This window comes from Paenibacillus bovis, from assembly GCF_001421015.2.
GTDB classification, from domain to species: domain Bacteria; phylum Bacillota; class Bacilli; order Paenibacillales; family Paenibacillaceae; genus Saccharibacillus; species Saccharibacillus bovis.
This window is the reverse complement of sequence record NZ_CP013023.1, coordinates 3,145,319-3,202,989: the sequence shown is the minus strand read 5'-3', so window position 1 is coordinate 3,202,989 and position 57,671 is coordinate 3,145,319. Positions and strand designations below refer to the sequence as shown.

Genomic DNA, 57,671 nt, shown 5'->3' with positions numbered 1-57,671 from the left:
TATACCCAGCCGTGCTCGGTTTTGAGACCGACACGAAAATGCGGAGCTTTCTCCGAAATCGAACCGGTCGTATAGCGGATCAGCGCATTGCTGATAAAAGTTGCGGCAGGATGCTTGGTGCTGTCCAGATGGGAAGCATAAGCGCCTGTTGTCATTTCCAAATGAATGTACAAATCCTGATCCTGTAGATCATGGATTCGCTGCTGGATAATAGCTGGATCAATAAGCTGCATGGCCATTGTACGATTCCTCCATCTTCTTACTCTGTTCGGTGAATCTATCGTAACAGACCTTTCCCTGAAAAGGAATGCCTGCTGCCTCGTATACAGCAGCACAGCAGACGTTCCACTGTCAGCGATAACGAATGTCATGTCGATCACCAAGTACTTATTATAGTATACTATATTATTTTTAGTATGTATAAGATTCTTGTATGTTCTGTTTTGATTTTCTTCTATCTGCTTTTATTCAGGCTGCGGAATTACCAGCCAGAATCAGGCTGTTTCTCCATGGATAGCAGACCTTATGGCCAGGAATACCCGTTCATCAGCTGATCACTCGTTCACCATGCTGTGATGCCAAAAAGCCTGAAAATCTGCATAAACCGCAGACTCTCAGGCTGGTATTCAGTACATTATTGAATTGATTTAACGGTACAATCCCTGTTTCTTCATCTCCTCGGTGAGCAGACGAGCGAGTTCAAGTGCTCCTGCATGATTGGGATGCAGTGTATCGCCATCCATATACAGTGCAAGTGTAGCTGCCGGTCCAATAGATGTAAAATAAGCCGAACTGATCACATTCAGGTCAATCAAACGTACGCCTTCCTCGGCAGCAAGAGCGATCGTCGCCTGACGGTACCAGCGGTTCTCTGCATTATGGACACCTGCACTGTTAAAATCGGTAGCACGGCCCTGTGGCGTGGACAAAATAACGGTAGCTCCTTTGGCTTTGACGAGCTGAACCATATTACGCATGATTTCCTTAAACTCTGCTTCGGTCTCGTTATTTTTTGGGTTCGTATCATTGATACCTAGTTGGAGTATAAAATAGTCGCCCGGCTTGATGTATTGAAGAATCGCTTCCAGCTGTCCATCATTGCGGAATCCTCTGGCAATCTGTCCCGCCGAAGCCATATTACGGACATTATAATCCGAAGGTTTGATATACTGCTGCAGCATCTGTCCCCATCCTGCCTGAATACTGGTAGCCAGCGGATAATAATTGGATACCGTCGAATCACCGCCGACATAGATTGTTGGGCGAGTGACTGGATTGGTAGACAGTTGGGAAATTTCCAAGGAGCTGAGGGTAAAAGCACCGCCTACCTTACCTTCGGTAACGAGTAGATTCAGCTGTCCATCCCAGATCGGAATCTCAAATTCATCGGTTACATTGTTACCGGTCATATTAATGACCTGATATACCCCTTCAGCAGCTACGCTGGAGCGACCGGTATTGCCAAGCATCACCTTGACCTTGTACAATCCATTCGGCAGGTCCACATTGAACGTATTACTGCTCTTGATACCAAAAGTAGTGAATTGAACCGCATCACTTCCTACCCCTTTGCCAGCAGCAGATACATTACGCATATTGGCAGGCGTATTGAATCCATGTCCTTTGCTGGCGTTATAACCATCTTCTGCCCGTACGCCTGTGTAACCAGCCTCCACTGCACCTCCACCAAAATCAAATTTGTAACTGGTGACCGCAGCGTTGGCAGCAGGAAGCGATGGCAGCAGGGCTGCGAGCATACAGCCTGTGAGCATCAGTGTACTTACTTTGCGCCAGAGTCTGCCTGATGTGTTTACTGATTTCTTTTCAGGAGGAAATGCGTTTACCGAATTGACGTGCATGGACTGCAGTCCTTGGGAAGATGATTCAGGGGTAGTACATGAGCAGTCAGAGAGACCTGAATGGGTTACTTTTTTCATAATTTCCTCCTTTTTATATGAAGCTAAGTAAGTGTACTTTTATAAAATTCGTTCTCAAATGTAAAACTTCCTCTAATATGTAAGTAAATAGGTTATTAAAATAAAGAAATACATAATATAATATTAGCGATATATACTCTACTCCAGCTATTTTCAGACTATTCAAAGGGTTTGATTATGAAAATATATAAACTTCACTAGAAAACAAGAATGATTTGGCATATATAATGAACAATGATTCTCGATTCTTATATTGATTTCCCTATTAACTCCTCTGGTTGCCTGGGTGTAACCTCATTAATATATAATTTGGAAAAGCAGATAATGGTAGATACCAAAAAGCCCGAGAGCGTCTTTAGGACACTTTCAGGCTTGATGGGACAATATGTTCCGACTGTGTGGTATATGAATAACGATATATAAGAAACCTGAATACTCGCACCATCAGGTTCTTTTTATTTATATGATTATCTTTCCATATTCCATTTATTTGTTTTGTTTTCACGATAGATTTTGTATGTTTTTACAAGCACAATTTTGAGCTATTTTACAATCATTACCGGACAATGAGCATGCTGGGTAACATAGTGGCTTACACTGCCCAGTACCCATTCCGACAAGGTACCAAGTCCCCGATGACCGATAATAATTAGTTGGGTCTGACGGGCTGCTGCATATTTGACGATCTCCTGGCCGGCATGTCCCTGCAGAATCTGGATGCTGGCATTCGACAGCGAAGCGATTTGTGCACTCAGCTGTGCTCTCACTTGCTCTTCTTCTTCTGCAAAATAAGCATCCAGTTCATGGGTTGGAATCATCAGCGGCTGCTCCAGCAGTTCGGATGTGGTCGGATCAACATAGACAATTTCAAGATGAGACTGCTGCACCGCAGCCAAAGCTGCCGCATGTTCCAGTGCACGCTGCGCATGAGCAGAGCCATCATACGCGACAAGAATATTCTGATACATATTTCATTGCTCCTTTGCTGATTAATGACTGGCTGCGGGCTGAGTCAGCGGGCTTGGTGCCGGACGAGTCAGTGCAGTGCGCAGAACAGTAATTCCCCATGTGATCACAGCAATCAGCAGCAGATGGATAACGAATGTCGTCACTGGGGCTCCGCTGTAAATCAGGCGCAGATAACCCTGGATACCATTGGGCGCAGGCAGGAAGCTGCCGATATGACGATAAACCGGTGTCAACATTGCAGATGGAATAATATTGCCTGCAGTCATCAGCTGAAATGGAATCAGTGCGACATTGAACAGCGGCGCTGCATTGCCAAACAGAGCGAATCCCATTTGCGTCACGGTAATACAAGCGATATAGACAAGAATATGGAATCCCCACATCTGCCAGAACGTCGCTGCCGGATCTGCAAATAGCATGGCTACGCCAGTAACAATAAGTGATCCAATAATGGATACGCCGAGCAGCAGCAGCTGTCTTCCCCAGAAAATATCCCATTTGCTATGACTGCGTTTGAGCATCATGGAAGAAAGATTCAGCTGGATATTCATCGTCATCACCCCGATATAGGTAACAAATCCAAGAATCATAGGCAGCATGGAGATAGCAAAGTTACTAATATTATGCGTTTTGACTACTTCGCTTGTAACTACCTGCTGCTCCACCTCTGCAAAAGCCTGCTTGCCTACAGAAGCAGAGATTTGTGCTGCCGAGCTCTCTACAATTGATTTGGCGATATCCGAATTTCCTTGATTAATATAATAAACGAGTTTGGTATTGCCTTTTACAGCAGCTTGTTCCGTGAAATTCTCGGGAATCGAAATGACCATCATCAGTGCGCCGTTGTCCATCTGTTGCTGTGCTTCGGACAGCGATGCGTAAGGTACTGTTGTGTAAGGGGCCTGCTTGCCGATTGCATCTGCTATCCGCTGACCGGCTGCCTGATCTTCGTTGACAATCCCTACCTTCAGCTGATCGATCCGCTCGGTAGCACCATTATATCCGGTCATCCAGATTAGTGTGAATAACAATGGGACAAAGATAGCGAATACGAGTCCAATCTTGGTTTGTACAATTTTCAAAAATTCCTTGCATGTGTTTAACGCGTTCATTCTGTATATCCTCTCTCCTGCTTGTTTTAAATATAAATAAGTGCATAGCCTATAAATGGTTGTGCATGTATTTATCCAAAAAATCACCGGCTCCAATACTCAGCCGGACAGACTTTTGTATATTTTGTTGATGGCTTCGATAAATTGGTCACTGCCTTCATTTGTGAGCAGTTCATTGATCTCGGTCTCGATTCCGCGCATGGTCGGAGTGACCTGCTCCAATACTTCAATACCTTTGGTCGTCAAATGCACATTGACTGCACGACGATCATTGGGATCGACCTGCCGCACAATAAGCTGCTTGTTCTCCAAACGTTCCAGCGTTTTGCCGATGCTGGTCTGATCACGTTCATGCACTTGAGCCAGCTCTTTCTGGGATATCCCACCATGTCTGCTCAGTTGATGCAATATACCAAATTGTTCCGGGGTAATATCATAAGGCTGCAGACGTTGGGCTGCTTTTTTGCGATATAACAGATACGTTCGGGACAATAACAGTCCCAGAGGACTTTGTTCCTGATCAAAAGGCATATTTATCCTCCTAAATAAATACTAGCATAGCCGATAATCGACTATGCTAGTATATTACTTCTGCATTTTTAATGTCAAAGCTTATTTTGAAAAACGTATAAAATAATGTATACGTCTTATTAATCCCTCGGATAATTGACCTGCATAATATCCATAAAAGGAATCTTGTATAAATCTTCTACCTGCTGCACATGCACTTTGCCTGTACGTGAGTCCATATTTACAATCTGACCGCGTACTGTATCTTCCCAACCCCATACGGTTAGAACGATCTCTGACTTTTCACGGTACGCTTCAGTGAGTTGATTACCCATTTCTTCCAGAACAAATTCATCGCGTGTTGGACGCTTGGCCACTTTTGCTTTAGCCAACGAAATACCTCCCTAATCAATATGCTATATCTATTTTAACCTTATCTGTTCGTATACACAATACTTTTAAAGAAAAATAAGAACAAATGTTCCTTTTGTGAATGGATCTACATTATTATTCTTTATTCTATATGTGACGGGCAGCTTCGTTTATACTGCCTTTTACCATAAATACAACAAAAGACCGTCTACTGGACAGACGGTCGGTACGTATATGTGTATTCCATTAAATTACCAGCTTATGGCTGGAATCCGGTAAATTTGGATAAGCAGCGTGTTCCTATACAATATAATGCATAGACGAACAGCCTATTTGAGAACATACGGTTTATTTGATGATCATAACCGGAGCCTGTGCGCGCTGCGTTACATAACGGCTCACACTGCCCAATACCATCTCACTCATGGTACTCAGACCGCGGCTACCCATAACGATTAGATCAGGCTGGGACTGCTGTGCATATTCTACGATTCCTTTGGCTGCACTGCCGTATAGAATCACAGTGCGGGCATCGGGAATTTTGGAGATCATCTCACGCAGATTACGCCGGATCTCGTCTTCTTTGTGGTCAAAATAAATCTCCAGTTCGCTGGAGGTCATAATGAGAGGTTGACGCAGCTCATCTACGGTCGCTGAATCCACGTACAGAATTTCCAGTTCGGCTTGCAGACTCTGAGCAAGCGCAGCTCCACGCTCTAATGCTTTCTGGGAATGCATGGAACCATCATAAGGGACAAGAACATGCGAGATCGCCATGGTGAACTCCTCCTTTGATATGGGCTTCCTTATCCGGCAGTTAGCTATTGAATCAGCAGTATGGAGACCATACCTGATTTAAATATAAACCCATTTTATTCCAAATGCAAGCGTTTTCATTATAGTGGGGAAAAGGTTTTTCTTTTAGAAAAAGACGGAACAGTTAATGACTGTTTTTCAAAAGAAAATCCCCTGCTTGGGAGGCAGGGGATTAGATCCATCATTGCGATGAAAACTTATTTGCTGGTGATTGATTTTGTATGATGGAACCAGGATTACGCTTTACGAATCCAGACGGCCATATCACCCTCGCCGCGATTGCCCCACATAAAGTAAGGGATAGCGGTAAACGATTGACGGGTTTGTTCCGGGGCATGATCCTGATAGAGTGCTTCTCCCCAATTCTGCTCCTGCTCACGAATCGCGCTTCCTTCGATGATCGTACATCCACCCAGCAGCGTTTCGTCAAAGCGGGCCGTCATCGGTTGATCGGTCTCGATCTGCAGAGCAGCGATCAGTTCACCGTTATCGGCCTGTTCCAGGCAGTAGACAAGCGGGCCGCGCTGCAGGGCTACTTTGCCTGCGGTAGCGCGCAGTTTGGGATTGGCATGGATCACTTGTACATCCATTTCCACATTCCACTCGACTACATCATCGTCAGACCATTCACGCTGAATATAGACATAACCATCGCGCAGCAGGGAAGCATACTGCACCGTCTCTCCATTAATCGTCAGGGCTGCTTGCTTGCACCAGCCTGGCAGACGCAGAGCCAGTGTAAAGGACTGCGGCTTTTCGAGGGTAAAGGTAAAGCGAGAAGCACCGTTCCATGGATAGCCAGTCTCCTGCTGAATCCGTACATTGCGGCCGCCGATCGGCAGATCAGCCGATGCACCAACATACAGATGCGTATAGATCGTATCTTCATCGCTGCTGTAAATATACTGACCCAGTGACGTGATCAGGCGAGCCACATTCGGAGGACAGCATGAGCAGCCAAACCATTTCTGGCGTACCGGCTTCACATGGTGTTTGTCCGGGTTATGATGGCAGGCTGCCGGCCAGACTTCCAGCGGATTGACGTAGAAATAATGCTTGCCGTCCTGGGACATACCTCCGGTTACCGTGTTGTACAGCGCCCGCTCCAGTACATCCGCATATTCGCCTCTTGGCTGAATCTGCAGCATCCGGTGGGCAAAAAACACCATACCTACTGCAGCACAAGTCTCCGAATAGACGGTATCATTTGGCAGATCATAATCTATCGTAAAAGCTTCGCCATGATGCGTGGACCCAATACCGCCGGTAACGTACATTTGCTTGTGCACGATATTATTCCACAGCGTTTTGCAGGCTTCATAGAGACTCTCGTCTCCGGTCTGTCCAGCCAGATCGGCCATCGCTGTATACATATAGACTGCACGAACGGCATGACCGACAGCGACTTTCTGTTCACGAACCGGTACATGAGCCTGACTATAGGCCAGATCGATACGGTCTGTTTTACCCACAAAGAAATTGATTCGATCCCGATTTTCCCATTCCTGCTTCAGGAAATTCGGCTGCTGACCACGCTCATCAATAAAGAACTGGCTCAGACGCAGGTACTTCTCTTCTCCGGTTAACCGGTACAGCTTCACCAGTGCCAGCTCAATCTCCTGGTGACCATCATAGCCGCGCAGTTTCCCTTCTTCGGGGCCGAATACCGTATCTATGTAATCAGCCAGGCGGCATACCACATCGAGTAGCTGACGCTTGCCTGTTGCCTGATAATACGCTACTCCGGCTTCGATCATATGACCTGCCGTGTACAGCTCGTGACAATCTGCCAGATTGGTCCAGCGCTTGTCCGGCTCTTTGATAGTGAAATAAGTATTCAGATAACCATCTTCACCCTGTGCTTCCGATACGAGCTGGATAACTTCATCGGTAATGCGTTCCAGCTCGGGATCAGGGTGAGTCATCAGGGAATAGCCGACTGCTTCGATCCATTTGGCGACATCCGTATCCTGGAATACGAATCCATGAAACTCCCCTTCTGAACGCCCGGCAGCAATCTCAAAGTTCTTGATCGCATGGCTGGGTTCAGCATCGGCAATACGATCATGCAGTGCATCATACTGATAAGGAATAACGACTTCACGAACAAGCTTGTTATAGCCTGACCAGAATTCGTCCTGAATATGAACTTCCTTGGGACTAATTGTTTGCAGCAATTCTTTTGATTTCTCCATGTGTAGACTCCTTTATCTATTGGTTAAATAGGTTGGAATTAAGATAAAACAGCTTGCAGCCGAATTTGCTTTTCTGGCCTCTTGACCCGGGTACCCAGCTATCCTGTACGGCTACCGGCTTATCCTTTGATTCCTGTCAGGGCGATGCCTTCGATCAGATAGCGCTGGAAAATCACGAACAGCAGGATTGCAGGCAGAACAATAATCAGGGAAGCTGCCATCAGCACGCCCCACTGGGCGGTGTACATACCCTGAAATTGCTGCAGACCGATAGCCAGTGTAAACTTGCTCTCATCATTCAGATACACGAGCGGACCCATAAAGTCATTCCACGTATTGAGAAAAGTAAACAATCCAATAACGAGTACTGCCGAACGAGACAATGGCAGAATAATTCGAGTAAAAATAGTAAAATGATTGCCTCCATCGACAAATACCGCTTCATCCAGCTCGCGTGGCAGTGTCATATAAAATTGACGCAGCAGAAAAATATTAAATACACCTCCGCCAAAAAAAGCCGGCACAATCAGCGGTGCATACGAATTGATCAGACCAAGCGACTGCCAGCCGATAAATGTAGGAATCAGCGTGACGGCAAACGGCAGCATCATGCTGGTCAGCAGGATAGCAAATACTTTGTCACGGCCAACCCATTTCATCCTGGAAAAGCTGTAGGCAGCAATCGTACTTGATAGCAGTGTACCGATCAGCGTACCTACTACAATAATCAGCGTATTCAAAAAGTAACGTCCAAACGGCAGCTGCTCGAACGGTTCGATAAAGTTGCGCCATACGAAGGGTTCGGGAATCCATTTGGGCGGCATTTCAAAAATCTGTGCCAAATCCATCATCGAGCTTCGTACGAGCCAGTAAAAGGGAAACAAACATAGCAGTGAGCCAATAATCAGCACAGCATATAGCAGTACCCGTTGCCATCGAAATGCGAATGTCGTCATATCAACGTCCCTCCCCTTCGTAATAGACCCATTTCGGGACGTACGGAACAGCAGGAAGGTGAAGATCATAATAACGATAAACAGCACCCAGGCAATCGCACAGGCATACCCCATATTGGAGAACGTAAACGCTTCCCGGAACAGGTAGAAAATATAAAACAAACTACCGTTGTTCGGTCCTCCCTGTGTCATAACATATGGCTGGACAAACACCTGGAACCCGCCGATAAATCCCATAATCGTATTGAAGAAAATCGTCGGTGACGTCAGCGGAATTGTGATATACAGCAGCTTATGCAGGGCATTGCCCCCGTCAATCTCTATCGCTTCATAATAATGATCCGGAATATCCTTGAGTCCAGCGAGGAAAATAACCATCGTACCGCCGACTGTCCATAGGCTCATCAGCACCAGCGTAGGTACGACTGTCGTCTCGCTGTAGATCCACTGACTCTCCGGCAGATGCAGCGCCCGCATAATGACATTCAGTAGCCCCATATCTGGATCGAACAGCCACAGCCAGACCATCGAAGATGCTATCAGCGGTACGATCGTTGGAAGATAAAACGCTGTCCGAAAAAAGGTCAGCCCTTTCACATTTTGATTCAGCAGAAGCGCTAGGAAAAAAGCTACGATGATCTGCAGCGGCACACTCAGGATCACATAATACAATGTGACTCCCAATGATTTGTAGAAAAAGGCATCTGTGCCGTTGAACAGATTGCGATAATTCTCCAGACCGATAAAATTCGGTGTGGAAGCGACCTTATAATCGGTCAGACTCAGCCATAGGCTGGCAATCATCGGACCGAGTACGAAAATAACAAAGCCCAGGATTGCCGGAGCTGCGAACAGCCAGCCCAGCCAGTTTTCCCGCCGCCGTATCGAAGACAGGGAGCTTTTGGATACCGTTTGACGGCGCTCGGCCGTCTCTGTCATGGATTGCATATGTCCCACCTCTGCTTTCACGGAATTTGATAATGAACAGACCTGGAATCACCGAGAGAACATACAGACTTTGTTATTCTTCCGGGTAGGTTCCTTTAAATTCCGCGTTGGCTTTGGCAGAGACTTCGCTGAATGCCTGCTGAACCGTTTTTTTGCCCAGCCATACCTGATCAAGAGCAGGGTTAATGATGGCACTGATTTTCTCCGAATTTTTTAGATAGTATTCGTATGAGTTCACGCCATTATTCAGCGTCTGCTTCATAATTGCATCGGTATAACCTTCGGGATGTCCCGGCTTGACTGTTGCCCACTGCTGAATCAGAGCCGGATCGGTGTACCACTGTTTGGTAACCGGCATCCATAGACCGCTGGCATGCATCTCCAGACCGCTTTTGGCATCAAGCAGGAATTTATAGAACATCCATGCTTCTTTGGGGTGCTTCGTAGTAGCCGAGATTACTTCGGGTTCACCGAACAGCGTCGTTTTGCTTTCTTTGAGTTTGGGCAGTACGCCGACTCCGTAATTCATACCCGACTGTCCAAGATCCAGCTGTACCCATTGTCCATCCAGATCCATGGCTACTTTACGGCTTTGCAGGGCAACAGCCGGTGCAGGGATATTTTTGGACTGGGTTGGTGACGGTGCCACATGGTGGACGGTGATCAGATCGGCCATTTTCTGGACTGCCTCGATCATCTGCGGATCTTCCAGATTCAGCTTGTCCTTTTTCTCGGAAATAACACTTGCACCGTTGGACGGTACCATGAGATGCCACATCCATGTATCAAAGCGTACGCCGTACTGCTTGACATTGGATGGATCAAAAGCCGGGCTGGTCGCATTATTGCCATTGTTATCGATTGTCAGCTTTTTGGCAGTATCCAGGAATTGATCCCATGTCCATGCCTGTTCTGCCTGGGTCGGTGGCAGTGGCAGACCGGCTTCCTTGAACATATCCGCATTGTAATAAAGGCCAAATGCTTCCTCGGTCACTTTGATGCCAGCGACCTTGTCTTTATCCCAGTAGAGAATAGCATTGGGAATCAGCGTGTCAGGCGTCAATTCCTTATCGGTTTTCAAAAATTCGTTCAGATTGTACAATTCCCCTGTTCAGCCCACTGCAATCCCTGAGCTTTGTAGATCGGAAATACATCCGGTGCCTGATTGGCCGCAAACATTGTCGTCAGCTTGGTAACATAATCACCGGGAATATGCATGTAATTCACTTCGATCCACGGATATTTTTCGGTGAATTTGCGGGCAATCTGTTCCTGCACTTTTTTCTCGTTGGGACTGCCCCATGAAGCGTAAGTAAGTGTTACTTTTTGCTTGCCGTCCACAGTCTGTGCCGCACCGCTATTATCAGAACTGCAGCCAGCCAGCAGACCGAGCAGCAGTGCCGAGCACAATGTCCATAACAGTAATTTGACTCTCATGCAAATACCTCCCAGACCGTAAAATTTTCATTTTCCGGTATAATATATCGATGCTGCAGCATTGGATAAACTCATATTAGCAAGCGCTTACATTGGCTACAACTCGATTATTATTGGATTGGGGTATTTTCATTGGAAGAGTGCTGGCGAGGCAGTCGAATCAATACGAGCGTACCGCCGGATTCTTTTCGCTGCATATGAATTCCGGATTCACTCCCATACAGCAGCTTCATTCGGCGATCCACATTGATGATACCGGTGGAGCGAATATCACCGGTATGAATATGCTCCATCAGTGTGTCCGGAATCCCTTTGCCATTGTCCTCTACAGCAAACAGACGCTCTTCTCCCTCCAGCCAGCCGCGGATATAAATACGGCCTCCCGATTCGATCTCGCCAAAACCATGAATAATGGCATTTTCAATAAACGGCTGCAAAAATAGCTTGGGCACTTCTGTATCCAGCAGCTCCTGCTCGATATCCATATCGACTGTAAATTTGCCTTCAAATCGGTTTTGCATAATATACATATACTTGTCCAGCCAGCTCAGATCGGTCTCCAGCTTCCACAGCTCCTGCTTATTACGGGTCGTAATCTGGAGCATCTCTGTCAGACTGATCATCATTCGTGCCAGCTCATGCTGCCCATGCTCTATCGCTATCCAGTACATGGTGCTGAGCGTGTTATACAGAAAATGCGGATTCAACTGAAGATTCAGCGCCATAATCTCTGACTCTCTGGCTCTCAACCGGGAACCATAGTTTTCTTCAATCAACTGCTCAATTCGCCGGTTCATTTCATTAAACATCTCGGTCAGCTGACCGAATTCATCCCTGCTGTCCGACTGGATACGGATATCAAATTGTCCTTTTTCCACCTGCCGAATTCCCTGCTTGATCCGTGTCAGAGGTCGGGTGATATAGCTGGACAGCAGATAGGCGAGCACGACCGATACCATCGCCATAAACAGCAGGAACAGTCCTGTAGTCAGTCGCAGCTTTTGCAGACTGTTCACCGCAGCTGGAATAGGAATCTCGATATACGATATCCAGCCTGTTGTTTTCATTTTCTCATAAAAAACCATAGTGTCCTGCCCATTCGTATGCTGAATCAACATACCCTGCTCCTGCTGGCCTATCGCTGCCGGCAGCTCGGATACCCGGGTCTCGGCAAATTCGCCCTTTTCCAGACGGAGTACAGATACACCGGCTTTGTTGACCATCCCGTAGGCCAGCTGATTATAATCATTATGCTGTACATAGTCATTCAACACGCGGGCCAGCGACTCGGGACGGATATTAATCAGCAGCACAGGCGGTTCTCGATCTTCCTGGAGACGGTGGATATTGCCGTATTCATCTGCCGCTGTCATATTTAGCTGCTTGACTACAGAGATTAGCGATTCATATTCCAGCGGAATCTGGCGCAGCTCTTCCTGCTTATACATACCGGTATAGGAATAGGTGGGAATCCACACTTCAGCGCCCTGTCCCTTTTCTGCCGATTGCGCCAGTATCGATTGGTAAAAGTTCGCCGGCGTTACATACATCAGCGCATTGCTGCCATAACTATATGCGGGGGTCATGACATAGGAGGAATAGACCTCTTCATGATTGCTAAAGTATTTGAATAAAATCGGCGTAATGATCCGGTCTGTCCGTACCAGCGAAGACGCCTTTGCAGGCTCTACTGCATTCACTGCCCGCAGCAGATCATAATCCAGCGGCAGCATGCTCATACTGGATTCTATAGCCGATAAGCGATCATCCAGCAGCTGATTATTGGTGTGCAGTATGTTGCTGGTGCTGTAGCGTATATTATCCATTCGATCCTTGTAGGCGATATGGTTATAAATAAAACCCAGACTTAGAATAATCAGACTGGCCAGCAGCAGATGAGACAGCAGCAGCTTTTTTTTGAAGCTCATATCCTGGAACCAGCGGGCCCGGTTAGTCCACACCTGAACGAGTCACTCCTCCCTCATTTACAGACTCTGCTGCTGTAACCGAACGTCTGAATTGACGTCTGTATTCTTCGGGAGTATACAGAAATGTTTTTTTGAATACTTTGGCAAAATATTTGATATCCCGATATCCAACCCGCTGACCAATCTCGGCTACCCGTTCATTGGTCTCCAGCAGCAGGGTACGGGCATGCTGCATCCGCAGACGCTGAACATAATCGGTAAAGGATGTGCCAAAATGGGACTTGAACAATAGGCTGAAATAGGACGGATTATAATAAAAGCGTCCTGCCACCTCATCCAGACCAAGATCTTCGCTATAATGCTGTTCGAGGTACTCGCGGCATTCCAGCATAGCCTGATCACTTTTGCTTATCCGGGAGGTATCGATCTGCTCGATCCATTCACCCAACAGCGCAAGCAGCCGTTTACGCAAATCCATCATTCGGGCAGACTCCCGAATGACTGTCTCGAGACGCTGCCTGTAGCGATCCCTTACACTCTGCTCCATACCTGGTCCAGGATGCTGGATACAGGGCAGTAAGATTTGCAGTAAATGATATTTGAGAAAGGGCACGGAAGGTCGTTCCGCAGACAGCTGCATTAGCAGATTATCCAGTTCCTGCTGTACCCCTACGGGTTCTTTTTTGAGGATAACGCTTTCAATAAGAGCAGTAGATGTATAGCCAAACGACAGGAGCTGCGCATAGGATCGATCTTGCTCACAGGATGAAGCTATTTGCCAGCTGCTAGTATCCTCATAAAATTGTTTTTCCAGAGCAACTTCTGCTGATCGATAGGCCAAATGTACAGATTCTGTATCATCCGGGGCAATGAGCAGTATACCCTCTCCTGTACGAATATCCATATCATGTTGTACTTGCCAATATTGGAGTGCATCCATAACGCTATTCCGACATTCTTGCCGATGATGATCCTGCCATTCCTGTGGCCATTGTACAATAATAATGAGTGGATCATCGGAATCATCCATACCCGTGTAGTACAGATCTACCTGATCGTTCACAATAGTATGAAGATACTCCCGTAATTGTATTTTCCACAATGTCTCTTCTGATGGTGCAGATTCTATTCGGCACATCAACCAGATACTGATCGGTGCTTCCTGGTGAAAGTAAGACTGGCATTCCTGCTGTTCTTCCTTGTTCAATGAGCCGGTCACCCAGCGGTACAGCAGATGTTCCTGATATACAGGCTCCAGCTTGGCCAACTGACGGGACAGCGACTGCTGCTGTTCCAGCCGAATCTGATGCTGTCTGTATTCCAGCTCTATATTTTCCAGCAAAGGAAGCAGCTGCTCCGAAGTCACCGGCTTGATCATATAATCCATAACGCCAAGCCGGATCGCCTGCTGCACATACTGGAATTCGTCATATACTGTGATAAGTACAATACGCAACTCCGAATGACTGATACGAACCTGCTTAATATACTCCATCCCATTCATCACGGGCATCTGGATATCGGTAAGTACCAGATTAATGGAATAGGCAAGACTGATCTCCAAAGCCTCCTGTCCGTTTATCGCTTCATGCACGATATAATCGGGTCGCAGCTGGCGCACTAGTGCAGCTACTCCGCGTCGCTGGCGAGGTTCATCATCTACTATCAGTATCTGCAGTTGATGCTGGCTCATCTTTGTTCCCTCCTTTCCGAGAGTCCAAAATATAATTCATATTCTTATTAATTAATATCATATATATTAACGATAAACAAGGCAAAATCGCCTCTTCACAGCTTCTGTTAGAAGACGAATCAGGGAAGAGGGATATTGCCTGAAAGTATTACTTTAGGAACTGTACAGGCTTAATCGCTGTACAGCATTCTTTAGCTATTACCTACTTACACCAGTCCTTCGATCTGTCCGTCTGGATGCAGTGTCATCCGTTCGGCTGCCGGCACTCTGGGCAGTCCTGGCATAGTCATTGTATTGCCTGTCTCTACGACGATAAACCCTGCCCCTGCCGATAGCGAGACCCGGCTGATATTCATCATGAATCCTTCCGGAGCTCCCAGCCATTTGGACTGATCGCTGAATGAGTAAGGCGTTTTTGCCATGCAGACCGGCAGATGACCGAATCCATTTGACTGCAGCTCAGTCAGTGTACGCTTCGCTTCCGGGGAATATACAGCACCGCTTCCACCATAGATACCGGTAATGACTTGTTCGATTTTGGCAGTCAGCGGCAGTTCATCTGCATACAACGGCTGATACTGCGTTACTTCCGACTCCAGCAAATGAACAAGTGCTCTGGCGAGCGCTGCACCGCCTGCACTTCCTTCTGCCCATACTTTGGACAGTTCTACCGGTACCCCGAGCCGCTGGCATTCGTCCACAATCGCAGCAATCTCGGCATCTGTATCTCCGGCAAAATGATTGATGGCTACGAGTACAGGAACACCTGATTTCTGTAGATTGTTCAGATGACGGCGCAGATTAACCAGTCCCAGCTGCAGAGACTGTACATCTTCTCGATCCAGTTCCTTCACTGGTATTCCACCGTTATATTTGAGCGATTTGGCGGTAACGACGAGCACAGCCGCGTCCGGCTGAAGCCCGGTCTGACGACATTTAATATTCATAAATTTCTCCGCTCCCAGCTCTGCTCCAAAGCCCGCTTCGGTAACAGCGATATCTCCCAGGCGAAGTGCTGTTCTTGTGCCAATAACACTGCTGCATCCATGCGCAATATTGGCAAATGGGCCTCCATGAATAATGACTGGCGTGCCTTCCAGCGTCTGTACCAGATTGGGCTTGATCGCATCACGCAGCAGTACGGTCATGGCTTCTACCGCATTCAGATCGGCTGCTGTCACAGGCTGACCAGAATAGGTGTACCCGATAATAATGCGGCTCAGTCGTACTTTGAGATCGGCCAGATTTTCACTGAGACACAGGACAGCCATAACTTCCGAGGCGGAGGTAATTACATAGCCGCTCTCCCTGACTTCTCCATTACCGGCACCAATGCCGGTTACAATACTGCGCAGACCACGATCATTCATATCCGCTGCACGTTTCCAGAGAATCTTTTTGGGATGGATATCGAGTGCATTGCCATAATACAGATGATTATCGATCATGGCAGCAAGCAGATTATGCGCCGAGGTGATAGCATGCAGATCTCCGGTAAAATGCAGATTGATCTCGTCGGCAGGTATAATCTGTGCCTGTCCGCTGCCGGTTGCTCCTCCTTTCATGCCAAAGCATGGACCGAGTGAAGGCTCGCGCAATGCTGCGATAGCACGTACTCCAATAGCGTTCAGCGATTGGGAAAGGCCGATTGTCGTCAGTGTCTTGCCTTCTCCGGCAGGCGTTGGGTTCACGGCTGTGACGAGCACAAGCTTGCCGTCCGGCCGGTTTACGTGCTGCCGTATGGTATCAGGGTCCAGCTTGGCTTTGTATTTTCCGTACATGTCTACAGCGGATTCCGGGATTCCGGCTTCCAAGGCAATATTTATAATGGGTTTCATTTCTATGTACCTCCTACTTGGCAATATAGTTATTATCATACCATGTCCGGAACTGTTATTTGCAGCTGCAAGCTTCTCAGCACAAAATGCGATTTTCTGTTAAGATTATGTATACATAAAACCGGAATAATTTACAGGATCATGGATGAAAAAACAGGTTCCTGTTTTGACGGCGGATACATCCAGATTGCAAAATCTGGATAATACCAGGCTCGCGGAATCACCGGATCATTTATTTATTCAGGCGATGACTACCGCTTGTTTGCTGCTTTGGGTTCAAGATTATCGCGATGCCATATTTATTGCCCGTTAGATAGAAACCGGCATAATCTCATATCTACTCCTTGTCGATATAAGAATAGATCGCCTTATAAAAGATTGCATATACAAGATAAGTTGAGCATCATAATTATTAATTTTGATTTGTATTTGAAAACCGCAAAAATCATTTTAAAATACTAATGAAAGTATGATTGAAGGAGTGGAAATACGTGCATAATCATAATCAAGAAATACCTCCGCTCCTTGCCCAGGCTCTGGATGCGACCGAAGATCTCATTTATGTGATGCGTGTGGAACCGGGCCAGTTTGTCTACAGTTTTCTGAATAAAGCCGCCTCCAAATTTAGTGGTGTGACTTCCCAGCAGATTGGTCAAAGCTTTTTTGACGTTTATACACATCAGCCGGAGATGGCACAATACCTGCATAATAAATACAACCGTGTACTCGCTCACGGAGAGAGCATGCGGTTTGAAGATGGATATCTTTTGCCAAATGGAAGGCTTAGTGGAGAAAGCATTATTTCCCCTATTCGCAATGAGGACCGGATCATTACCCATCTAATCTGTATCACCCGCGATTATACCGAGCGCAACCGGTATCAGGAGCAGCTCCGGTATTATGCCTACCATGACGAGCTAACCCAGCTGTTCAATCGGCGTTTCCTAAATGAATATGTACTGGATGAAGGCGTGCTCTATCTAATGGATATTGATAATTTTAAAAATATCAATGATATGCTCGGACATGATAATGGAGATACGCTGCTGATCGAGGTCACCGAACGGATCAAAAAAGTATTCGGTCCCGAGGAAATCATTTTCCGGATGGGCGGGGATGAATTCCTGATTATCAGCAAAAATCCGATTGTCGATCCCGAGCCAATCGCTGAACGTGTGCTGCGGATTATGGATGAGCTGTTCCTGCTTAAAGGCCGGCAGGTGAGAATTACAGCCAGCCTGGGCGTATCCCGTGTCTCGTCCGATATACAATTATCGACGGCATTGCGTCATGCCGATATCGCGCTGCATCATGCCAAAAGCCTCGGACGCAGTCGGTACCATATTTTTGATACGGATTTTCGTTACGAACAGATTATTCGGTTTGATTTGGAGCTGGAACTGAACAACTGTCTGGAAAAGGATGAGCTTCAGCTCGTCTATCAGCCGATCTACAGCGTCAAGCAGCAAAAAGTGATTACCGTGGAAGCCCTGCTGCGCTGGTACAAAGATCATTCCCAGATCGTGTCACCTGTGGAATTTATACCAGTAGCCGAAGAAACACGGCTCATTATTCCTATCGGAGAATGGGTCATTCGGCAGGCATGCCGTGATCTACCGCAGCTTCAGCAAAAATACGGGCAATCGATTCGTGTAGCTGTCAATATTTCCAGGATCCAGCTGGATGAACCTGATTTTATCGAGCGACTGAATCAGATTGTGCAAGAAGAAGGTATCTCTGCCCGTTATATTGATCTGGAAATTACCGAAAGTGTAGCTACCAGCAATACAGTCGAAGAACAATCTTCGCTCGTAAAGCTGCGCGAGCAGGGGTATACGATTTCACTTGATGATTTTGGTACCGGTTATTCCTCACTCAGCATGCTGACCCGTCTGCCGATTGATACGATCAAAATCGACCGCTCTTTCGTGACACAAATGAATCCGCCTGTTCTCAAAGCACTGATTACCATGGCCGAAGCACTGGACCTGAATGTAGTCGCTGAAGGCATCGAGGATCAGGAGCAATGCCAGCATCTACTGAAGCTGGGATACACGGAATTTCAGGGATACTGGTTCAGCTACCCATTAGCAGTCTCCCAGCTGCCTGCGCTGTCGAATCTTCCTTATGCTCCGACTGATCGGAATTAATAAATGACAAGCCTATCTAGCACCGGACAGCCTATATCGGCTGCCAATTATAATACCGGGCACCCAAGCAGCTTAATCGATCATTTCATAACAAAAGGCTTCTCCACTGGTAATGGAGAAGCCTTTTTGAGCTGCAGCAAAAGTAGATATTTAGCTAAAAGATGATCGTTATTGCGCGCTGATACTCCAGTTGGACAGGGTCAGCTTACCACTGCCGCTCATCACATCCGTACCAAATTTCACACCGCTCACATAATAGCCGGAAGTCGGCAGTTCGTTACGTCCAAGCAAATCGCGTACAAAGTCAGACAGATTCAAGGAAGCCATATCCGTATTTTCTGTTCTTACAAACGTATATACGCTGCCTTCACGGTTAGTACCAAATATATTGATGGAGTTGGTCATGCTGCTGGTAGTCATATCACTCATACTGCTGCGGTAAATATTCCATGATGCTCCATCCAGCTGCACCGTATCTATCCACTCTCCCCAGCCGCCATTTGTAGTCTGACCTTCCATTGTGCCGCTAGCTGTACCGGAATTCATGGTGTTATCACCCACATTCGGTTGGTCACGGTTGGTAGTGTCCGAAGCATCCATAGAGGCTCCATCAGCAGTTTCTGTACCATTTGCCGAGGTCGATGTGATTACCTTGATCAGATAGGATGGAGTAGTCTCCGCACCTGCCCACTGGGTGTTATGCACGAACATAGTGTAGCCCGTCGCATAATCTCCCGTTACATCCGATGTCGAATAGCTTACCGAGGTATCTATATTTTTCATTTGTGTACGGTGATTAGACATCTGATTGCGGCGATCATTATCACGGAATATCTCTACCGGGAAGTTACCCGCACCTTGGTAACCATTTGACCAATTCCACCCAAAGCTGATACCCGGTGAAGACTGTACACCGCTCATATCATCCGAATATGCCCATTTATAGCCATAGGATGTCTCATTATCGTAAAAAATAGATTGATTGGATGCTGTTGTACCTTCTGCGGACGTAGCCATCGAATTAGTGCCCCCGCCTGTCCAACCGGTGTTCGCCAGATAGCTGCTGTTGCTCAGTGGGAAGCTGCCGTTCGATGTATTATTCTCCTCCGCCATAGCAGTAGCAGGAATAAGGATCGAAGCAGTCAGCGTCAATGTTGCTAGTACACAGATCGGTTTTTTAAGTGTTGATTTCTTTTTCATGAAGTGGTCCCTCCAGTAGGTGTATTTTATTCGTGGAAATGCAGCGATATAACAGGTATAGGGAGCCGCTAATTTTATAACTGTGTTATTATCTAGCACAGTATATAAATAGAATAATACGTATTAGCGTTATACGAAGGTAGACTTTCCTACATTTTCAGCTGCCGAATCTCCGGTCGGCCTATGTACATCTGAAAATATACATTCTACCTGCATAGATACATGATGACATCATCATTCTAATAACCAGTGTGATACCGCTCACTCCTGTACTTATCTTACCCAACCTTTTCGTTCCTCTAACCTCTTTTATACCATTTAATAATTAATTGTCCAATTATTGTAAATTTTTGATTTTTGTCAATTTTACTTCGTTTCAGTCCGGAAAATTAGGTTAATGATACATTTTGTACTTTTTTTAATTTTATGTATTGCTATTGTTAACCAGTTATTTATATAGACTATTCAGCGCTCTAACGAACAAAAAAGCCCTTCTTCCCTATGATGGGAAAAAGAAGCTTTATGATGTTGATAATAATTCATCCGCATATATGGTTGATCGATTACGTCCTTCACGCTTGGACGTATAGAGCGCCTGGTCAGCTTTGGATATGAGTTCAGTTGGTGTTCTTCCCTGATCCGGACAGGCGACAATCCCGATCGAAATAGTGACAATCTCTCCCGAAGGACTGATCGTACTCGAAGCAAGCTGCCGGAGCCGCTCTGCCACTACATAGGCACGGGTAATATTGCAGCCGCGCAGCAAAATACCGAACTCCTCTCCCCCATACCGAAAACAGAGATCGCCTTCACGTGATACATTACGCATCATCGCGGCCAGAAACTGCATTACCCGATCACCTGTCAGATGACCATACGTATCATTGACACGCTTGAAATGATCAATATCCAACATAATCAGCGCAAAAGGTTCTTCTCCCATACACCAGGTATCCAGGGTCGAATCAAAGTTTCTGCGATTAGCCAGGCCGGTGAGTCCATCCAGTGCAGTCTCATTCTGCAATTTGGCGATATACTTTTGCATCTGCTTGCTGGTAAAACGCAGACTATTATACAGCGTCTTAATCTCGTATGTTGCAGATCGAATAGGCGGAAAGTCACCTGTGTTCCAGTCTTTGACCATTGTATCCGAGTAGGAAGCCAGCTGATGCAGCGGTTTGACTACCAGATAAGTGAGCAACCATCCAGCTGCCAGTGTAATCAGCAGCAGCGGTAGCGACTGCAGAATACTTTGCTGGAGCAGCATACCCAGTGGAACGTTTACTACCGATGCCGGCGTCTGGGAAATAATACCCCAGCCGGATTTCATATTATACGCGTAACCTGCATAATAAGCATCATGTTGCGAATCACTGTACAGCATGGAACCATTTAGTCCGGCGATCACTTTCCATACGGCATCATTGGAAGCTACATTTTTGCCAATCAGTGCGCGGTCCGGATGGAAAATAATATTTCCTTTGGCATCTACAGCATAGACATAAGATCCATCCAGCTCATATTCACGTTCCAGTATCAGCTGTAAAATATTCGATTTATGCAGATAAATGGTGCCTGCTACATAACCATAATACTGATTGTTCTCATCAAATAGCGGACTGGTAACGAGAACCATCAGATTGCCGGTTGTCCCTACAAAAGGATCGGTAATCACCGAATCACGCATCTTGATAACCGCACGACTGGTAGGGTTATTCACGCTTGCTCCCTTGTGCAGATCTCCATCCGCTGGAGCCGTCTGTGCTACCATATGATCCTTACGGATAATACTCAGTGAATTAAAGTATTCCCGGTGAGTATCATACAGATCCCTCATCTGGTTCTCGTCCAGACCATGATTACGCTGCCAGATTTCTGCTATTGCATTGACACTTCCCTGAATGCGATCAAGCAAATCTCCTGTTGAAGACGCGAGATCGGAAGCTCGATCATAGTTATTATTCAGGTAGTTGTCTACCAGGGATTGTTTACTGGTGGTATATGCGGAATGAATCGTAATAATCATTGTAAGTGTAATTGATAGAACGACAATAAAACTGACAATGGTAACCAGCTTAAACCCTTTTCCAGGATAAAAACGCAATGGTTCATCCCACCTGAACAATAAATTAGTGTATCGCTTCCATAGTAACATAACTATTTCCATAAAAGAAAGCAAAAGAGCCTGATCAGCTCCCTTGCTTCTAGTGTTTATGTCATATTTTACAATATCCTATCCAGATTGCCTCCACGTCAGGAAATTCGTTACTTATTTGCTCTTTCACTTGCAGGATCTTAGTGGGAATGAACAGGATTTTCTTTGTCTGCACGCTTCATCTTCATCAGCGTTTTATTGATCCAGATAGCTGCCTGTGCACCTTCGCCCATGGCGATATTCGCCTGCTCGGAATGAGCACCCAGATCTCCGGCTACCCATACATTTTCAATATTGCTCATTTTGGATCGTGGATGGGTCTCTACATGATGATTATGCAGTGTCTCCACGCCCAGCTGTTCGGCCAGCTCCGAGTTGACATGATTGCCTCCAAAAGCAATAAATCCTCGCTCGGTATCGATAATTTTGCCATCTTCCAGCTCGACGCTGTTTATAATGCCTGTATCTTCATAATGAACCTGGCTCACTACCGATTCCATATACTCGATTTGATGCTCGCGAAGCAGCTCCATCGTCTCGGGCTTAAACGGTTTGCTCTCATGATTGATATACAGCAGCTGATCGGTACGATCGGATAGAATAAGCGCCATCTGGGCACCTGCTTCACCGGCTCCGAGAACAACCGTTTTGCGATCCTGAATCTCATAACCGTCACAGTCCGGACAGACATAGACGCTGTGACCCAGTGTCTCGACCAGACCCGGCAATCGTGGGAAACGATCTATCAGACCAGTAGCCAGCAGCAGTGTACGCGAACGGTAACTTTCGCCTTCTGCTCCTTTTAGAAGGAAATTCTCGCCTTCTTTTTTGGCTTCAAGAATACGGTCTTCATGAAATTCTACTCCAAGCGGCTCTGCCTGCTCACGACCGATCCGGCGCAGCTCCTCACCAGAGATACCGTTCGGAAACCCAAGTATATTCCCGTAATTCTGGCAAAATGTAGACCTTCCCTTGCCTGCGTCGATCACCAGTACGCGATGTGCCGAATAACGCCCCAGCTGCAATGCCGCCTGCAGCCCTGCAATGCCGCCCCCTACAATAATGCAATCGTATAATGTCGTGCTATCAATCATATTAAATCCTCCTCGGATAACTGTCTGTTTATAAATGTGCTTTGTATCTATCTTGCATCTATATGGTTTAGATACCTGTATTTCAGCGGTAATTTCTTTACAGCTACTTTACTAAAGAAGTTAAAGTATCCTGTAATTAAATATGTAAACCTGTCAGTTGAGATGAAACGTAATAATCGGCATGAAATGCAAAAACCCTTTCCTATCATCCCAAAAATCAGGACTATCCGGAAAGGGCTCTCTATAAACGTAGCTATTATTTGTGTTGCTCAACCTCGGGATCTGACAATGGCGCTATTAGCTGCCCACATCTTCCGGGGTTACTTCATATAAAGTACCACTGCTCATCATACCGCCAAATCCTCCCATTCCTGCACTGGTGCGATTCATGCCATTGATGTTACTGTCACTGCCAGAACTTTTTTCGCCATCTGAAGCACTGATTGGGTTCATACTGGCCGATACAGCGGTTGTACTGGTATTCTGCCAATCTTCGGCAGGTACCTCGGTGCCATGCTGCTCAATCCACTCTGTGACTTCACTGGAACCGCCGCGGCCGCCAAATCCATTGACCAGGAAATATTTCACCTGACCGCTGCTGATCATTTCTTTTAGACGATCGACAGTCATGATCGGATCACTACCACTGTAGCCGCCCATCGCCATTACCGCTTTGCCTGTTTTGATAATATAAGCGGATGCAGAGTTGGCATTGGAGGTAGCAAATAGATATTCTTCGCCTGTATTATGCTCGGTTACATACTGGAGGAGCTTCTCATTGACGTTCTCTCCCATTCCGCCGCCTGGACCACCGCCACGCTGGGTGCCAGCTGCTGGAGGATTAGCCGCTTTATCCACGTCTGCAGAATCTGCTGTCTGCTCTGTTGAACCTGATGTATTACCATCCCCTGTGCCGCCAGGCATACGATTATGATCACCGCCACCGCCAAAGCCCATCGAAGTAATCGGACCGCCATAAGGAAGAGAGATATTGCTCGACGGGTTCATGAATGGGAAGGAAGCCCAGTACAGCGGCGTTAGTAGCAGCAAGGTCATGGCTGCCGAAGCGACATATATCTTGCCTCCGTGCAGCAGCGTGCCTTTGACTCCCACCAATAATCCTGCAGTCAGCAATCCTCCGGCAATAGCCACAATATAGAACCATGCCGAACCAATCTGTTCATTATAAGGATAGATAACAAATAACTGAAACGCAGTGGTCACCGCTACATTGACAGGAAGTAACCAAGCCTGCCAGCCGGTGCCTTCACGATATAACTTCCACTGGGCTGCAAATCCTGCTGCCGCCAGTATGGCTACCGGAGGAGCAAGCATAATCAAATAATACTGATGGAAAAATCCGGCGATACTAAAGAATCCGGCGACCGGTAGCAACCACATTAACCAGAATACCGTCTCCAGATATTGCTGTTTGTGCCATGTATTTCTGCGTAGTCCTGCAAACAATGCTATCAAGGAAATAATTGCAAAGGGCAGCAGCAGACTGGCCTGCCCGGATAAAGAAGATTGGAACAAACGCAGCGGACCGGGATCACCTGTATTGAACATGCCACCACGCATGCGATTATTATCGTTACCTCCCGGTGGCTGCATATTGCCGCCTCCAGGCATACCACCCGGATTCATCTGGGTACCTGTGCCGGCGCCGGCTTCACTACTTGCTGTACCTGAATCAGCTGTGCTATCCCCTGACTTGGCAGTCGTTCCTCCGGGTCCTCCCTGATTTTGCATTTCTCCTGTCAGACGACTGACTCCGTTATAACCAAATGCTAACTCCAGCACGGAATTGGTCTGACTGCTGCCTACATAAGGACGATCCTCTGCTGGCACACTGTCTACTACTACTGCCCAGGATACCGAGACAGCTGCCAGAATAACAGTACCTATAGCGAGTACTGACAGTTTTTTCTTCCAATTTACTTTGTAAGCCAGTACATAAAAGATATAAACTGCTGGCAGAATCATATATGCCTGCAGCATTTTCTCGTTAAAGGCAACACCGATCATAGCAAATCCGCCCAAAATCCAGCCGATTTTCTGGTTGCGGATACCTTTGAGCAGCATCCATACTGCCAGCAAAAGGGTAAATACCAAAAGACCATCGACGTTATTGGAACGTTGAACAGCAACAGCTACCGGTGTCACTGCCATCATAAGAGCCGCCAGACGGGCAGCCATCAGACCGAATGTGGGCTTTACAATCAGATAAACCAATCCAACAGATCCCACACCTGCTAGAGCTGCTGGCAAAGTTACACTCCATCCATGCACACCGAGCACAGAAGCGAACAGCGTCTGGATCCAGAATGCCACAGGCGGCTTATCGACAGTTACATAGCCTGCCGGATCAAATGAAGCATAAAAGAAATTATGGAAGCTTTGCAGCATACTCGTCACGGCTGCCGTATAGTAGGAATTGGCTGATCCGTTGTCCCATATATTCCAGATATTTAAAAACGCGGATAGGATAAGAATCAGTATGAGCGGGATATCGATCCTTGAGCGAGATAATATAGTTGTTTTTGATTGCATATGGGTTCCTCCCGAAAGTTAGTCAGACAGCATCAGCGGCAAGGTTCGACCTTATCTCTCACCAACGCCTGCACTCCTTTGTATCGTATTTAACAATATGTATATGTATTTTGTATGAACAACATTAAGAATAGTTCATGGGAAACTTAAAGAATCATAAAAAAATCCAAAAAAAAGACACTGCCAAAGTGCAGTGCCCTGGATAGATATCCAAATTATATATACGCTATATAGCATGTTGGGGGAAGGCTATATAGTAAGGAAAAGGCATTAGTAAGCAGTGTTGCCATTCTCGGTAATATGCTTCACACCGATAAACTTATCACCAACACTGTGATAGCGAGTGTTGGTCATTTTCACTGTACTGGTTGTGCTGTCGGTACGGAAGATGGCTTCTTTCATATTGGAGATGTCACATCTATCGATAATCACATCCACTTTGAATTTGCTGCCACCCAGTTGACGGATAAATTTGCCGGCTTTGGATCCTTTGAAGTTTTTCACTGTAAATGTGGATGCTGCATTAATCTGGAACATCTTGTCATCTCCATTGGTTGCCGAGCCGCCATCAAGTGTTACTTTACCGCTTTCCTTGATCGTCATCGCATCTTCACCAATATCTTCCCAGACAATATTCTGCAGATTGGCATCCCCGTATGTATGTACACCATCAGCAGCCGGATAACCTAGCACAACATTCTTCAGCGTGCCACCGTTCTCTATACGGAAAATTGGTTTTTGTCCTTCTTTTTGACTGCCATCACCAAGTGCGCTTCCAGCTGTGTAACGTTGACCTTTACCGTCAAAGACTTCGCCCTTTTTAACAATAATAGTCGTGTTCTGTACACCAGGAGTTGCAGACGTTGCAGCAGAGGCTGCCGGTACCACTGTAATAATCGAAGTCAATACAGCACCAGCCACCAGGGAAGTAAACCATTTTTTCATAAGAGTATCAGCTCCTTCATATTGTAACCTGTTACTTAAAATTAATCAATACAGGTTTAAGTAAACAATAGCATTGCATAACTATATTATCCATATAATATTTAAGTATCATAATGGTGAATATATTTACATTTATGTTGATTATGTATTGGAATACATAATTTTACTCTGAATACAGATTAATTTATTGCTGCTAATAACGCATACACAAATCTTGTTGTAAAAACAATTTGTATCCTACCATGTGGTATTCGCAGAAAAAGCCAAATAACCATACTGTTGATGTATGGTTATTTGGCTTTTGAATAAAGTAATATTGTTCCGTATTTTACTATTTACCGGGTTGCTCCTCATCGACACAGCTTTCACATATACATGCCTGGTTCCGCCATTTCTCTGGAATACGGCTCCGTACATTCGAGGGAATCTTCTTGTGCATACACCAGCAGGTTTCGGGTCGTTCTCCTTTTACTATAGTGCAATTATTGTCCTGACCACATAATGGACAGCGATCTGCAGTCAGCTTGGGCTCCCTTTCTATCGCTTTTTTAGCCTGCACAGGATCTTGCATCCTGCTAGTCACGCATCTTTTCTTTATCAAAAAAATAATGTTCAAAAGTCACTTCGTCCTGCTGAATAAATATTTTGCCATAGGAATACTGCGACTGTCTGCGTTTGTCTGTAGGGGAGCCGGGGTTGAACAATAGAATTTCCTTTCTCCATTCTGCAAAAGGAATATGCGAATGTCCAAACACTACAATATCCACCTGATCTTCTTCCGTAAATGACTTGAAAGCCCGCTCCGGCGTACTGCCGCCCAGTCCTCCATCTCCATGCACAAGGCCGATTCGCTTGCCGGCGGCTTCAATAACCTTTTTACGCCCCAACCTTTGGACAATGCTCTGCGGATCATTATTGCCGGCTATTGCTTCGACAGGTGCCATCCGGCTGAGCAGATCATGAACACCCCAGTCGCAAAAATCTCCCGCATGCAAAATAAGATCCACCTCTTCAAATCCATCCCATACCTGCTGCGGCAGCACCAGCTGACGGCTAAACAAGTGGGTATCCGAGATTACACCGATAATCATGTCTTTTCCTCCCTGCTCTGATAGGCCAGGCGCCGTTCTTCCCTGACCGCCTCGCTGATCTTGGGACAATTAAAACAATATTCCCCATCTTCCATCCGGTGAAACAGGCAGCAGGCACTGCGTAGTATCGTTTCTCCTGTGCCATCTATATTCAGCGTATGCCTTGGCGGCACATTCAGTGGATTGCGGGACAGCCCAAAAATTTCTGCTGGAATTCCATTAATCACATAATGAAGATCCCGTTCGATCGTCTGCACTATCTGATCATCGTCTATCCAGTTTTTCCATTGATTCGTATAATACTGGAATCTGGCGGGCATCTGTCTCCAGTACATCCGGGCATGATCTCCGCAGACTTCGGTCATCTGCTGAATCATCGGACGCAAAATATTACGGTATACCGTATGCAAATAGTGATCACGAGCTTTGTGATGCTGATCGTCTGCAGCAGGTACAGGCAGCTGCTCTACAGATAGCTCATTCACATGAAAAGCAAATTGACAGTACGGTCCGCTCATATACATTTCCAGTGTCATCTGTGCCGGATCGAGCGTCAGCCCTTGCTGCTCTACGGACAAATGATACTGCACAGCCAGAGGAATTCCGGTAAGCCATGAGCATAGAAAAGTAGCTGCAGGCTGAAGGTCCTCTGCTTTTAGCAGGGGAGCATAATATTGCAGCAACTGCTGCATCCCTGCCCGCGTAAACAGCTCTGTAAATGATTGACGATAAATTGCTGATGGGTGAGGCTCGTTCGTAATATAAAATTGTCTGCCCAGCCTCTCCCAGTCGGGTATGGTATTCATCAGGCCCCATCCTTTCCATACACATCTGGTATCCTTGTTATCCTATACCAATTTGATAATCACTTCAAACGATCCGTACGCTGCTTTTCAATAAAGACATAAAAAAGAGGCAGTCCATATTCGATGGACTGCCCAATAACGGAGGTATTGCCGGTGAAGCATAACTTGCGGTTTAACTGGATTGCGTTTGTTCCTGCTTGGCTGCTGCCGGCTGCTTTTTCACTACTGCCGATTCGACAGCTGCTGCACGGCGATCTTCGGGATGTCCGGAAGACTGTACCTGTCTGACCTTATGCAGCACTTCCTTATTCGGCAGATAATGCAGCGACTTGATATAACGGATCGTTTTCGTTTTGGCGCGCATAACAATCGAATGCGTCTCTGCACGTTCGTCCGCCAGATATCTTACGCCACCCAGGATTTCACCCGGCGTTACACCGGTAGCGGCAAAAATCACATCGTCGGTTCCGATCATATCCTGCATAGTAAGTACCTGATACGGATTCTCGATGCCCATTGCCTTGCAGCGTTCAAACTCATCTGCATTAGCCGGCATCAAACGGCCCTGCAGTTCGCCGCCCAGACAGGACAGCGCAGCGGCAGCCAGCACGCCTTCCGGTGCACCACCGGAGCCCAGATACAGATCAATCCCTGCTTCGGGAAAAGCCGGTGCCATCGCTCCGGCTACATCACCATCACTAAGGAACTTGATCCGTACGCCTGTTTTGCGCAGTGTCTTGATGATACTCTCATGGCGATCACGATCCAGAATCATCACGGTCAGATCCGCCATTCGCTTGCCCAGTGCCTTGGCTGCTTTGCGGAGCGTGACATCCACCGGGTCCTCAATACTGAGCTTGCCTACCAGTGCGGGACCTACCGCAAGCTTCTCCATATACATATCGGGAGCATGCAGCAGGTTACCCTTATCGGCTACGGCAATAACGGAGAGTGCATTATTCAACCCCTTTGCTACGATGACTGTACCTTCCAATGGATCAACGGCTACATCTACTTCCGGTGCTTCTGTACTTCCCACTTTCTCGCCAATATACAGCATGGGAGCTTCATCCATTTCCCCTTCGCCGATAACGACCGTACCGTTAACCGATACCGAATCGAACATGGCTCTCATGGCCAGTGTTGCTGCCTCGTCTGCGCTGTTCTTGTCACCGCGACCCATCCAGGGAGCCGAAGCCAATGCCGCTACTTCTGTTACTCTTACAATTTCCAAAGCCAATTCGCGTTCCATGTCTTCCACTCCTTATTTGTGGGTTTTCAAAGAGAAATGTTTTAACATGTTGCCTATAATAACATCTTTCTTTGCATTTTTGTTGCTTTTTTTGTAAATTTTCTTTCAAAACAAATTTATTGATACTATAAAGAAAAATTATATGTATATATAAACAACATTAAGCGACATAAAACAACAATTATTATTTGGTTTTATTATTTGTTCTGCAATACTCAACAAATAAAGCCTGCATCCCTATACAGGAGCAGGCTTTATCATTACTATATAGTTTTCAGCATATCTGTGTTTCTTCTATATAATACAGAATCACGTTATGCCAAATCACATCTATACTGTTTTACAAGATACCTACCGCATCAAAAGATTTTTTGACTGCAGTAGTCTGTGCAGAGCTTGCACCATACAGATCTGTCGATGCTTGAATCATAGCTGCACGATAATCCGAGAAATCGGAAGTGGATGTCAGATACAGCGTCAGCGCACGATACACAATACCGATTGCCTGTGATCTGCCAAGTCCTTGTACACTTACTCCCTCAAAGCTTCCGCCCTGTGCCAGCAGATAGAACTGCTTGTTCGGAATACCGCTGTTAGTATGCACGCCGCCCCAGTCACCGGCTTCTGTATTCGGCAGGTTTTTGAACTCATCCATATGATCCGGATCGCCATACTGATTCGGGTTGGACATAGAGCGCAGTGCATCGCCCGCTACGGATGGCGTATAGACATCTTCGCCAATCAACCAATCGGTCCCACCTTCGATAACATTACCGAACATATCGGCGATCGCTTCATTTAATGCACCGGATTGGTTCATGTATTCCAGATTGGCTGTCTTCTCGATCACACCGTGTGTCATCTCGTGACCTACTACATCCAGGGCACCAGAGATCGGGATAAATGTTCTGCCATCTCCATCGCCGTAGACCATATAACTTCCGTTCCAGAATGCATTGTTATAACGGGAGCCGTAGTGGGTTACGGAACGAATCGCCATTCCTCTGCCATCCAGACTGTTGCGTCCAAAGTTATTTTTGTAAAAGTCATATACTTTACCTGCATACGTATGCGCATCTACGGAAGCTGGATCATTAAATGTAGTAGATGTGCTGGATACCGTTGTACCCGGCAGGGAAGAACGATTAGCTGCTGTATAGGTCTGAATACCATTGCCGCGAGTAGAATCGATCATTACATATCGCGAACCGGAAGTTCCTACTGTAAAGGACTTGGTATCACCCAGTACGCCTTTGCCTGTACCTGTCGCATGCTCCAGCAGATCGTACTTCAGCAGGATCGATCCATCTTTGGCATCTACAAAATAACGTGTACGCAGCGGTTCAGGGTCCAGTACATTAACTTCGGTAACGTAGACCAGATGTGCTTTTTCTCCTTCCGGAGCATAAATGTACAGCTTGGCAGAAGGTTCATTTACCGATTCACCAATGCGTCCCAGACGTAAAGCCGCATCTGCTTCTGCAATACGGATTGCACGTGTCTCGTTGATCTGAGGCTTAACCGTGTCTACTACATTCGCATAGACATCCTCGGTTACTTTTGGAGTGGAAGAATTAATCTTACCGTATACATCTTCTACAACTTTGCCCATATAGAGAGAGACATTACCCGCTGAATCAAAATGAAGCGTCTGCTCTGCGCCGTATACCGGGATACCTTTGTATGTTTGGGCCAAGCGATAGTGATCGGTACCGGTCTGAGCATCAGGCATACGGTTTGTAATTTCAAACAACTCTTTGACATTCTCCGATTGTGCACTGTCTGCAACCAGTGAACGTTTTTGTTTCTCAAGGAATTTCCATACTTTGTCATCGCCCGAACTGCCGCTGATTCCGGTAGTTTGTGCAATCATTTTGGGAGTGTAATCTCCCAGAGGTGCCAGCTCATTCGTTCCAGCTGCAAAAGCCGAAGCATTCGCACCTACCAGTAAACTTCCTGCAAGTAAAAGACCAACTGTTTTTTTCAAAGTATTCTCCCCTGTTCACTTGGTTTTATGATTACAAAAATGATGAGCTTATTTGGTAAACCGATCTCGCTCATACGACAACAGTAATTCCATTTGCTGTTTTGCTGTGTACTTTTCGCTGTATACCCCTATACAGACATCATGCTGGGTCGAATCTTATGTAATGGAAAAGTCTTCCTGCTTCTCCTTTCTCTCCTCCTTTGCTTGAATATACATAATCTGGTGTTCATCCTGTTGTTGGAAAAAATAATACCATGATTCTCAAAGGAAATAAACACATTTTTAACTGAATTTTTATTTTTATTGAAAATATGCTCATATATCTCACCCTTCATGTTACATTAATCAACTTCTGTTCAATTAAAAGGGTAGAATCCGGCTTTTAATAACCGCCGAGTATTTTGCCTTGCAAAACGTTAGTTGCTACAAGCAAAATTGTTTTGCTCCATCCCCCTTTTATTATCCTTTTAATCAAAAAAAGTCTCCTCTCTGCTTTTCAGCAAAAAGGAGACTTTTTTATCAGATTATGCGATTAACAATAAGTGATTACAGAATACCGACAGCGCTCAGGGAGTTCTTCACAGCTGTAGTCTGTGCGGAATTGGCACCATACAGATCTGTAGAAGCCTGAATCATTGCAGAACGGTAGTCAGAGAAATCGGAAGTGGAGGTCAGGTAGTAGTTCAGCGCACGATAGACGATTTGGATCGCTTGGGAGCGGCCGATACCTGTTACACTTACGCCGTCAAATGTTCCGCCTTGAGCAAGCAGGTAGAACGATTTGTTCGGAATACCACTGTTGGTGTGAACGCCGCCATTATCGGCAGATGTGTTCACAAAGTCGTCCATACGGGAAGGTTGGTCACCTTTCTCCGGGTTATCCATGTAACGCAGTGCATCGCCAGATACGCGTGGTGTGTAGATAGCATCACCGATCATCCAGTTTTTGCCTTCGATTGTATTACCGAACATATCGGAAATGGACTCGTTCAGGGCACCGGATTGACCATAGTATTCCAGGTTGGCTGTATTCTCGGTTACACCGTGAGTCAGCTCATGACCGATTACATCCAGGTCGCCGGATAATGGGATGAATGTAGTGCCATCGCCATCACCGTATACCATTTGGGAACCGTTCCAGAACGCATTGTTGTAGTTAGTGGAATAGTGAGCCGTCGAGCGGATTGCCATTCCTCTACCATCAATGCTGTTGCGTCCAAAGTTGGATTTGTAGAAGTCATATACACGTGCAGCATAGGCATGTGCATCTACAGCTGCAGGATCGTTAAATGTTGTCGATGTGCTGGATACAGTAGTACCCGGCAGAGATGTACGGTTGGCTGCCGTATACGTCTGAATACCATTACCACGAGTCGTATCTGTCAGTACATAGCGGGAACCGGAAGTTCCTACTGTGAATGTTTTAGTATCGCCCAGCACACCTTTACCTGTACCTGTCGCATGCTCGATCAGATCATACTGGAACAGTACCGATCCATCTTTGGCATCTACAAAGTAACGTGTACGTACCGGAGCCGGCTCCAGAACGTTCACTTCTGTTACATAAGCCAGGCGTGCTTCTTTGCCTTCTGGTGCATAGATATACAGTTTGGCAGAAGGCGCGATTTGCGCTTCACCCAGTGTTCCTACTTTGGAAGCTGCATCTTTTTGGGCAATACTGATTGCTTCGGAAGCGCTGATTTCCGGTGTTACCAGATTATAAGTATCGCTGACTGCTGTTTCTTTTACATCAGCATAGACATCTTCGGTTACTTTCTGCTCAGGAGCAGCTGCCTCGGGAGCTCCCAATTTGTCGGACAGATCGTTAACCACTTTACCCATATACAGGGATACGTTGCCTGATTTGTCAAAGTGGAGTGTCTGTTCAGCACCATATACCGGAATACCTTGATATACCTGGTTCAGACGATAATGGTCTGTACCTGTTTTGGAATCAGCCTGTCTTTTTGTAATCTCAAACAGATCTTTGACATCCTGGGATTCTGCACCATCGCTAACAAGTGTGCGTTTTTGCTTATCCAGGAATTTCCAAACTTTCTCGTCGCCGGAGGCTCCAGTAATTGTAGTCGGCTGATTAATCAGCTTGGGAGTATAATCACCCAGTGGCGCCAGATCATTGGTATCTGCTGCAAATACGGAAGAGCTAGCACCTACAAGTAAGCTTCCTGCGAGTAAAAGAGTAGCGGTTTTTTTCAAAGTATTCTCTCCTGTTCATTTGGTTTTTTTGGAATTGATGCTGTCTGCACAGCGTTGAAGCCTGCATGAAAATAATCATTCTGCCAATTGGTAAAACAGCTTGCCGGTGAACCGTTTTGCCAGCTATGTACAGCGGGCCACAAACAACAGAGCGACAATATGAGATCCGGGCATCCCACCTTTCACAGATAATATTTGTCCTTTTCTTGCAAATAATGGATAGGTCTTGGTGTTGGGAGAAAGCGTATCACGATTCCTAAAAAAAATAAATAGGTTTTTAACTGAAAATTAGAAAAAAGTGTAAAATTATTTAGATAGTTAACATTAGCAGTCCGATTTATTAACAAATGGTCAAAAAAACTGCTAAAATTACACGTTAAGACGATTTAATTTACTTTTTAACGTATTATTTTCTTTTTAAAATTTTTCCTGATTAAGATAAGAACGTATTTGTATAAGAATCAGGAAAATATATACATATACTTTTTGAATTTATAAGTTGTTTTTATAATGACATGCAAAAAAAAGGAAGCAGCCACCTGTTTGGCAGCCACTTCCTGTAGTAATGATTAGCGCTGATGCTTGAATACAACCAGCTTCGTTTCCATCATTTCTTCCATTGCATATTTGATTCCTTCACGACCGGTTCCACTTTGTTTGACACCGCCGTACGGCATATGGTCAACCCGGAATGTAGGAATATCATTGATAATTACGCCGCCTACCTCCAGCTGATGCACCGCCCGAAAAGCAGTATCTAGCTGCTTGGTATAAATCCCCGCTTGCAGACCGTAGTCCGATTGATTGACTGCTGCAATAGCTTCATCTACTCCGGATACACGGTTAATCATAACGATTGGCGCAAATACTTCGCGACAGGCGATCTTCGACTGAGGCTGTACATTTAGCAGCACTGTAGGCAGCAGCAGTTCATTTTCCACTTTGCCGCCATAGGCGATCTCTGCTCCCTGCTCTACAGCCTCATTGATCCATTCTATTGCACGCTGCTGTTCTTTGGGTGCAATCATTGCTGCTACATCTGTATCCTCCGCCAGTGGATCTCCCATTTTCAGTTGTGCAGTCTTCTCTACGAACTGCTTTACAAAATGATCGTAAATCTGTTCATGTACATAGATACGCTGAACCGAAATGCAGACCTGGCCCTGATTGGAGAATGCTCCGGACACCACTCGATCCATTATTCCAGCAATGTCTGTATCTGCATCAATAATCAATCCGGAGTTGGACCCAAGCTCCAAGGTTACCTTTTTCAAGCCTGCGCGTGCACGGATCGAGATACCTACAGCAGGACTACCAGTGAAGGATAAAGCTTTGACCCTTTCATCAGTTACAATCACATCGCCGACCGTTTTGCCGTCACCGGTAACTACATTGAGTGCTCCGGCAGGCAATCCGGCTTCTTCCAATAATTCGGCAAGCAGTAATGAAGACAATGGGGTCTGTTCCGCCGGCTTCAGCACAATTGTATTACCGGCTGCAATGCCTGGTCCTACTTTGTGCGCTACCAGATTCATCGGGAAATTGAATGGTGTAATCGCTCCGACCACTCCGACCGGTTCTTTGACAGTATAGGCAGTACGCCCTTCACCGGTAGCAGCCGCATCAAGAGGAATGGTCTCTCCATGGATGCGCTTGGCTTCTTCCGCTGCAAATTTGTAGGTCTCTATCGTACGTGCAATTTCTCCGCGGGCCGCACTCAGTGGTTTGGAGCCTTCTGTTGCGATTAGCCGGGCTGCTTCTTCGCTGCGTTCCTGCAGTAGCTGTGCCAGCTTTTCGAGAATAGCTGCCCGGCGATGAGCCGGCATATTACGCATGGTATCTCTGGCTTCATATGCAGCCGTAATCGCCTGTTTCGCTTCTTCGGCATTGGCTTCAGCCACTTCGGCAATTTGTTCTTTGCTATATGGAGAGTACAGCGCCGTATACGATTGGGCAGGCGTCCATACTCCATTAATGTATAAATCTTTTTTCATGGATAATCCTTCTTTCTTCTTTATATAGATAGAGTTAGGCTTTGACACCATAAAGTCGAACGCAATGGTTCGCTCTTCTTTATTTATAAACTTACGTCTGGATAAATAATCGCCACCAGGTCTTTTGAACCAATAAATCACCTATTTTTCGACAAATTTCAACTAAATTATATATTTTGTCCAATTTAGTATAATCAAATAGAACTAGTTATCCGACATATAAAATACCAACTAAAATGGTTAGCTACTTCAACTTACGTCGAATTACAGATACTGTGCCCTAATAATAAGCCAATCTGATAATTATAATGCTTCTGTCAATTTTCGACAAACAGCTTCGGAGAATGTTACCATTTCGACAATTTATCATTTAAACCTAAGGAGCGACTGTCTATGCGCCATTTGAAAGTAAAAACCAAAATTCTTGCCCTGCTGGCCGCTACGCTTGTATTTCTGGCAGCCGTCGGAATCACCGGGTACCAGACTACTGATCGAATAGCTGCCAAAGCGCAGCTAATGTACAACCAGAATATGCTCGCCAGTATGGATATCAATCAGGTTATTATCGATAATCGCACTATTGAATCGGCCATTATGGAACTTATGCTAACCAAAGATCAACAACGCAATGATGAATTGAAAAATTCTATTCAGGAACGTATAACATCCAATGAAAAACTGTACGCTCATCTGAATACTATTACACTCACATCCACTTCGGCTGATTTGTACAATCAGTACAAAAGCAATCTGAATACGTATCAAAGCTTGCTTGAACAAGTACAATCGCTTGCTCTGCAAAATAACAATACAGAAGCCTATAGCTTATTCACTGCCAAAGTCGAACCGATCCGTCAGGCGATGAATGCAGCGACCAGAAGCCTGAACAGTCAACTCACCCAGGAAGCTGCCGCTACCAGTGAACAAATTGATTCTTCCGCGTCTTCGTCCAAAATAATTCTGATCTCGGTAATTGCTGCAGGCATTCTGCTTTCTCTGCTGTTCGGATTTATGATCAGTCAGATGATTACACGTCCATTGGCTCAATTGCAGCAATTGATGAGCAGAGCAGGTGACGGCGATCTGACAGTAGCGGGAGATTATGACTCCCGGGACGAGATTGGCATGGTTACTTCTTCCTTTAACTCTATGATCGGCAATGTCAAAGCTATTATCCGTCAGGTAGATGAGAGTGCACTCACCCTGTCCGCTTCCTCCGAAGAGTTAACCGCCAGTGCTGAACAAACTGCCCAGGCAGCCGAACATATCGCTGTTGCTACCAATGAAATGTCAACCGGTATTGAATCCCAGGTTGAATCAGTTAACCAGGTTAATCAATCGGTCAGCTCCATGTACGAGAAAATGGGTCTTGTATCGACCAACAGCCAGGAAATCAACAAACTCACCGAGCAGATGACCTCTGCTGCTCATAACGGTCTGCAGGAAGTCAATGAAATTACCCGTTTGATCAAGGGATTATCTATAGATATGGAACAAAATCTGCGTGTTATGACACAGCTGAATACAACATCCGACCAGATTGGTCTTGCTTCCTCTTCTATTCAGCAGATCGCCCAGCAGACCAACCTGCTCGCTCTGAATGCTTCGATTGAAGCTGCGCGTGCGGGAGAAGCTGGTCGTGGATTCGCGGTAGTCGCTGAAGAAATCCGCAAGCTTGCTACCGGTGCTGCCGACTCTTCCAAGGAAATCTCGGATATGGTGCAGTCTATTCAGGATAGCAGCCGTGCCGCAGTCGAGCAGGTCAATCAGTCTTCCAGCAGTATCCAGGCGAGTGTCCAAAGCAGTCTGCGTGTCAATACAGCTTTTGAAGCAATTCGCGAATCGGTGGACGCCACTTCAGGCAAAATCGGTATTTCCAGCGAAATGATTCAGGAAGTCGCCCGTCAATCCGAGAAAATCGCAGAAGCCATGGAACATGTCAGCGCGATTACCGAACAAAGCTCTGCAGGTATCCAGCAGACCGGTGCCGCCAGCGAAGAGCAGCTGTCCACGATGGAAGAAGTATCCGGCTCTGCGCGTTACCTGTCCGAGCTTGCCGAGAATCTGCAGCATGCCCTTGCCCGTTTTAAAATATAATTCTATTTATTGATCAACCTCTTCTTGCTTCACCTGCTTGCCTACTTTAATGAAATGAGGCTATTTTCATGAAAAACCTGAAAGTCCGCACGAAGATTATTATTCTGATTATTGTCAATCTGCTTGTTCTTTCTGCTATCTCCTTTAACGGAATCCGTTCTACAGAACAGATGTCCGGTATAGCTACCAATATGTATACCAACAATATCAAGCCTATTACCGCCATGGATCAGATCATCATCAATTACAGTTCCAATGCAAACCGGTTGCTCAAAATGTTTACCGCGGATGATACATCCAATAATCCGCAGCTGATCAGCGAAATTCAAGCGACAGCAGCCAATACCAAAACGCAGTATGATGTTGTCGGACAAACCCAGCTGAGTGTGCAAAACCAGCCCCTGGCTGCACAGCTCGTCGAAGTTGCCAAAACGTTCTCCGCCACTCGTGACAAGGTACTCAAAGCAGTTGCAGAAGGAAACCGGCCAGCCGCAGAAGCTGCCTATGCCGAACTTGAGAAAATCCGTCTCAGCCTGAATGACTTGCTCAATCAGATTCGTGACAACATGATGAAAGAAGCTGCCCAGAGCAAAGCAGATGCCGATGCCAATTACCATCAGGCAGTTGTCGTTACTATCGTTGTCTCTGTGATCGGATTGCTCGTTTCCCTGCTGCTCGGTATCTGGATTGTCCGCCTGATTGTTCGTCCGCTGCGTGAGGTACAGACATTGATGTCTGCTGCAGCAGAAGGAGATCTGACGGTAGTAGCCGAGCAGGATGCAGGTGATGAAATCGGACAGGTTGCCAAAGCATTCAATACGCTGATTGGCAGCATGCGCAAAATTATCAAAAGTGTCGACGAAAGTGCTATGACGCTGTCTGCCGCTTCCGAAGAATTAACAGCCAGTGCCGAACAGACTGCCCAGGCTTCATCCCATATCGCAGTATCATCAGGCGAATTGTCCACCGGCTTCACTTCCCAGACCGATACTATTATTCATGTTACCGATTCGGTGAATGAGATGGCGCAGCAAATGCAGGATGTACAAAACAATAGTGCCCAGATCCGTACGCTGACCAGCTCCATGCAGGACGCCGCCGATGAAGGATTAAATGAAGTTCGTGAAATTACAGGTATTATCCAGCGCTTGTCGACTGGTATCCACGATAACCTTAGCGTGATGAACAGTCTGAACAATAAATCCGATCAAATCAGCTTCGCTTCCTCAGCGATTCAGCAGATTGCCAAACAAACGAATCTTCTGGCTCTGAATGCTTCTATCGAAGCTGCCCGTGCAGGTGAAGCAGGCAAAGGATTTGCCGTTGTTGCCGAAGAAATCCGCAAACTGGCTGAAAGTGCAGCTGAATCCTCCACTATGATCACCCAGTTGATCAGTGATGTACAAACCGAAAGCCAAAATGCCGTAGCCCAGGCGACCGATTCTGTTAATAATGTTCAAGCCGGTGTAGACAGCAGCAAGCGCGTAAGTGTCGCTTTCGAAGCGATTCAGCAATCTGTAGTAACGACTGTTCAACAAATTGGCGGTACCCGTGACAAAATTATCAATGTCGGTAGCAAGTCCCACTCGATTGCCGAAGCGATGGAGCATCTGAGTGCACTGTCCCAGCAAGGTTCTGCAGGTATTCAGGAAATGAATGCCGCCAGTGAACAGCAGCTGTCTACGATGGAAGATGTCGCTTCCTCGGCAAGACATCTGTCGGTAATGGCAGAAGAATTACAGCAAATGATCGCTTTCTGCAAAGTATAAACCATCTTCTATTCTCACACTCTCACTAGCAAGAGTCGGACGGCTATGCCGAATGACCTTTATATAGATTGATTGTTATTGAGAAACAGCCGGTGACCTTTCCGGTATGCCAAAAAGCTGCCAACGGATTGCCGGTAACCACAAAGCTTCAGACAGCAAAAAGCTGCATTTCTACGGGAATGCAGCTTTTTGCTATCTTGTTTTGCTATCGGGTATTTTTTAACATGCGATATGAATAATCGTCTGTATATTCCTTACTTCATATATTTGGAGAATAAATCGCCTACTCGCTTGGCGAAGTCCTCCAGACTCAGGTTATTGTTAATACGATCAATCCGAGAATACCAGTTTTTGATAGTATCGAGCACCCATGAAGGGATACTTCTGCCTGCAATCCGGTCATAAAATTGATAATATGCCCATACCAGATGATCCCAGCGCTTGTCATCTCCCTCCTGTACATACTCGGAGACATCAATAACTTTGGCATGTCCATCCTGTACAATTACATTTTTGAGATGGATATCCCGGGGGTTTAACCCTACACTGCGCACATATTCCCTGGCGATCTCCACATCGAGAATTACCTGCTCCGGCACTTCAATTCCCTGCAATAGACAATCCTGAAGCGTAGGCCCCGACTCATAACTCATCACCAGATAATTAGCTCCATGTCCATAATATACCGGGAAGTATGGTGATCCCTGGAGTTTGTCATATACAGAAGCCTCCACAGGAATTTTGCTAATCGCCTGCGGCGCAAAAATTTTGTAGGCATACCCTGGAGTCTGATCATAAGTGAATACGGCTGCATCGGTACCAATACCAATACAACGTACTCCATCAGCATAGCCGGATATGACGACCAGTTCATTATCTTCACTGCCATTTACTCCGATCCTTCGTAGCGCTTCCTCGGCTGCTTTCCAATCTGTATTCATATAGGTGCCCCTCTCCTGCATCCCACTGAAATATATAATCAGTCTTCATTTCACCGCTATATACTTATATACACGAATCCTCTCATTTAACAACGGGATTTAACATGTATTCTAGCTTATTTTCAGTCACTTTCCAACTTCTCTTACATTATATGTAACTTTCTACATCTTACATATGACTGGAAATAAGCGTTTGCAGTTTTCAACCTGCTCTGCTTCCTGTAGAATGAATAAGGCGGGTCTTTAATTGTGATTTTGCTTAACAGAAATCACTTCCCGCGGGCGAAGCCCATACTTTTGCAGTTAGTCGAAATGGAGGAATTATTCATGTCAGATTTCCAAACAAAGCTCGAACAATACGCTGAACTCGCTGTCCGTGTTGGTGTGAATATCCAACCGGGACAACGCTTTATTGTTAATGCACCTATTCATGCCGCCGAATTTGTACGTCTGGTTACCCGCAAAGCGTATGAAGCTGGCGCTGCATTAGTCAAAATCAATTGGAATGATGATCAGATCACCCGCTTGCGCTACGAATTGGCACCGGATGAATCTTTTGAGATCGGTCCTAAATGGTACGCGGCAGAGATGGAAGAACTGGCTGTCGATGGTGGTGCTGTTCTCCACGTCGTAGCCGACGATCCCGATCTGCTCAAAGGCATCGATTCCAAACGTATCGCTGCTTCCCAAAAATCGTCCAGTATCGTATTGTCCAAGTACCGTGAATACGTACAATCCGACAAACTCAGCTGGTCTATCGTCGCTGTTCCTTCCGAGTCCTGGGCAGCCAAAGTATTCCCGAATGAATCTCCGGAAAATCAAGTAAGCACGATGTGGGATTACATTTTCAAAGCAGTACGCGTAGGTGAAACCGATGCGATTGCCGCATGGGAAGCCCATGTCAAAACACTGAACGAAAAATCCGATTATTTGAATAAAAAAGCCTACAAGCAGCTTCATTATGTAGCACCAGGCACTGATCTGACGATTGGTCTGCCAAAAGGTCATATCTGGGCAGCAGCTGACAGTATCAGCCAGCGTGGGGATGCATTTATCGCCAATATGCCAACTGAAGAAGTATTTACCGCTCCACTGAAAACAGATGTAAATGGCTATGTAAGCAGTACCAAGCCGCTTAGCTACGGTGGTACAATTATCGATAACTTCAAGCTGACCTTCAAGGATGGACGAATCGTTGGTGTTGAAGCAGAGAAAGGACAGGATACTCTGCAGCACCTCGTCGAAATGGATGAAGGTGCTCATTATCTGGGTGAAGTCGCTCTGGTACCGCATCGTTCTCCAATTTCCATGTCCAACATTTTGTACTATAACACTCTGTTCGACGAGAATGCATCCAATCACCTGGCGATCGGCAGCGCTTATGCCTTTAACCTGCAGGGTGGCAAAGAAATGTCCCGTGAAGAGCTGACCGAGCGTGGTCTGAATAACAGTCTGGTACACGTAGACTTTATGATTGGCTCCGGCGAAATGGACATTTACGGTATTACCGAAGATGGTCAGGAAGAGCCTGTATTCAAACAAGGCGGCTGGGCGTTTTAATCTATCCCCTGCTTCCGGCTACACATTTTGTATCAAAAGCTTATGAGCAGCATTTTTCAATATAGACAAACAGCCAACGATTCTATGATCGCTGGCTGTTTTTTTTATTTCTCCGTTATTTTGTTATCTTCACAGGCTTTCTAACGCGCGAACCAAGAAAAACAGATGAATGACAGAGGATTTATCTTACTCTCCTGCCGTTTATTCTATGCTGCTTATGGCTGCAGAATAACCTTGATACAATCTTCTTTTTTATTATCGAAAATATCATATCCACGCTCTGCATCACTCAGTGATAGCTTGTGCGTAATGATATCGGTCGGATCAATCGTACCGTCTGTGATTTGTTTGAACAGCTGCGGCATATAGTGAACAACCGGAGCCTGGCCCATAGCCAATTTGACATTACGCTCGAATAAATGACCCAGCGGGAACATATTGTAGTTTTCGCCGTATACTCCAGTCACCTGAATCGTACCGAATTTACGTACGACATTGGCTGCGATCCGGAATGCGCCGAGTCCGCCGCCCTGCAGTTTGAGTGAAGTCTGGATCTTCTCGGCCGTGCTCTTGTCTGCATCCAGTCCGACACAGTCAATAACCACGTCTGCTCCACCACTGGTCAGTTCCAGCAGATATTGATCCACATCCGGAACTTCTTTGAAATTCACGACTTCTACATTATTTGTACGCTTGGCATGTGCCAGACGGTATGGCAGATGGTCAACGGCAATAACGCGTTTAGCCCCTTTTTGCCAAGCGAATTTCTGTGCCAGCAGTCCGACCGGACCACAGCCCAGGATAATAACGGTATCGCCTGCTTTGACGCCACCACTCTCTACACTCCAAAATGCTGTAGGCATAATATCCGACAGGAACAATACCTGTTCATCGGTTACTTCAGCTGATTCCGGAATAACGAATGGCAGGAAATTTGCGTAAGGTACACGCATCAGCTCTGCCTGACCACCCGGATATCCACCATAGATATCAAAGCCAAAGTAAGCTCCTGTATTCTTTTCTTCCATTTCATTGGAATTATCGCACTGACTTTCCATCTGGTTTTTACAGAAGAAACATTCGCCACAGGCAACGTTGAACGGGATAACAACACGATCGCCTTTTTTAACGCGAGTGACGCCTGGACCTACTTCTTCAACAATCCCCATTGGCTCATGTCCAACTACATAGTCGTCATGAATAACCGGTGTCTCGCCATTAAAGATATGAAGATCGGAACCGCAGATTGCTGTAGAAGTGATCCGGACGACAATATCATCCTGCTTTTCGATGCGTGGGTCTTTAACCTCTTTGACTTTTACATTGCGTTTTCCCTGATACGTTAGTGCTTTCATTTGTATTCCCCTCTCCAGATGTAATCGTAGAATGTATGAGCCTGAACTATAGCAGCAAACGGTGTGGTGAAAATAACAAAAGTTAGAAAGTTTACGTCTTTTTGTATTAACCACAACCTTCGTTTTATTAACAACTTACAAATAAATAGTAGCGTTTACGCTTAAGCCGCGATGAGCAAATTAGGAGGAAACTCAATGTGACTACGATAATCATGACCAGGTAATCGTCTATAATCCGTCTCTCCTTTTGAAACAGCAAGATAGCAAAAGATTAATTCACAGGCAAGAAGGGTAAATGAGGTACAACAGGCTGTTGCCTACGAGCACAGTCCGATATGCAGCCAAAGACGGAAGGGAGTTTTTAACAATGAAACATTTAACGAAATCTCAAATAGAGGAGCTTAAAAATAGCTTACTGGAAGAGAAAGAAGGACTGGAGCGTCATTTTGAAGTAGATAAGGACCGTACTGAAGATGGACAGATTGAATCGGAGCGTATGTCTACTGGCGAATTGACTGCTGTAGATAATCACCCGGCCGATCTGGGTACAGAGACTTTCGAACGCGGACGTGATCTCGCGATTGATGACCAGATGAATGATACACTGGATCAAGTCAATGCCGCACTCGAACGTATCGAGAATGGCACCTATGGAATCAGCGAAATCAGCGGTAAAGAAATCCCGTTCGAGCGCCTTCAGGCTTTGCCATTTACAACTTACCTCGTCGACGAGAGTCCACATGATAATGTAAGTGATTATCGTCCAGTGGAAGAAGATATTATCACCCCGGCAGCCAAAGGTTCCGGTGAGAATCGTCAGCAGAATACAGGCCGATTCGATGATGCCGGCGCATGGCAGGCGGTTGAAGATTACGGCGTAGCTGACTCTCCAGCACTCAGTGCACAGCGTGAAGTGCATAACTACAACGATCTGGCCGAAGGCCGGGACAGCAACGATAACTTTACCGAGAGTGTAGAGACATTCGCCGCCAATGATATTGATGGCAGCAACCAGCATGTGGAACAGGGTGAAGCTGTCGAAGTCTACGAAGAAAAAGGCGAAGGCGACACCGAGCTGCAGATCAACGAAGCTGACGAAGAAGTCAATGCAGATGTAGAAAAAGCAGACCATCGTCGTTAATCGACTGACCTATGATATAAGTAAACATTTCTATATGTATAAATGAAAAATAACCCCTTCGGATGATTGTATCCAAAGGGGTTATTCTGTTGAAGCGGTAATAAGTATCTTACCTATAACCCCTTCAGGATTGATAACTTGTTCAGATCACAATATGATCCAGCTGATCGAGTTTTTCTTATTATACTTCCTTTTATACTTCCTTATAAAAGAAAAAGCCGAAATTACCCGTAGCGGATAATTTCGGCTTTTTCATGCTGATCAGGCGAGTGCCTGATTGGTCGTCACAGCAAACTGCGTAATTACCAGCTTAATTCTGGAAATTCGCTTGTTCTCCGTTTCTTCCACTACAAATAAGTGCCCGTCATGTGCCACGCTCTGTCCTACTTGCGGAGGCAGCGACTCTACACGAGAGTACAGCCATCCGCCGATGGTATCATATTCACTGGAATCCAGATCCAGCGAGAACCGTGTGTTGATCTCTTCGATCAGCATCAGACCATCAATGGAATACGTCATCTCATTGATCGGCTCTACGACTGGACGTTCATGGTCAAACTCATCCTGAATTTCTCCGACGATTTCTTCCATTATATCCTCGAGTGTTACCAGACCGGCTGTACCGCCATATTCATCAATCAAAATCGCGATTTGCGTTTTGCCACGCTGCATCAGCTTCATCAGTTCGCTGATTTTGATCGATTCCGGTACAGCAATAATCGGACGAATCAATTTTACGGTGTCTGTAATCTGATAACGCATCAGATCCTTGATATGCAGGAAGCCGACAATATGATCTTTGTCGCCATCGCATACCGGATATCGGGTGCGCATCCCATCAAGAGCAATCTGCAGATTCTCCTCGCGGGGAGCATGCAGGCTCAGACAGATCATTTCCGTACGTGGAATCATAATTTCATGGGCGGTTGTATCTGCAAATTCAAATATATTATCAACCAGCGCCAGTTCGGTATTATCGATCAGTCCGCTCTTGTTGCTTTCTTTCATGAGTATGCGTATCTCTTCTTCCGTATGAGCGGATTCCAGCTCGGAGGCCGGAGCGATTCCGAACAGTTTGAGCAGGGCATTCGCCATGCCATTCAACATCCAGATAAAAGGATACATGATTTTATGGAATAAGAGCATCGGTCCGGCTGTCCATAAGGTTACACTTTCCGCTTTGCGGATCGCGAGCGATTTGGGTGCAAGTTCCCCGAGTACAATATGCAGTATCGTAATCACTATAAAAGCGATGGCTACGGATACGCTGTGTACTGCTACTTCATTATTCCAGCCAATTGCCGCAAATATCGGTCGGATCAGTCCAGCGATTGCCGGTTCACCAATCCAGCCAAGTCCCAGGGAAGCCAGTGTAATTCCCAATTGACAGGCCGATAAATAGGCATCCAGGTTATTAACGATCGACTGTGCAAAGCGTGCTCGTGCATTACCTGCATCAACCAGCGTCTCCAGACGACTGCTACGAATTTTGACCATCGCAAATTCCGCTGCAACAAAAAATCCATTTAACAAAACAAGAATAAATACAAATACTAAGTTCCACAAACTGGGTAAGGGGTCAGTCAAGTGTGTCTCCCGCACTGTCTGCTGCAAATATTGATCAGACAGCTGCGGGTTCACCTCCTTCGAATATTAGATTTTTGAATAAGAAGCCAGTGTACATGTACCATCAATTTCCCAATGCATTCACCTCTTTCTATATGTAAGGATAGACGTTACCTGATTATATTATAGCTCTAAAACAAGCACAGTCAAATAGGGATTGGGCGCACTTACAATTTTTTTACAATCCTGCTCATTTCCGTTAACATCTGCTCTTTATACTTTAGCAGGTGAGCACAAGACGGCGAATATCCTGTTTTCCGTTAATTGAATGATGAATGAAAGTGAGGTTGAAATCTTGGATAAATCCTCTGCTGTTCCCGTCAAGTCCGGTATGCAGCGCGCTCGTTCGGCAGTACGTCAACCCCGCCGAACCAGACATTGGCATGAATATGTGCTGGCAGTCATATTCCTGGCGCCTTCTCTTTTGTTGTTTGGAATCTTTCTGTTCTATCCGCTGATCAAGTCTGTATACCTTAGTGTACATTCAACTACGCCGCGCGGAGACGTTGCCAAGTTTATCGGATTGCGTAACTTTGAGAAGCTGTTTGATTCCGGACATTTCCTGAACAGCCTATGGGTGACTTTCGAATTTATGCTTTTTACTGTACCTACTTCAATTGTGTTGGCGTTGATTCTGGCTGCGATCTGCCGTACACACCTGAGAGGAACCAAATTATTTCGTTTTATTTTCTCGCTACCACTGGCCATCTCGGTCAGTACAGGTTCGGTCATCTGGATGGTCCTTTTTCATCCGACGCTGGGCACGCTGAATTATCTGCTTCAGGCTGCAGGTCTGCCGGCTGTACAATGGCTGACTGATCCCAACTGGTCATTAATTTCGATTTCGATTATGACGGTATGGATGAATCTGGGCTTTTTGTTTATTTTGCTACTGGGCGGCATGGAAGGTGTACCGGAAGATATTTATGAGAGTGCCAAAATGGATGGTGCAGGTCCGATGCGTACCTTTGTACAGCTGACACTGCCACTGATTTCGCCGACGATCTTTTTTGCGAGTGTCACTTCCATGATCGGTGCTTTTCAGTCCTTCGGACAGATCCATATATTAACCAAAGGGGGACCGATGAACAGCACGAATGTGCTCGTCTACAATCTGTATCAGGATGCTTTTGTTAATTTCCGGTTTGGCTCGGGCAGTGCACAGGCACTTGTATTATTTGTTCTTATCCTGATCCTGACGATCATTCAGTTCAAATTTGGAGAAAAGAAGGTGCATTACCAGTGAGACCCAACATTATGCGCACCGGGCTGGCTTATCTGATACTGGCTGCCGCTGCAGTGCTGATCCTGTTTCCTTTCTGGACGGCTCTCTCCAATTCACTGATGACCGAGTCCGAATCGGCTACATATCCGCCAAAGTTTTTCCCGACCAGTCTGCATCTGGATAACTTTGCTAATGTAATGGCTTCGATTCCGATTATCCGCTTTATTGTAAACAGCTTTGTAACGAGCGGGATCATCACTGTTGGCAATCTGATTACAGCCTCCATGGCGGCTTACGCTTTTGCTTTCCTTCGTTTTCCTGGACGCAAGCTGCTGTTTGCCCTGTTTATGGCGACGATGATGATTCCATGGGAAGTAACGGTTATTCCCAATTACCTGACCGTACGCAGCTGGGGCTGGCTGGACTCCTATGCCGGATTAACGGTACCGTTTCTGGCTACAGCTTTTGGTACATTTTTGATGCGTCAATTTTTTATGCAGCTCCCCAAAGAGTTGATGGAAGCTGCGCGTATCGACGGTTGCGGACATATCCGCATCTTCGCATCACTTGCTGTACCGCTGGCTATGCCTGGACTGGCTACACTCGGAGTTTATTCGTTCCTTAATCACTGGAACATGTATCTGTGGCCGCTGCTGATTACAAATACCGAGAATATGCGCACGGTACAGATCGGAATCAGTATGCTGCAGTTCGCCGAAATGACAGCCTGGAATCTGGTCATGGCTGGTATTGTGCTGGTGCTGCTGCCTTCCCTGCTTATGCTTGCGATCGGATTGGGACGTCTGGTTGGCGGTCTGACGACCGGCGCCCTAAAAGGCTGATGCTGATACGGATAGAATCCTGTCTACTACATGATAGTAGATCAACAGCCTGATCCGCTGGACATGCTGACTCTATCTATAATGATCCGGAACAGCTTGTCCTCCTGTTTTATTCCTTATCTGCTTTATCTGCTTGATTGACTTCATTTATTAGAGCAACCTACTACTTATAATTAAAGGAGAATGTTCAATCATGAAATTTAAACCTTTTTGGCTTCGCAAATGGAGTCTGCTCGGCATGAGTCTATTTCTGTTCCTCGCAGCCTGCAGCGGTGGACAATCTTCACAGGGTTCCGAGCCAGCAGCAGCTGCCGGCAGTGAGGCTTCCTCCGGTCCGGTCAAGGTCGTATGGTGGCACTCCATGAGCGGTGAACTCGGCAAAACGGTAGATAGTCTGGTTAAGCAATTTAACGATTCCCAGAAAGATGTACAGGTCGAAGCCGTTTATCAGGGTGAATATGATGAAGGTCTGAACAAATTCAAAGCAGCCATGGGTTCAGGCAGTGGTCCGACCATGATGCAGACATACGAAGTAGGCAGCCGCTTTATGATCGATTCGCAGGCAGTTACGCCGATGCAGCAATTTATCGATGCCGACAAATTCGATGTATCCCAGCTGGAAGAGAATATTTTGAGCTACTATACCTTTGATAACAAGCTCTATTCCATGCCTTTCAATACATCCAATCCAATTCTGTACTATAACAAGGATGCATTCAAAGCAGCAGGACTGGACCCTGAGAATCCACCTACCACATATGCTGATGTAGAAAAAGCAGCCAAAGCGTTGACCAAAGACGGTCAATCCGGCGGTTCCTTCCCGATCTACGGATGGCTGATGGAACAACTGCTTGCCAACCAGGATGTAGAACTGCTCAATAATAGTAACGGACGCAGTGGTCTGGCTACCGAATCCATGCTCAATTCCGATGCAGCTGTGAACACACTGACATGGTGGAAAAAGATGGTCGATGATGGTGTGATGCTGAACCTGGGCCGTAAAACCGATGATACCAAAAAAGCTTTTGCAGCTGGTCAGATCGCTATGACGATGGACAGCACCGCTTCCCTGCGCGGTATCGTAAGTTCTGCAGAAGGCAAATTTGAAGTAGGAACGGCTCCTATTCCCAAGCCTTCCGCTGATTACAAAGGCAAAGGCGGCGTAATCGTTGGTGGCGCGAGTCTGTGGATTATGAATGACAAGCCCGAAGCTGAACAGCAGGCGGCATGGAAATTTATCAAGTTCCTGACTGAGCCTTCTACACAGGCATACTGGAATGTAAACACCGGTTACTTCCCGATTACTAAAAAAGCTTATGATGAAGATCTGATCAAGGAAAACATGAAGAAATATCCGCAGTTCGAGACAGCTGTGAACCAACTGCACAACACCAAGATTGATCCAGCTACCCAGGGTGCCGTTATGGGTATCTTCCCGGAGGCGCGTCAGCTGACCGAGACAGCGATGGAAGAAGCAATCAACGGCTCCAAATCGCCAAAACAGGCACTGGATGATGCAGCTGCACAAATTACCCAGAAGCTGCAGGATTATAACGATTCCATCGCTCAATAAGTGGAGCCATCAACAGATGGATCTTACCCATTTGAAGGAAAAGTGAAGGAAAAAGAAAAGCAAACGAATCGTACGTTCAAATCATACGGATTCAGCAGACATTACTATGCTTATTAGATGGAGCAATAATCATCATGTCCATCAGATTCAGCTATAGTCGTCGCAAAAACGCCGATGTAACGGATTATTTTCCGTACATCGGCGTTTTTATATACTTTATTTCCATGATCTATCTATATATTATTCATACAGCTTTCTTCTTATAGAAGCCAAACCTACAAGCTTCTTGTAATAATGGGATGTTTCAAAGAAAGTAGCTGTACTTGCTTCTTTCTTCTTTCTTCTTTGTATCAATTCTGCGACAGGTCTGCTCCGGTCAATTGTACCGACAAATCCCATAGACGCTTGGCCTGCTCGGGATCGATAGCATACTCTTTGACGCCGGCACGAGGGCCATCCGGTACGAACATCTCTGCAATATCGCAATCCTCACAGTAGACGCCGCCTTTGCCTTCCAGCTGTGGAGAAGTGGCTGCCCATACCTGGGTGGCTGCTCCTTGCTCCGGATTTTTAAAAGCTGGATTTACGGTTTTACCGTCTTCACTGATCCAGTTCAGTGCGATCATTTCTTCCTTGGGCATATGTCGCTGTAGTGGTGTCAGAATACCACCCGGATGTACGGCAAAAGCACGTACTCCCTGTTCGATACCCCGGCGATCCAGCTCTACAGCAAACAGCGAGTTGGCTGTTTTGGATTGTCCATATGCTTCAAACTTCTCGTAATTGCCTTCAAAGTTCAGGTTGTCCCAGCGAATTGGCGAGATATGATGTCCTGTAGAAGAAGTGGCTACCACTCGCGCTCCATTTCCTGCGGTCAGTGCAGGCCAGATAAGATTAATCAGTGTAAAGTGACCCAGATGATTGGTCGCAAACTGTAATTCCCAACCCGGGCCTACCCGTGTCTCCGGACAGGCCATAACGCCTGCGTTCAGAATCGCTAGATCAATACTGCGTCCACTCTCCATAAAACGTCCGGCAAATGCACGTACACTGTCCAAATCGGACAAATCCAGCTCGTCTACCTCCACATTGGCCAAACCGGCAAGTGCCTCACGAGCCACCTCCGGGCGACGGGCCGGTACGATCACGGAAGCACCAGCATTGACTAGTGCACGGGTCGTCTCCAGTCCAAGACCGGAATAGCCTCCCGTTACGAGAGCAAGTTTACCCTTCAGATCTATGCTCTGTAATACCTCGCTGGCCGTACTGTCATGTCCAAATCCAGAGTCAAGCTTGTGCTGCGGTGTTCTGGTATAAGATTGCATCTATTATTGTCTCCTTTCAGGGATGATAGTATTACTGTACAATCTAGAGTTCACTCTAGGTCAAGTCCGATTTTGCAAATGTATCCAAATGCTGATTTTCCCACGTCTGTTCCGGCTCATTTCGTTTAAGATGCTGTTCATACACGTTGGTTTTGAATGTAATAACCTTCAGGCAGTCATCCAGATGTTCCATTTGGCTAATTACCCGCTGCTGATGTTCCTTCAAGATCTCCAGGCGCTCATGCTCGTTACCTGGACCGCTGCGTACCAATTCGGCAAAACGGCGAATCTGGGCAATCGGCATACCCGAAGCACGCAATCGTGTGCAAATATACAGCCATTCCACATCCGATTCACTATAGCGTCGTCGTCCTCCACTATCTCGTGCGATACGTGTCGACAATAATAATCCTTCTCGTTCATAAAATCGCAGGGAATGTACACTCAGACCCGAACGTTCTGCTACTTCGCCAATACTGAGTTGATCTTTGGTATTCAAATCGGTATTCATTATTTTCTCTCCTTATATATAACCCGAATAGCTGCAGCTCTCTTTGTTTTCTATCTTATCCCAAAGGCGAATGTTTCACCACTTCACTGCGATCTGGATTGTTAGCGAACCAGCTCGCCTGATCGGTAAATTCCACTTGGTATCTGTTAAGTTCAGCCTGCTTTATCGTTACCTAATGTACTTTACAAACCAATTGACACTTTATAATGAAAATGCTAGTATCATTTATACCAAGTATGCTTGTCGGATTAGTTAATCAATAATCATTTAGGGAATCGGAAATCTTTCCCTTCCAAATATATCTCTTAAAGGAGCTATTACTATGTCAGCATCTGATCATATTCAACGGGATGAAGTGGAATTTGGCTGGTTTATGCCTACGATGGGAGATGGAACCAGTCTGGGCCGCGAGTCCGAACGCAAGCCTACGCTCGATTATTTGACCAAAGTAGCCCAGACTGCTGAACAGTCCGGTTTTGAATTTGTTCTGATTCCTACCGGCGGCGCCTGCATCGACTCGTGGGTGGTCGGTTCTGCGATTATCGGGGCGACCAAGACACTCAAACCTCTTGTTGCCGTGAGACCTGGTCTGATTGCTCCGGTGCTGACAGCACGTATGGCCGCTGCGCTGGATACTTTGTCCGAAGGAAGAGCGCGTATCAATATCGTAACCGGTAGCTCTCCAGATGATCTGGAAGAGCTCGGTGATCCGCTGGCACGGGCGCATGACGAAAAATATGCCCGTACACGCGAATATTTGGATATTATCAAAGGAGTATGGTCCGAAGCTTCCGGACTCGCTTCTACTGAATTCGGTTCCAATGATGCTGCTTCTGTTCAAAATAACAAAGTATATTTCAAAGGAGATTATTACGAAGTAAATGGCGGTACCAGCCGCCCGGCGACTGTGCAAAAGCCTGGACTTCCGGTTTACTTTGGCGGCAGCTCTCCTATGGCCAAAAGCGTTGGTGTCGAATATGCCGATGTATTCCTGATGTGGTCCGAACCGCTGGAGATGATCAAGGAACAGATCGCCGAGATCCAGCAAGCCCAGCAAAATTATGCCGATCAGCATGGCAGTGTACGTCCACTTCGTCTGGGTATGCGCGCTCAGGTACTGGTACGTGATACCGAGGAAGAAGCATGGGAAGCCGCACGCAACCTGATCAAGGATATCGACCCGGAGACGATTGCACGCGCCAAAGCTTCTTTTGGCAAAACAGGTGCGACCGGCCAGAACCGCCAGAATCAGATTCGTGATGCGGCAGCAGAGAATGACTTTATGGTCGGACCGAATCTATGGGCTGGACTATCCAATGTACGCTCCGGTGGTGCATTGATGTTTGTCGGTACTCCTGATCAGGTGTCGGATCGACTAATGGAATATGCAGAAGCCGGCGTGACTTCATTTATTCTGTCCAGTTATCCCCATTTGGAAGAAGCCCAAATCTTCGGAGACAGCACACTGCCATTGTTCAAAGAAAAATGGGCGCAGCGTTTTGCTTCGGTAGGTCGTTAATACGTATGAATTATAATTAAAATTGTAGCTACCCATAATTAAAATAACCCGCAGCATATGGATCTCCATATAAGAGATCATATACTGCGGGTTGCTTTTTGATAGAAGAACTTTTGCTTCTGTAAGTTCTCTTCTATAGTATCCTCTTCAGTATCCGCTTCGCTTGCAAAAAGAGAAAGGGTTTTCTAATTATTGAAATAGATACCATACCGAACAGCCCTATATAAGGTTGTCACCTATAGACCAACTACTCGATATAAATCATTTTCCGTGTCATCCCTCCATCGATCACCAGCTCGGCACCGGTAATAAAGGAGTTATCACTGGCTGTCAGGAACATACATGCTCTGGCGATATCATCGGGCTTGCCGACCCGTTGAGCAGGATGTTGTTCATGGTCTTCTGGCTTGAGCGCTGCATAATCGCCATTCTCGATCCAACCAGGACTAATCGCGTTGACCCGGATATGGTCCGGCCCCAGTGATACTGCCAGCGCATGAGTCAGTGCTGTGATTCCGCCTTTGGAAGCGGCATAGGCCTCGGAATTAGGTTCCGACATATGCGCCCTTGTAGAGGAAATATTCACAATAGCTCCTCCGTCATGATCACGCATGACTTTGGCTGCTTCTCTTGATATCAAAAAACATGCTCTCACATTCGTATTCATGACTTCGTCCCATTCGTCCAGCGTCAGTTCATAAGGAGACTTCCAGCGGCTGATGCCGGCATTGTTAATCAGTACGTCTATTTTTCCGGTAGTCTTTACTACTTCCTGAATCAGAGCCTGAACGTCTTCTTCGCTTTGCACGTCACAGGGCAGGAAATGCGCCTGTCCTCCCTGCTCGCGAATTGAAGCGGCTGCAGCTGCTCCTTCGGCTTCCTTGACATCGCTGAGGAAGACAGTAGCTCCTTCCGCTGCATATCCTTCGGCCACAGCCCTGCCAATTCCCTGGGCTGCTCCGGTAACAATAACCGTGCTGGATGTATATTTCATTATATATTCCTCCATTATTTAAATATTGATTGCTGGATAGTGATGATTGAATAACGATCCGCAACAGATAACCTGTACTGTGATTCGTAGAGCGATAATACATAGTCCTCTATTGCACTATTCAACGATTGAATGCCTCCCGAAACATTTGGCGTCCTTCTCTATATGTATCTACGCTTTACCTGATATATTGTACACGGTCTGACTGCACCTGTTCAAAGCAAAAAACCTCCACACTTCATTGATCCTGGAAGTGTGGAGGTTTATGAGATGCCGTGATGCAGATTTCCTTTGGCAAAAGAAGGATTCCCTGATTGACGCCTGATCTGGAGCACGCCAGTCAGAGGATTAAGCATAGTAGGCTTGCAGCATTTCCTGTGTATCATCTTTCTCTCCATCGAACAATCCTTGATCTGCCCAGCATGCGAGACAGGTTTCTTCATCCTGGCATTTGGCGGCTTCTTCACAGTTGTAACAAAGGGTCATGTAATAGTGGGTAAAGTTTTCTTGGACGTTGGCTTTCATCTCAATCATCTCCTTGTTTTTTCTACACCCCAATCATAACCGATACTTTTCACATATTATGTGATTTTTTTCACAAATGATCTGAAATTTTAAATTATTTTTTATTTTTTTGAATTTATTAAAAAGAGCGACCGAATCAGACATTTGCATGCTGATCGGCAGCTCCGTATATTCAAATAAAATGATACCAATTAAAGTACATGCCAGCTTTTACCGCCATCTGTTGTCTGCATAAGCAGGGAACGACGTTCTTCGTTTTTGGCAACCAGTAACCAGCCTACATCCTTGGAGAAAAATTGCAGTTTGGCCATTTCCGGATAATTGGCTATCGTATTTTGTAGAGTATTATTTGCCGGGAGTGCTTTCCATGTATGACCTTGATCCTGAGTCGTATATATAATACCGTCAATCAGTGACCATCCCTGCTTGCGGTTGAGGAAAGTCGGCCCCATGGTCTGGTTTATTCCTGTCTGCGGCTTGAGTGCATAAGCCACATGTGTCCACGTTTTACCGCCGTCTTCGGTAAAATAGCCCGAATAGCTGGTCTGTGTGCCTTTGACGCAGCCGATATTCATCCATCCACTCGTCTTGCTTGTTCCGTAAAATTGCGGTTTGCCGGTTGTGATCCGATCACAACTCTCTACTTCCTTGCTGAGGAAGCTGGCGCTGGCTGTCCAGGTTTTGCCGCTATCTGCAGTGGTATAGAGACTGGGCCGGCCATCCTGCTCCAACGTAATAAATCCATGCTTATTATCCCGGAACGACATTCCGATCAGTGTACCGCTCTGTGGCAGCTCATTGGTTGTCTGCTCTGCCGACTTGACATAGGCAGCATTTTGCATCAGCCGGGTCCAGCTGTCTCCACCATCTTCTGTACGGTAAACCGCCTTGCCCTTCTGGTGATTCGATTCATCGGTAGATGTCATCACCCAACCGGTTTTTTCATTAATAAAGTACATGCCCAGCACAGTGCCATTATCATTAAAAGTAGCTACATTCCAGTTCTGTCCACCATCTACCGTATGCAAAATCAATGTCTGACCGACCCCGTTGGCATTGCGGGCCACCCAGCCATTTTTCTGATTTAAAAAGAAAATACTGCTGCCATATACCGGCGGTTCCGAAAAGGATACCGTTTTGGCAGGAGATACATTGTCCCAGGTTTTGCCGTTGCTCTGGGTAACATAGATACGCAGCTCATTACGAGTGAGTCCCCAGGCTACACCTGCACTGGCACTCAGCAGCTGGAAATCGGTCAGTCTGGTCTGAATTTTGTATTCCGACGTATCAGGTCTTCCGCCTGCACGCTGATTTATGGTTGAATCTGTTGTTTGTTTGAGGGTAATGGTCTGACCCTGATCTTCTTTGGAATTCTGAAGCTGCTCACGTACAGCCTCACTCATAAGAGCGTTGTCGTTGCCTGCTGATGAACAGGCCGACAGAAGGAAAACCAGGGATATCCATATAAGAAGCGATTTGCTCATGCTCCACTTCATCTATTATTCTCCTTCCACACACTTACCTGATGCTAAAGCGTTTCAATTTTTCACGACCTATATAAGAGTAAACTAATTTTAAAAAAGGTAGTTTACAGAAAAGTTACAAGCGATTACAGTTTTATGGAGTTTTCGATACTAAACATATACGATTACGGTTATAAGTAATAGAAGACCTTTTTACTTTGTGGACGCTTTCGGCTACAATAGTAGCGAATCTGTAATACAAATATAAGGAGATGATAATTAATGTCTGAATCCGTATCCAAACCTCACCGTGTAGTCGTTATCGGCACAGGAGCGGTTGGTTCCACAACCGCTTACACCCTACTTCTCCGCAACCGGATGTCCGAGCTGGTATTTATCGACGCCAATAAGGACAAAGCACTGGGCGAAGCACTTGATATGAATCATGGGCTTCCATTTGTAGGCGGTGTCAAATTATGGGCTGGTGACTATTCTGATTGCAAAGATGCAGATATTATTATCATCGCGGCTGGATCCAATCAGCGTCCAGGTGAGACGCGAATCGATCTACTGAACCGAAATGCCGCCATTTTTGACGACATTATCAAAAACATTACCAAGTACAATGACCACGGGATTCTGCTGATTGCTACCAATCCGGTCGATATTCTCAGCTATGTATCCTGGAAAAAAAGCGGCTGGCCGGCCAATCGGGTTATCGGTTCCGGTACACTGCTCGACAGCGCCCGCTTCCGTTATCTAATCGGCAAACACAAAGAAATCGATCCGCGCAGTATTCATGCCCACATTATCGGTGAGCATGGCGATTCCGAGCTGCCTGTATGGAGTCTAGCCAATGTGGCAGGTTCAGCACTTGCCTTTGACGAAGCCGAGCAGGATGATATTTTCAACAGCACCAAAAATGCCGCTTACGAGATCATCAATGCCAAGGGATCTACTTCCTACGCGATTGCTCTGGCACTGGACCGGATCGTAGCTGCGATTTTACAAAACGAGCATGCTGTACTGAATGTGTCTTCCCTGCTGGAT

Annotated in this window: 46 protein-coding genes and 1 pseudogene (2 of these 47 running past the window's edge); 12 read left to right on the top strand and 35 right to left on the bottom strand. The window is 46.1% G+C overall.

Annotated features, from left to right (window positions below):
• From AR543_RS13700 to AR543_RS13670, 7 genes are all read right to left on the bottom strand, one after another.
• A protein-coding gene (locus tag AR543_RS13700; protein WP_026136063.1) for a YojF family protein crosses the window boundary here: on the bottom strand, positions 1–233 show its 5' portion. 115 nt of this gene lie to the left of the window's left edge; the window shows 233 of its 348 coding nt (coding positions 1–233); the start codon lies at positions 231–233; its stop codon lies off the left edge, out of view.
• A gap of 414 nt (positions 234–647) precedes the next feature.
• Entirely contained in the window at positions 648–1,772 is a 1,125-nt protein-coding gene (locus AR543_RS13695; protein ID WP_060536784.1) for a rhamnogalacturonan acetylesterase, read from the bottom strand.
• 707 nt (positions 1,773–2,479) lie between these two features.
• Positions 2,480–2,905, bottom strand: coding sequence for a universal stress protein (locus AR543_RS13690; RefSeq protein WP_060535043.1), 426 nt, complete (start codon positions 2,903–2,905; stop codon positions 2,480–2,482).
• Positions 2,906–2,926: 21 nt separating this feature from the next.
• The gene (locus AR543_RS13685) at positions 2,927–3,988 is read right to left on the bottom strand and encodes a YhgE/Pip domain-containing protein (RefSeq protein WP_227871749.1); all 1,062 of its coding nucleotides are present in this window, start codon (positions 3,986–3,988) and stop codon (positions 2,927–2,929) included.
• Positions 3,989–4,117: 129 nt separating this feature from the next.
• Complete coding sequence (locus AR543_RS13680; RefSeq protein WP_060535041.1) at positions 4,118–4,549, bottom strand: MarR family winged helix-turn-helix transcriptional regulator; 432 nt, start codon at positions 4,547–4,549, stop codon at positions 4,118–4,120.
• 119 nt (positions 4,550–4,668) lie between these two features.
• On the bottom strand, positions 4,669–4,920 hold the full coding sequence (locus AR543_RS13675; RefSeq protein WP_017812178.1) for a YolD-like family protein: 252 nt from the start codon (positions 4,918–4,920) through the stop codon (positions 4,669–4,671).
• Positions 4,921–5,248: 328 nt separating this feature from the next.
• A complete protein-coding gene (locus tag AR543_RS13670; RefSeq protein ID WP_060535040.1) occupies positions 5,249–5,677 on the bottom strand; it encodes a universal stress protein in 429 nt (142 codons plus the stop codon).
• A gap of 60 nt (positions 5,678–5,737) precedes the next feature.
• On the opposite strand from AR543_RS13670, the gene AR543_RS24305 reads away from it, so the two are divergent.
• The gene (locus AR543_RS24305) at positions 5,738–5,941 is read left to right on the top strand and encodes a hypothetical protein (RefSeq protein ID WP_158523970.1); all 204 of its coding nucleotides are present in this window, start codon (positions 5,738–5,740) and stop codon (positions 5,939–5,941) included.
• 11 nt (positions 5,942–5,952) lie between these two features.
• Here AR543_RS24305 and AR543_RS13665 read toward each other — a convergent pair whose 3' ends face one another.
• The 8 genes and pseudogenes from AR543_RS13665 to AR543_RS13635 form a co-directional block, all read right to left on the bottom strand.
• Positions 5,953–7,911, bottom strand: coding sequence for a glycoside hydrolase family 127 protein (locus AR543_RS13665; protein ID WP_060535039.1), 1,959 nt, complete (start codon positions 7,909–7,911; stop codon positions 5,953–5,955).
• A 119-nt stretch (positions 7,912–8,030) separates the two neighbouring features.
• Positions 8,031–8,867 (bottom strand): carbohydrate ABC transporter permease, encoded by an 837-nt coding sequence (locus AR543_RS13660; RefSeq protein ID WP_060535038.1) that lies wholly within the window; start codon positions 8,865–8,867, stop codon positions 8,031–8,033.
• Between the two features lies 1 nt (position 8,868).
• A pseudogene (locus AR543_RS13655) lies at positions 8,869–9,815 on the bottom strand (carbohydrate ABC transporter permease).
• A 73-nt stretch (positions 9,816–9,888) separates the two neighbouring features.
• Complete coding sequence (locus AR543_RS13650) at positions 9,889–10,896, bottom strand: extracellular solute-binding protein (RefSeq protein WP_250644902.1); 1,008 nt, start codon at positions 10,894–10,896, stop codon at positions 9,889–9,891.
• 8 nt (positions 10,897–10,904) lie between these two features.
• Positions 10,905–11,252 (bottom strand): extracellular solute-binding protein, encoded by a 348-nt coding sequence (locus AR543_RS24850; RefSeq protein ID WP_250644901.1) that lies wholly within the window; start codon positions 11,250–11,252, stop codon positions 10,905–10,907.
• Between the two features lie 110 nt (positions 11,253–11,362).
• Positions 11,363–13,213, bottom strand: a complete 1,851-nt coding sequence (locus tag AR543_RS13645; protein ID WP_087071272.1) for a sensor histidine kinase — start codon at positions 13,211–13,213, stop codon at positions 11,363–11,365.
• Positions 13,203–14,873, bottom strand: coding sequence for a response regulator (locus AR543_RS13640; protein WP_060535037.1), 1,671 nt, complete (start codon positions 14,871–14,873; stop codon positions 13,203–13,205). Before AR543_RS13640 ends, AR543_RS13645 begins: the two co-directional genes overlap by 11 nt.
• Positions 14,874–15,079: 206 nt before the next feature.
• Complete coding sequence (locus AR543_RS13635) at positions 15,080–16,711, bottom strand: formate--tetrahydrofolate ligase (protein ID WP_060535036.1); 1,632 nt, start codon at positions 16,709–16,711, stop codon at positions 15,080–15,082.
• Between the two features lie 145 nt (positions 16,712–16,856).
• On the opposite strand from AR543_RS13635, the gene AR543_RS24300 reads away from it, so the two are divergent.
• Positions 16,857–17,024, top strand: a complete 168-nt coding sequence (locus AR543_RS24300; RefSeq protein WP_158523969.1) for a hypothetical protein — start codon at positions 16,857–16,859, stop codon at positions 17,022–17,024.
• 178 nt (positions 17,025–17,202) lie between these two features.
• On the top strand, positions 17,203–18,861 hold the full coding sequence (locus AR543_RS13630) for a putative bifunctional diguanylate cyclase/phosphodiesterase (RefSeq protein WP_060535035.1): 1,659 nt from the start codon (positions 17,203–17,205) through the stop codon (positions 18,859–18,861).
• A gap of 168 nt (positions 18,862–19,029) precedes the next feature.
• Here the strand turns inward: AR543_RS13630 and AR543_RS13625 are convergent, their stop codons facing one another.
• From AR543_RS13625 to AR543_RS13570, 12 genes are all read right to left on the bottom strand, one after another.
• Entirely contained in the window at positions 19,030–20,061 is a 1,032-nt protein-coding gene (locus AR543_RS13625) for a GH12 family glycosyl hydrolase domain-containing protein (RefSeq protein WP_060535034.1), read from the bottom strand.
• 520 nt (positions 20,062–20,581) lie between these two features.
• Complete coding sequence (locus tag AR543_RS13620; RefSeq protein ID WP_158523968.1) at positions 20,582–22,087, bottom strand: sensor domain-containing diguanylate cyclase; 1,506 nt, start codon at positions 22,085–22,087, stop codon at positions 20,582–20,584.
• A gap of 269 nt (positions 22,088–22,356) precedes the next feature.
• Positions 22,357–23,310 carry an NAD(P)/FAD-dependent oxidoreductase gene (locus AR543_RS13615; protein ID WP_060535032.1) on the bottom strand — a complete coding sequence of 318 codons (954 nt, stop codon included), beginning with the start codon at positions 23,308–23,310 and terminating at the stop codon, positions 22,357–22,359.
• A 297-nt stretch (positions 23,311–23,607) separates the two neighbouring features.
• Entirely contained in the window at positions 23,608–25,863 is a 2,256-nt protein-coding gene (locus AR543_RS13610; RefSeq protein WP_060535031.1) for a glycosyltransferase family 39 protein, read from the bottom strand.
• A 270-nt stretch (positions 25,864–26,133) separates the two neighbouring features.
• The gene (locus AR543_RS13605) at positions 26,134–26,808 is read right to left on the bottom strand and encodes a pectate lyase (RefSeq protein ID WP_060535030.1); all 675 of its coding nucleotides are present in this window, start codon (positions 26,806–26,808) and stop codon (positions 26,134–26,136) included.
• A 331-nt stretch (positions 26,809–27,139) separates the two neighbouring features.
• Positions 27,140–27,379: a cysteine-rich CWC family protein gene (locus AR543_RS13600; RefSeq protein WP_082472229.1), complete on the bottom strand. Its 240-nt coding sequence runs from the start codon at positions 27,377–27,379 to the stop codon at positions 27,140–27,142.
• Between the two features lie 4 nt (positions 27,380–27,383).
• Entirely contained in the window at positions 27,384–27,899 is a 516-nt protein-coding gene (locus AR543_RS13595) for a metallophosphoesterase family protein (protein ID WP_060535029.1), read from the bottom strand.
• Positions 27,896–28,705: a (2Fe-2S)-binding protein gene (locus AR543_RS13590; protein WP_060535028.1), complete on the bottom strand. Its 810-nt coding sequence runs from the start codon at positions 28,703–28,705 to the stop codon at positions 27,896–27,898. The genes AR543_RS13595 and AR543_RS13590 overlap by 4 nt, the downstream gene beginning before the upstream one ends.
• 172 nt (positions 28,706–28,877) lie before the next feature.
• Positions 28,878–29,957 carry a class II fructose-bisphosphatase gene (glpX, locus tag AR543_RS13585; RefSeq protein WP_060535027.1) on the bottom strand — a complete coding sequence of 360 codons (1,080 nt, stop codon included), beginning with the start codon at positions 29,955–29,957 and terminating at the stop codon, positions 28,878–28,880.
• A gap of 340 nt (positions 29,958–30,297) precedes the next feature.
• Positions 30,298–31,944 carry a M4 family metallopeptidase gene (locus AR543_RS13580; RefSeq protein WP_060535026.1) on the bottom strand — a complete coding sequence of 549 codons (1,647 nt, stop codon included), beginning with the start codon at positions 31,942–31,944 and terminating at the stop codon, positions 30,298–30,300.
• A gap of 546 nt (positions 31,945–32,490) precedes the next feature.
• Positions 32,491–34,161, bottom strand: coding sequence for a M4 family metallopeptidase (locus tag AR543_RS13575; protein ID WP_060535025.1), 1,671 nt, complete (start codon positions 34,159–34,161; stop codon positions 32,491–32,493).
• Positions 34,162–34,730: 569 nt separating this feature from the next.
• Positions 34,731–36,155, bottom strand: coding sequence for an aldehyde dehydrogenase family protein (locus AR543_RS13570; RefSeq protein WP_060535024.1), 1,425 nt, complete (start codon positions 36,153–36,155; stop codon positions 34,731–34,733).
• 393 nt (positions 36,156–36,548) lie between these two features.
• Here AR543_RS13570 and AR543_RS13565 point away from each other — a divergent pair, with 393 nt between their 5' ends.
• Both AR543_RS13565 and AR543_RS13560 read left to right on the top strand, forming a co-directional pair.
• On the top strand, positions 36,549–38,252 hold the full coding sequence (locus tag AR543_RS13565) for a methyl-accepting chemotaxis protein (protein ID WP_060535023.1): 1,704 nt from the start codon (positions 36,549–36,551) through the stop codon (positions 38,250–38,252).
• Between the two features lie 68 nt (positions 38,253–38,320).
• A complete protein-coding gene (locus AR543_RS13560; RefSeq protein WP_060535022.1) occupies positions 38,321–40,021 on the top strand; it encodes a methyl-accepting chemotaxis protein in 1,701 nt (566 codons plus the stop codon).
• 254 nt (positions 40,022–40,275) lie between these two features.
• Here AR543_RS13560 and AR543_RS13555 read toward each other — a convergent pair whose 3' ends face one another.
• Positions 40,276–40,962: a hypothetical protein gene (locus AR543_RS13555; RefSeq protein ID WP_060535021.1), complete on the bottom strand. Its 687-nt coding sequence runs from the start codon at positions 40,960–40,962 to the stop codon at positions 40,276–40,278.
• 327 nt (positions 40,963–41,289) lie between these two features.
• Here AR543_RS13555 and AR543_RS13550 point away from each other — a divergent pair, with 327 nt between their 5' ends.
• Entirely contained in the window at positions 41,290–42,522 is a 1,233-nt protein-coding gene (locus AR543_RS13550; protein WP_060535020.1) for an aminopeptidase, read from the top strand.
• A 215-nt stretch (positions 42,523–42,737) separates the two neighbouring features.
• On the opposite strand, the gene AR543_RS13545 is transcribed toward AR543_RS13550, so the two are convergent.
• Positions 42,738–43,877: a zinc-dependent alcohol dehydrogenase gene (locus AR543_RS13545; RefSeq protein ID WP_060535019.1), complete on the bottom strand. Its 1,140-nt coding sequence runs from the start codon at positions 43,875–43,877 to the stop codon at positions 42,738–42,740.
• Between the two features lie 367 nt (positions 43,878–44,244).
• Between AR543_RS13545 and AR543_RS13540 the strand changes: the two genes are divergently transcribed.
• Complete coding sequence (locus AR543_RS13540; RefSeq protein WP_060535018.1) at positions 44,245–45,018, top strand: TraR/DksA C4-type zinc finger protein; 774 nt, start codon at positions 44,245–44,247, stop codon at positions 45,016–45,018.
• A 261-nt stretch (positions 45,019–45,279) separates the two neighbouring features.
• Here the strand turns inward: AR543_RS13540 and AR543_RS13535 are convergent, their stop codons facing one another.
• Entirely contained in the window at positions 45,280–46,605 is a 1,326-nt protein-coding gene (locus AR543_RS13535) for a hemolysin family protein (RefSeq protein WP_060536782.1), read from the bottom strand.
• Positions 46,606–46,975: 370 nt separating this feature from the next.
• Between AR543_RS13535 and AR543_RS13530 the strand changes: the two genes are divergently transcribed.
• The 3 genes from AR543_RS13530 (at position 46,976) to AR543_RS13520 (ending at position 50,284) form a co-directional block, all read left to right on the top strand.
• Positions 46,976–47,890 carry a carbohydrate ABC transporter permease gene (locus tag AR543_RS13530; RefSeq protein WP_060536781.1) on the top strand — a complete coding sequence of 305 codons (915 nt, stop codon included), beginning with the start codon at positions 46,976–46,978 and terminating at the stop codon, positions 47,888–47,890.
• An 11-nt stretch (positions 47,891–47,901) separates the two neighbouring features.
• Positions 47,902–48,711 (top strand): carbohydrate ABC transporter permease, encoded by an 810-nt coding sequence (locus AR543_RS13525; protein WP_060535017.1) that lies wholly within the window; start codon positions 47,902–47,904, stop codon positions 48,709–48,711.
• Between the two features lie 193 nt (positions 48,712–48,904).
• Positions 48,905–50,284, top strand: coding sequence for an ABC transporter substrate-binding protein (locus AR543_RS13520; RefSeq protein WP_060535016.1), 1,380 nt, complete (start codon positions 48,905–48,907; stop codon positions 50,282–50,284).
• A gap of 350 nt (positions 50,285–50,634) precedes the next feature.
• Here the strand turns inward: AR543_RS13520 and AR543_RS13515 are convergent, their stop codons facing one another.
• Together AR543_RS13515 and AR543_RS13510 are read right to left on the bottom strand one after the other, a co-directional pair.
• Positions 50,635–51,609 carry an SDR family NAD(P)-dependent oxidoreductase gene (locus AR543_RS13515; protein WP_060535015.1) on the bottom strand — a complete coding sequence of 325 codons (975 nt, stop codon included), beginning with the start codon at positions 51,607–51,609 and terminating at the stop codon, positions 50,635–50,637.
• 55 nt (positions 51,610–51,664) lie between these two features.
• Entirely contained in the window at positions 51,665–52,120 is a 456-nt protein-coding gene (locus tag AR543_RS13510) for a MerR family transcriptional regulator (RefSeq protein WP_060535014.1), read from the bottom strand.
• A gap of 322 nt (positions 52,121–52,442) precedes the next feature.
• Here AR543_RS13510 and AR543_RS13505 point away from each other — a divergent pair, with 322 nt between their 5' ends.
• Positions 52,443–53,639: an LLM class flavin-dependent oxidoreductase gene (locus tag AR543_RS13505; RefSeq protein WP_060535013.1), complete on the top strand. Its 1,197-nt coding sequence runs from the start codon at positions 52,443–52,445 to the stop codon at positions 53,637–53,639.
• A 247-nt stretch (positions 53,640–53,886) separates the two neighbouring features.
• Here the strand turns inward: AR543_RS13505 and AR543_RS13500 are convergent, their stop codons facing one another.
• The 3 genes from AR543_RS13500 to AR543_RS13495 all read right to left on the bottom strand — a co-directional run bounded on the left by AR543_RS13500 (position 53,887) and on the right by AR543_RS13495 (position 56,561).
• On the bottom strand, positions 53,887–54,633 hold the full coding sequence (locus tag AR543_RS13500; protein WP_060535012.1) for an SDR family NAD(P)-dependent oxidoreductase: 747 nt from the start codon (positions 54,631–54,633) through the stop codon (positions 53,887–53,889).
• A gap of 348 nt (positions 54,634–54,981) precedes the next feature.
• On the bottom strand, positions 54,982–55,158 hold the full coding sequence (locus tag AR543_RS24555; protein ID WP_017812139.1) for a hypothetical protein: 177 nt from the start codon (positions 55,156–55,158) through the stop codon (positions 54,982–54,984).
• A 191-nt stretch (positions 55,159–55,349) separates the two neighbouring features.
• Positions 55,350–56,561: a VPS10 domain-containing protein gene (locus AR543_RS13495; protein ID WP_158523967.1), complete on the bottom strand. Its 1,212-nt coding sequence runs from the start codon at positions 56,559–56,561 to the stop codon at positions 55,350–55,352.
• A 342-nt stretch (positions 56,562–56,903) separates the two neighbouring features.
• On the opposite strand from AR543_RS13495, the gene AR543_RS13490 reads away from it, so the two are divergent.
• A protein-coding gene (locus tag AR543_RS13490; RefSeq protein WP_060535010.1) for an L-lactate dehydrogenase crosses the window boundary here: on the top strand, positions 56,904–57,671 show its 5' portion. It continues 162 nt past the right edge of the window; the window shows 768 of its 930 coding nt (coding positions 1–768); its start codon is at positions 56,904–56,906; the stop codon falls past the right edge of the window.

What these genes read in the sequence shown, in the direction of transcription:
- AR543_RS13695 (WP_060536784.1), bottom strand. Translation starts at nt 1,772, where the DNA reads ATGCTCACAGGCTGTATGCTCGCAGCCCTGCTGCCATCGCTTCCTGCT.
- AR543_RS13690 (WP_060535043.1), bottom strand. Translation starts at nt 2,905, where the DNA reads ATGTATCAGAATATTCTTGTCGCGTATGATGGCTCTGCTCATGCGCAG.
- AR543_RS13680 (WP_060535041.1), bottom strand. Translation starts at nt 4,549, where the DNA reads ATGCCTTTTGATCAGGAACAAAGTCCTCTGGGACTGTTATTGTCCCGA.
- AR543_RS13670 (WP_060535040.1), bottom strand. Translation starts at nt 5,677, where the DNA reads ATGGCGATCTCGCATGTTCTTGTCCCTTATGATGGTTCCATGCATTCC.
- AR543_RS24305 (WP_158523970.1), top strand. Translation starts at nt 5,738, where the DNA reads ATGGAGACCATACCTGATTTAAATATAAACCCATTTTATTCCAAATGC.
- AR543_RS13665 (WP_060535039.1), bottom strand. Translation starts at nt 7,911, where the DNA reads ATGGAGAAATCAAAAGAATTGCTGCAAACAATTAGTCCCAAGGAAGTT.
- AR543_RS13660 (WP_060535038.1), bottom strand. Translation starts at nt 8,867, where the DNA reads ATGACGACATTCGCATTTCGATGGCAACGGGTACTGCTATATGCTGTG.
- AR543_RS24850 (WP_250644901.1), bottom strand. Translation starts at nt 11,252, where the DNA reads ATGAGAGTCAAATTACTGTTATGGACATTGTGCTCGGCACTGCTGCTC.
- AR543_RS13640 (WP_060535037.1), bottom strand. Translation starts at nt 14,873, where the DNA reads ATGAGCCAGCATCAACTGCAGATACTGATAGTAGATGATGAACCTCGC.
- AR543_RS13635 (WP_060535036.1), bottom strand. Translation starts at nt 16,711, where the DNA reads ATGAAACCCATTATAAATATTGCCTTGGAAGCCGGAATCCCGGAATCC.
- AR543_RS24300 (WP_158523969.1), top strand. Translation starts at nt 16,857, where the DNA reads ATGAAAAAACAGGTTCCTGTTTTGACGGCGGATACATCCAGATTGCAA.
- AR543_RS13625 (WP_060535034.1), bottom strand. Translation starts at nt 20,061, where the DNA reads ATGAAAAAGAAATCAACACTTAAAAAACCGATCTGTGTACTAGCAACA.
- AR543_RS13620 (WP_158523968.1), bottom strand. Translation starts at nt 22,087, where the DNA reads ATGATTATTACGATTCATTCCGCATATACCACCAGTAAACAATCCCTG.
- AR543_RS13615 (WP_060535032.1), bottom strand. Translation starts at nt 23,310, where the DNA reads ATGATTGATAGCACGACATTATACGATTGCATTATTGTAGGGGGCGGC.
- AR543_RS13610 (WP_060535031.1), bottom strand. Translation starts at nt 25,863, where the DNA reads ATGCAATCAAAAACAACTATATTATCTCGCTCAAGGATCGATATCCCG.
- AR543_RS13605 (WP_060535030.1), bottom strand. Translation starts at nt 26,808, where the DNA reads ATGAAAAAATGGTTTACTTCCCTGGTGGCTGGTGCTGTATTGACTTCG.
- AR543_RS13600 (WP_082472229.1), bottom strand. Translation starts at nt 27,379, where the DNA reads ATGCAAGATCCTGTGCAGGCTAAAAAAGCGATAGAAAGGGAGCCCAAG.
- AR543_RS13595 (WP_060535029.1), bottom strand. Translation starts at nt 27,899, where the DNA reads ATGATTATCGGTGTAATCTCGGATACCCACTTGTTTAGCCGTCAGCTG.
- AR543_RS13590 (WP_060535028.1), bottom strand. Translation starts at nt 28,705, where the DNA reads ATGAATACCATACCCGACTGGGAGAGGCTGGGCAGACAATTTTATATT.
- glpX (WP_060535027.1), bottom strand. Translation starts at nt 29,957, where the DNA reads ATGGAACGCGAATTGGCTTTGGAAATTGTAAGAGTAACAGAAGTAGCG.
- AR543_RS13570 (WP_060535024.1), bottom strand. Translation starts at nt 36,155, where the DNA reads ATGAAAAAAGATTTATACATTAATGGAGTATGGACGCCTGCCCAATCG.
- AR543_RS13565 (WP_060535023.1), top strand. Translation starts at nt 36,549, where the DNA reads ATGCGCCATTTGAAAGTAAAAACCAAAATTCTTGCCCTGCTGGCCGCT.
- AR543_RS13560 (WP_060535022.1), top strand. Translation starts at nt 38,321, where the DNA reads ATGAAAAACCTGAAAGTCCGCACGAAGATTATTATTCTGATTATTGTC.
- AR543_RS13555 (WP_060535021.1), bottom strand. Translation starts at nt 40,962, where the DNA reads ATGAATACAGATTGGAAAGCAGCCGAGGAAGCGCTACGAAGGATCGGA.
- AR543_RS13550 (WP_060535020.1), top strand. Translation starts at nt 41,290, where the DNA reads ATGTCAGATTTCCAAACAAAGCTCGAACAATACGCTGAACTCGCTGTC.
- AR543_RS13545 (WP_060535019.1), bottom strand. Translation starts at nt 43,877, where the DNA reads ATGAAAGCACTAACGTATCAGGGAAAACGCAATGTAAAAGTCAAAGAG.
- AR543_RS13540 (WP_060535018.1), top strand. Translation starts at nt 44,245, where the DNA reads ATGAAACATTTAACGAAATCTCAAATAGAGGAGCTTAAAAATAGCTTA.
- AR543_RS13530 (WP_060536781.1), top strand. Translation starts at nt 46,976, where the DNA reads ATGCAGCGCGCTCGTTCGGCAGTACGTCAACCCCGCCGAACCAGACAT.
- AR543_RS13525 (WP_060535017.1), top strand. Translation starts at nt 47,902, where the DNA reads ATGCGCACCGGGCTGGCTTATCTGATACTGGCTGCCGCTGCAGTGCTG.
- AR543_RS13520 (WP_060535016.1), top strand. Translation starts at nt 48,905, where the DNA reads ATGAAATTTAAACCTTTTTGGCTTCGCAAATGGAGTCTGCTCGGCATG.
- AR543_RS13515 (WP_060535015.1), bottom strand. Translation starts at nt 51,609, where the DNA reads ATGCAATCTTATACCAGAACACCGCAGCACAAGCTTGACTCTGGATTT.
- AR543_RS13510 (WP_060535014.1), bottom strand. Translation starts at nt 52,120, where the DNA reads ATGAATACCGATTTGAATACCAAAGATCAACTCAGTATTGGCGAAGTA.
- AR543_RS13505 (WP_060535013.1), top strand. Translation starts at nt 52,443, where the DNA reads ATGTCAGCATCTGATCATATTCAACGGGATGAAGTGGAATTTGGCTGG.
- AR543_RS13500 (WP_060535012.1), bottom strand. Translation starts at nt 54,633, where the DNA reads ATGAAATATACATCCAGCACGGTTATTGTTACCGGAGCAGCCCAGGGA.
- AR543_RS24555 (WP_017812139.1), bottom strand. Translation starts at nt 55,158, where the DNA reads ATGAAAGCCAACGTCCAAGAAAACTTTACCCACTATTACATGACCCTT.
- AR543_RS13495 (WP_158523967.1), bottom strand. Translation starts at nt 56,561, where the DNA reads ATGAGTGAGGCTGTACGTGAGCAGCTTCAGAATTCCAAAGAAGATCAG.